Annotated in this window: 54 protein-coding genes and 2 pseudogenes (2 of these 56 cut by a window edge); 32 read left to right on the plus strand and 24 right to left on the minus strand. The window is 58.8% G+C overall.

Annotated features, from left to right (window positions below; all coding sequences use genetic code 11):
- On the plus strand, positions 1-224 hold the 3' end of the coding sequence (locus tag ACP7B0_RS01080) for a transketolase family protein (RefSeq protein WP_426139055.1). It extends 799 nt beyond the left edge of the window; only the last 224 of its 1,023 coding nucleotides appear in the window; the start codon falls outside the window, past its left edge; its stop codon occupies positions 222-224.
- Between the two features lie 47 nt (positions 225-271).
- Here the strand turns inward: ACP7B0_RS01080 and ACP7B0_RS01085 are convergent, their stop codons facing one another.
- Complete coding sequence (locus ACP7B0_RS01085) at positions 272-445, minus strand: DUF2256 domain-containing protein (RefSeq protein WP_426139056.1); 174 nt, start codon at positions 443-445, stop codon at positions 272-274.
- The gene (locus tag ACP7B0_RS01090) at positions 442-1,980 is read right to left on the minus strand and encodes a cryptochrome/photolyase family protein (protein ID WP_426139058.1); all 1,539 of its coding nucleotides are present in this window, start codon (positions 1,978-1,980) and stop codon (positions 442-444) included. The genes ACP7B0_RS01085 and ACP7B0_RS01090 overlap by 4 nt, the downstream gene beginning before the upstream one ends.
- A gap of 260 nt (positions 1,981-2,240) precedes the next feature.
- Between ACP7B0_RS01090 and ACP7B0_RS01095 the strand changes: the two genes are divergently transcribed.
- Positions 2,241-2,621, plus strand: coding sequence for a RidA family protein (locus ACP7B0_RS01095; protein ID WP_426139059.1), 381 nt, complete (start codon positions 2,241-2,243; stop codon positions 2,619-2,621).
- A 137-nt stretch (positions 2,622-2,758) separates the two neighbouring features.
- Complete coding sequence (yfcF, locus tag ACP7B0_RS01100; RefSeq protein ID WP_426139060.1) at positions 2,759-3,391, plus strand: glutathione transferase; 633 nt, start codon at positions 2,759-2,761, stop codon at positions 3,389-3,391.
- 149 nt (positions 3,392-3,540) lie between these two features.
- Here the strand turns inward: yfcF and arsN2 are convergent, their stop codons facing one another.
- The 3 genes from arsN2 to ACP7B0_RS01115 form a co-directional block, all read right to left on the minus strand.
- Entirely contained in the window at positions 3,541-3,999 is a 459-nt protein-coding gene (arsN2, locus tag ACP7B0_RS01105) for an arsenic resistance N-acetyltransferase ArsN2 (RefSeq protein WP_426139061.1), read from the minus strand.
- A gap of 77 nt (positions 4,000-4,076) precedes the next feature.
- Entirely contained in the window at positions 4,077-4,664 is a 588-nt protein-coding gene (locus tag ACP7B0_RS01110; protein ID WP_426139062.1) for a glutathione S-transferase family protein, read from the minus strand.
- Positions 4,661-5,089, minus strand: coding sequence for a VOC family protein (locus tag ACP7B0_RS01115; RefSeq protein WP_426139063.1), 429 nt, complete (start codon positions 5,087-5,089; stop codon positions 4,661-4,663). Before ACP7B0_RS01115 ends, ACP7B0_RS01110 begins: the two co-directional genes overlap by 4 nt.
- A 116-nt stretch (positions 5,090-5,205) precedes the next feature.
- Here ACP7B0_RS01115 and ACP7B0_RS01120 point away from each other — a divergent pair, with 116 nt between their 5' ends.
- Positions 5,206-6,105: a LysR family transcriptional regulator gene (locus ACP7B0_RS01120; protein WP_426139064.1), complete on the plus strand. Its 900-nt coding sequence runs from the start codon at positions 5,206-5,208 to the stop codon at positions 6,103-6,105.
- A 39-nt stretch (positions 6,106-6,144) separates the two neighbouring features.
- On the opposite strand, the gene ACP7B0_RS01125 is transcribed toward ACP7B0_RS01120, so the two are convergent.
- The 7 genes from ACP7B0_RS01125 to ACP7B0_RS01155 all read right to left on the minus strand — a co-directional run bounded on the left by ACP7B0_RS01125 (position 6,145) and on the right by ACP7B0_RS01155 (position 15,235).
- Positions 6,145-7,143: a helix-turn-helix domain-containing protein gene (locus ACP7B0_RS01125; RefSeq protein WP_426139065.1), complete on the minus strand. Its 999-nt coding sequence runs from the start codon at positions 7,141-7,143 to the stop codon at positions 6,145-6,147.
- 70 nt (positions 7,144-7,213) lie between these two features.
- Complete coding sequence (locus ACP7B0_RS01130) at positions 7,214-8,035, minus strand: IclR family transcriptional regulator (RefSeq protein ID WP_426139066.1); 822 nt, start codon at positions 8,033-8,035, stop codon at positions 7,214-7,216.
- 318 nt (positions 8,036-8,353) lie between these two features.
- Positions 8,354-9,805, minus strand: coding sequence for a carotenoid oxygenase family protein (locus ACP7B0_RS01135; protein ID WP_426139068.1), 1,452 nt, complete (start codon positions 9,803-9,805; stop codon positions 8,354-8,356).
- Positions 9,806-9,857: 52 nt separating this feature from the next.
- Positions 9,858-11,039, minus strand: a complete 1,182-nt coding sequence (locus tag ACP7B0_RS01140) for an MFS transporter (protein WP_426139070.1) — start codon at positions 11,037-11,039, stop codon at positions 9,858-9,860.
- A 58-nt stretch (positions 11,040-11,097) separates the two neighbouring features.
- A complete protein-coding gene (locus ACP7B0_RS01145) occupies positions 11,098-12,090 on the minus strand; it encodes a SphA family protein (protein ID WP_426139071.1) in 993 nt (330 codons plus the stop codon).
- A gap of 226 nt (positions 12,091-12,316) precedes the next feature.
- Complete coding sequence (locus ACP7B0_RS01150) at positions 12,317-14,374, minus strand: pyridoxamine 5'-phosphate oxidase family protein (protein ID WP_426139072.1); 2,058 nt, start codon at positions 14,372-14,374, stop codon at positions 12,317-12,319.
- Positions 14,375-14,407: 33 nt separating this feature from the next.
- A complete protein-coding gene (locus ACP7B0_RS01155; protein ID WP_426139073.1) occupies positions 14,408-15,235 on the minus strand; it encodes a LysR family transcriptional regulator in 828 nt (275 codons plus the stop codon).
- A 262-nt stretch (positions 15,236-15,497) separates the two neighbouring features.
- Between ACP7B0_RS01155 and ACP7B0_RS01160 the strand changes: the two genes are divergently transcribed.
- From ACP7B0_RS01160 to ACP7B0_RS01195, 8 genes are all read left to right on the plus strand, one after another.
- Positions 15,498-15,800: a DUF1883 domain-containing protein gene (locus tag ACP7B0_RS01160; RefSeq protein ID WP_426139075.1), complete on the plus strand. Its 303-nt coding sequence runs from the start codon at positions 15,498-15,500 to the stop codon at positions 15,798-15,800.
- 288 nt (positions 15,801-16,088) lie between these two features.
- Positions 16,089-17,228 carry a transporter substrate-binding protein gene (locus tag ACP7B0_RS01165; protein ID WP_426139076.1) on the plus strand — a complete coding sequence of 380 codons (1,140 nt, stop codon included), beginning with the start codon at positions 16,089-16,091 and terminating at the stop codon, positions 17,226-17,228.
- Positions 17,225-17,818 carry an ANTAR domain-containing response regulator gene (locus tag ACP7B0_RS01170; RefSeq protein ID WP_426139078.1) on the plus strand — a complete coding sequence of 198 codons (594 nt, stop codon included), beginning with the start codon at positions 17,225-17,227 and terminating at the stop codon, positions 17,816-17,818. Before ACP7B0_RS01165 ends, ACP7B0_RS01170 begins: the two co-directional genes overlap by 4 nt.
- The gene (locus ACP7B0_RS01175; protein ID WP_426139079.1) at positions 17,815-18,663 is read left to right on the plus strand and encodes an ABC transporter permease; all 849 of its coding nucleotides are present in this window, start codon (positions 17,815-17,817) and stop codon (positions 18,661-18,663) included. Before ACP7B0_RS01170 ends, ACP7B0_RS01175 begins: the two co-directional genes overlap by 4 nt.
- A complete protein-coding gene (locus ACP7B0_RS01180; protein WP_426139081.1) occupies positions 18,664-19,590 on the plus strand; it encodes an ABC transporter permease in 927 nt (308 codons plus the stop codon).
- Between the two features lie 22 nt (positions 19,591-19,612).
- Positions 19,613-21,232 (plus strand): ABC transporter substrate-binding protein, encoded by a 1,620-nt coding sequence (locus ACP7B0_RS01185; RefSeq protein ID WP_426139082.1) that lies wholly within the window; start codon positions 19,613-19,615, stop codon positions 21,230-21,232.
- Positions 21,233-21,340: 108 nt separating this feature from the next.
- Positions 21,341-22,288, plus strand: a complete 948-nt coding sequence (locus tag ACP7B0_RS01190) for an acetamidase/formamidase family protein (protein WP_426139083.1) — start codon at positions 21,341-21,343, stop codon at positions 22,286-22,288.
- Positions 22,289-22,297: 9 nt separating this feature from the next.
- A complete protein-coding gene (locus tag ACP7B0_RS01195; RefSeq protein ID WP_426139085.1) occupies positions 22,298-24,040 on the plus strand; it encodes a dipeptide ABC transporter ATP-binding protein in 1,743 nt (580 codons plus the stop codon).
- A 49-nt stretch (positions 24,041-24,089) separates the two neighbouring features.
- On the opposite strand, the gene arsJ is transcribed toward ACP7B0_RS01195, so the two are convergent.
- The 4 genes from arsJ to ACP7B0_RS01215 all read right to left on the minus strand — a co-directional run bounded on the left by arsJ (position 24,090) and on the right by ACP7B0_RS01215 (position 27,233).
- Positions 24,090-25,328 carry an organoarsenical effux MFS transporter ArsJ gene (arsJ, locus tag ACP7B0_RS01200; RefSeq protein ID WP_426139087.1) on the minus strand — a complete coding sequence of 413 codons (1,239 nt, stop codon included), beginning with the start codon at positions 25,326-25,328 and terminating at the stop codon, positions 24,090-24,092.
- Positions 25,329-25,337: 9 nt separating this feature from the next.
- A complete protein-coding gene (locus ACP7B0_RS01205) occupies positions 25,338-26,342 on the minus strand; it encodes an ArsJ-associated glyceraldehyde-3-phosphate dehydrogenase (RefSeq protein WP_426139089.1) in 1,005 nt (334 codons plus the stop codon).
- A gap of 111 nt (positions 26,343-26,453) precedes the next feature.
- Complete coding sequence (locus tag ACP7B0_RS01210) at positions 26,454-26,810, minus strand: metalloregulator ArsR/SmtB family transcription factor (protein WP_426139090.1); 357 nt, start codon at positions 26,808-26,810, stop codon at positions 26,454-26,456.
- Between the two features lie 6 nt (positions 26,811-26,816).
- Positions 26,817-27,233 carry an arsenate reductase ArsC gene (locus ACP7B0_RS01215; protein WP_426139092.1) on the minus strand — a complete coding sequence of 139 codons (417 nt, stop codon included), beginning with the start codon at positions 27,231-27,233 and terminating at the stop codon, positions 26,817-26,819.
- Positions 27,234-27,284: 51 nt separating this feature from the next.
- On the opposite strand from ACP7B0_RS01215, the gene ACP7B0_RS01220 reads away from it, so the two are divergent.
- From ACP7B0_RS01220 to arsC, 4 genes are read left to right on the plus strand one after another with little or no spacing between them, the layout of a single operon-like run.
- Positions 27,285-27,548, plus strand: coding sequence for a hypothetical protein (locus ACP7B0_RS01220; protein WP_426139093.1), 264 nt, complete (start codon positions 27,285-27,287; stop codon positions 27,546-27,548).
- Positions 27,549-27,593: 45 nt separating this feature from the next.
- A complete protein-coding gene (locus tag ACP7B0_RS01225; protein WP_426139095.1) occupies positions 27,594-28,877 on the plus strand; it encodes an arsenic transporter in 1,284 nt (427 codons plus the stop codon).
- Between the two features lie 46 nt (positions 28,878-28,923).
- Entirely contained in the window at positions 28,924-29,637 is a 714-nt protein-coding gene (arsH, locus tag ACP7B0_RS01230; protein ID WP_426139097.1) for an arsenical resistance protein ArsH, read from the plus strand.
- 27 nt (positions 29,638-29,664) lie between these two features.
- A complete protein-coding gene (gene arsC, locus ACP7B0_RS01235) occupies positions 29,665-30,087 on the plus strand; it encodes an arsenate reductase (glutaredoxin) (protein WP_426139099.1) in 423 nt (140 codons plus the stop codon).
- A gap of 107 nt (positions 30,088-30,194) precedes the next feature.
- Here arsC and ACP7B0_RS01240 read toward each other — a convergent pair whose 3' ends face one another.
- The 3 genes from ACP7B0_RS01240 to ACP7B0_RS01250 all read right to left on the minus strand — a co-directional run bounded on the left by ACP7B0_RS01240 (position 30,195) and on the right by ACP7B0_RS01250 (position 36,471).
- Positions 30,195-32,672, minus strand: coding sequence for an arsenate reductase (azurin) large subunit (locus ACP7B0_RS01240; protein ID WP_426139101.1), 2,478 nt, complete (start codon positions 32,670-32,672; stop codon positions 30,195-30,197).
- Positions 32,673-32,692: 20 nt separating this feature from the next.
- Positions 32,693-33,211, minus strand: a complete 519-nt coding sequence (locus ACP7B0_RS01245; RefSeq protein WP_426139103.1) for an arsenate reductase (azurin) small subunit — start codon at positions 33,209-33,211, stop codon at positions 32,693-32,695.
- Between the two features lie 527 nt (positions 33,212-33,738).
- Positions 33,739-36,471, minus strand: coding sequence for a cation-transporting P-type ATPase (locus ACP7B0_RS01250; RefSeq protein WP_426140039.1), 2,733 nt, complete (start codon positions 36,469-36,471; stop codon positions 33,739-33,741).
- Between the two features lie 540 nt (positions 36,472-37,011).
- On the opposite strand from ACP7B0_RS01250, the gene nhaA reads away from it, so the two are divergent.
- On the plus strand, positions 37,012-38,208 hold the full coding sequence (gene nhaA / locus ACP7B0_RS01255) for a Na+/H+ antiporter NhaA (protein WP_426139105.1): 1,197 nt from the start codon (positions 37,012-37,014) through the stop codon (positions 38,206-38,208).
- Between the two features lie 68 nt (positions 38,209-38,276).
- Here nhaA and ACP7B0_RS01260 read toward each other — a convergent pair whose 3' ends face one another.
- Positions 38,277-39,128 carry a universal stress protein gene (locus ACP7B0_RS01260; RefSeq protein WP_426139107.1) on the minus strand — a complete coding sequence of 284 codons (852 nt, stop codon included), beginning with the start codon at positions 39,126-39,128 and terminating at the stop codon, positions 38,277-38,279.
- An 11-nt stretch (positions 39,129-39,139) separates the two neighbouring features.
- A pseudogene (locus tag ACP7B0_RS01265) lies at positions 39,140-39,686 on the minus strand (STAS domain-containing protein); the annotation flags it as partial.
- 192 nt (positions 39,687-39,878) lie between these two features.
- Here ACP7B0_RS01265 and ACP7B0_RS01270 point away from each other — a divergent pair.
- From ACP7B0_RS01270 to ACP7B0_RS01305, 8 genes and pseudogenes are all read left to right on the plus strand, one after another.
- Complete coding sequence (locus ACP7B0_RS01270; protein WP_426139109.1) at positions 39,879-40,322, plus strand: CopD family copper resistance protein; 444 nt, start codon at positions 39,879-39,881, stop codon at positions 40,320-40,322.
- Positions 40,323-40,440: 118 nt separating this feature from the next.
- Positions 40,441-41,520 (plus strand): annotated as a pseudogene (locus tag ACP7B0_RS01275) (coproporphyrinogen III oxidase); the annotation flags it as partial.
- Positions 41,521-41,683: 163 nt separating this feature from the next.
- Entirely contained in the window at positions 41,684-42,487 is an 804-nt protein-coding gene (locus ACP7B0_RS01280) for a CbbQ/NirQ/NorQ/GpvN family protein (RefSeq protein WP_426139111.1), read from the plus strand.
- Positions 42,471-43,058: a cytochrome c oxidase subunit 3 gene (locus tag ACP7B0_RS01285; RefSeq protein ID WP_426139113.1), complete on the plus strand. Its 588-nt coding sequence runs from the start codon at positions 42,471-42,473 to the stop codon at positions 43,056-43,058. Before ACP7B0_RS01280 ends, ACP7B0_RS01285 begins: the two co-directional genes overlap by 17 nt.
- An 11-nt stretch (positions 43,059-43,069) precedes the next feature.
- Positions 43,070-43,333 carry a cytochrome C oxidase subunit IV family protein gene (locus ACP7B0_RS01290; RefSeq protein ID WP_426139115.1) on the plus strand — a complete coding sequence of 88 codons (264 nt, stop codon included), beginning with the start codon at positions 43,070-43,072 and terminating at the stop codon, positions 43,331-43,333.
- Between the two features lie 97 nt (positions 43,334-43,430).
- Positions 43,431-43,871, plus strand: a complete 441-nt coding sequence (locus ACP7B0_RS01295; RefSeq protein ID WP_426140040.1) for a c-type cytochrome — start codon at positions 43,431-43,433, stop codon at positions 43,869-43,871.
- Between the two features lie 3 nt (positions 43,872-43,874).
- Complete coding sequence (locus tag ACP7B0_RS01300; protein ID WP_426139116.1) at positions 43,875-45,302, plus strand: cbb3-type cytochrome c oxidase subunit I; 1,428 nt, start codon at positions 43,875-43,877, stop codon at positions 45,300-45,302.
- Between the two features lie 74 nt (positions 45,303-45,376).
- Positions 45,377-47,218, plus strand: coding sequence for a nitric oxide reductase activation protein NorD (locus ACP7B0_RS01305; protein ID WP_426139117.1), 1,842 nt, complete (start codon positions 45,377-45,379; stop codon positions 47,216-47,218).
- Between the two features lie 16 nt (positions 47,219-47,234).
- Here ACP7B0_RS01305 and ACP7B0_RS01310 read toward each other — a convergent pair whose 3' ends face one another.
- Positions 47,235-47,435, minus strand: a complete 201-nt coding sequence (locus tag ACP7B0_RS01310; protein ID WP_426139118.1) for a protein DnrP — start codon at positions 47,433-47,435, stop codon at positions 47,235-47,237.
- On the minus strand, positions 47,432-48,115 hold the full coding sequence (locus ACP7B0_RS01315) for a Crp/Fnr family transcriptional regulator (protein ID WP_426139119.1): 684 nt from the start codon (positions 48,113-48,115) through the stop codon (positions 47,432-47,434). The genes ACP7B0_RS01310 and ACP7B0_RS01315 overlap by 4 nt, the downstream gene beginning before the upstream one ends.
- A gap of 475 nt (positions 48,116-48,590) precedes the next feature.
- Here ACP7B0_RS01315 and ACP7B0_RS01320 point away from each other — a divergent pair, with 475 nt between their 5' ends.
- Positions 48,591-49,781 (plus strand): NnrS family protein, encoded by a 1,191-nt coding sequence (locus ACP7B0_RS01320; protein ID WP_426139120.1) that lies wholly within the window; start codon positions 48,591-48,593, stop codon positions 49,779-49,781.
- A 28-nt stretch (positions 49,782-49,809) separates the two neighbouring features.
- Positions 49,810-50,247: a hypothetical protein gene (locus ACP7B0_RS01325; protein WP_426139121.1), complete on the plus strand. Its 438-nt coding sequence runs from the start codon at positions 49,810-49,812 to the stop codon at positions 50,245-50,247.
- A 69-nt stretch (positions 50,248-50,316) separates the two neighbouring features.
- On the opposite strand, the gene ytfE is transcribed toward ACP7B0_RS01325, so the two are convergent.
- Complete coding sequence (gene ytfE / locus ACP7B0_RS01330) at positions 50,317-50,991, minus strand: iron-sulfur cluster repair protein YtfE (RefSeq protein WP_426139122.1); 675 nt, start codon at positions 50,989-50,991, stop codon at positions 50,317-50,319.
- Positions 50,992-51,144: 153 nt separating this feature from the next.
- On the opposite strand from ytfE, the gene norR reads away from it, so the two are divergent.
- From norR to ACP7B0_RS01355, 5 genes are all read left to right on the plus strand, one after another.
- The gene (norR, locus tag ACP7B0_RS01335; protein WP_426140041.1) at positions 51,145-52,674 is read left to right on the plus strand and encodes a nitric oxide reductase transcriptional regulator NorR; all 1,530 of its coding nucleotides are present in this window, start codon (positions 51,145-51,147) and stop codon (positions 52,672-52,674) included.
- 140 nt (positions 52,675-52,814) lie between these two features.
- Positions 52,815-53,369 carry a molybdenum cofactor biosynthesis protein B gene (moaB, locus tag ACP7B0_RS01340; RefSeq protein WP_426139123.1) on the plus strand — a complete coding sequence of 185 codons (555 nt, stop codon included), beginning with the start codon at positions 52,815-52,817 and terminating at the stop codon, positions 53,367-53,369.
- On the plus strand, positions 53,366-54,601 hold the full coding sequence (glp, locus tag ACP7B0_RS01345; RefSeq protein WP_426139124.1) for a gephyrin-like molybdotransferase Glp: 1,236 nt from the start codon (positions 53,366-53,368) through the stop codon (positions 54,599-54,601). The genes moaB and glp overlap by 4 nt, the downstream gene beginning before the upstream one ends.
- Before the next feature lie 121 nt (positions 54,602-54,722).
- Entirely contained in the window at positions 54,723-55,718 is a 996-nt protein-coding gene (ubiU, locus tag ACP7B0_RS01350; protein ID WP_426139125.1) for a ubiquinone anaerobic biosynthesis protein UbiU, read from the plus strand.
- Positions 55,719-55,728: 10 nt separating this feature from the next.
- Positions 55,729-56,262, plus strand: partial view of a U32 family peptidase gene (locus ACP7B0_RS01355; RefSeq protein WP_426139126.1) — the 5' portion only. 357 nt of this gene lie beyond the right edge of the window; the window shows 534 of its 891 coding nt (coding positions 1-534); the start codon lies at positions 55,729-55,731; its stop codon lies off the right edge, out of view.

The raw sequence follows: 56,262 nt of genomic DNA on the forward strand, positions 1-56,262 counted from the left end.
CCAGAAAGCCCGGTCGTCTGGTGGTGACCGCAGAAAACCATTCCGTTATCGGCGGTCTGGGCGAAGCCGTCGCTACGGTTTTGCTGCGCAATGGTGTGACGCCTACCTTCAGGCAAATCGCATTGCCGGATGCTTTCCTGGATGCGGGGGCGTTGCCTACCCTGCATGATCGCTATGGCATATCCACCCCGGCGGTGTGTGCGCAGATCAAAAACTGGCTGTGACCGATGTGATTGAAAGGCGTCCGGGCGGACGCCTTTCAATCAGGGACTTACCTGTTTGTCTTCGAGCCGACTGGTGATAAAGGCGATCCAGCGCTTCTACGCCGCCGACAGCGTTCCGAGCAATAGCGCACTTCATCCCAGCAGCGCGCCCATTTCTTGCGCCAGGTGAATGGCAGGCCGCAGACCGCACAGGTCTTGACCGCCAGCTCACTCTTTTTCAAAGCGACTCTCCGGCGTCCAGCCTGGCGAGCAGTGCCTCCCCGCGTTCCCACAGGGCTTGCTGTTTCGGCTCGGGCATGCGGTCGAGGTTTTTGTAAACCATGCCCATGCGTTGGTTACTGCGCAGTACGTTGCTATGGCGCATCACAAAATGCCAGTAGAGCGAATTGAAGGGGCATGCAGTGTCGGTTGTGCTTTCGCTGACTTTGTAGGCGCAGTCACGGCAATAATCCGACATGCGTTTTATGTACTGTCCGCTTGCGCAGTAGGGTTTGGAGCCTAGATAACCGCCATCGGCATGCATGACCATACCCAGTGTATTGGGCAGTTCGACCCAGTCGAAGGCATCCATGTAAATTGCCAGGTACCAGTCACAGATCTGGCTCGGTGCGATGCCCGCCAACAGCGCGAAGTTGCCGGTCACCATCAACCGCTGGATATGGTGGGCGTAAGCATGTTCCAGGCTTTGGCCGATCGCGTGGTTCATGCAGTTCATCTTCGTTTCGCCTGTCCAGTAGAACGCTGGAAGAGGCCGGGTGTTTCCGAACAGGTTGCCGCTGGCGTAGTCAGGCATCTTCAGCCAGTAAACGCCACGGACATATTCACGCCAGCCGATCAGTTGGCGAATGAAGCCTTCGGCAGCGTTCAGCGCGATTCTGCCCGACCAGTACGCCGACTCCACATCGCTGCACAACTGACGTACGTCCAGCAGGCCGATATTGAGTGCGGCGCTGATGCGGGCATGAAACAAAAAAGGCTCGTTGCTGGCCATGGCGTCCTGGTAATCGCCGAATGCTGCCAAACCATAATCCAGAAAATAATCCCAGAGCGCCTGAGCGTCAGTCTGGGTCACCGGGTAGTCAAACGTCTCGAGTGAGCCGTAATGGCTGGGGAAGCGTTCCTTGACCAGAGCAACCACTTCCAGGGTCATGGCGTCCGGTGAAAATCTTGCCGGGTAGGGCGCTGTAATCCCCTTGGGCAGCGCCTTGCGGTTTTCTGCATCGAAGTTCCAGGCACCGCCAACCGGGCTGCCATCGCCATTGATCAACAGCCCGTTCTTGCGGCGCATCTCGCGGTAGAAAAACTCCATTCGCAGCTGCTTTTTGCCTTCGGCCCAGGCCGCAAACTGGTCGCGGGTGCAGAGAAAACGCGTGTCGCCGTGCCACTGAATCGGCAGCCCGCAATCCTTGAGCGACTGCTCCAGACGCCAGTCGCCGCACTCCGTCAGGTGCAATTCCTGCGGGTGCAACAGGGACTGCCAGCGTCGCAGCTCGCCGGGCACGGAGCCCGTGTTCTGCGGCTCATCAAGGGGAACGTATTGCACACGAAAACCGCGCTGCCGTAGCGCGTGTGCAAAGTGGCGCATGGCGCTGAAGATCAGGGTGATCTTTTGCGGATGATGGGGCACATGGCTGGCTTCCTCCATCACCTCCACCAGCAGCACAACGTCACGCTCGGGATCCAGGCCGTCCAGTGAAGCCAGATCTAAGGACAACTGGTCACCCAGCACCAGGCACAGCCGACGGGTTTCCGTCATCGGATGCCACCCGGCCATGCATAAACGACTGATCTCATAGCAACGCCACTCCCGCTGAATAGACGCTAAAGCTATACAGATAATCTTATTTGTACAAGTTTAGTAAGGTTTATCCCATTTGGGTGAGGGAAGGCTTGCCAAAGATGACTTCAGGCCAGCCTGAGGGACAAGGGTGACTCGAGGTCGTTGCTTGATACTATGGGGCACTTGCCGGCGTAACGCGGCAAGGTTTCTTTCACCCCCTTACTGCAGAGATCCCCATGGCAAACCGCGACCTTACCTTCCTCGCTGATCCCGATCCTGAATCCATTTCCTCTGACGTGGCCGGCATTGGCGGCTTGCTGGTTTCGACGCAAATCCCTACCCGCGCTGATGGCAGCCTGGAGTTGGGCGGCATCCTCGAACAAAGCGAATGCACCCTGCAAGCCCTCAAGGTTGCACTGGAACGCGCCGGCAGTTCCATGGACAGGGTGTTGCATCTGACCATCTACCTCACGGATATGGCTGACCGGCCTGCCTTCAATGAAGTTTACCAGCGCTTCTTCACCCAGCCCTGGCCCGTTCGCGCCGCTGTGGGCGTGGCCGCTCTGGCGGTAGAAGGCATGCGCGTGGAAGTGACTGCGATGGCTGCCAAGGCCTGATAGACCCGTCGGGCAGTGAGTCTGCCAGGCTCGGGTAGTGGGGCATTCCCGTCGGGAATGGGTCTATAAAAAACATGCATTTTATTTGTAGGTCTGGATCTCGTAGCGTGTCGTCTTCTACCCATGGAGACCACGCCGTGAACAATTCCCGACTGCGCCTGTACGTTGACTCCCAGTTCACCAGCCCTTATGCCATGTCGGCCTTTGTGGTGCTTCAGGAAAAGGGGATCGAGTTTGACCTGGAACCTCTGGACCTCGACAGGCTCGAAAACCGCGCCGCCGACTACGCCAGCCTCTCGCTGACCCAACGGGTGCCCACACTTGTGCACGGCGATTTCGCCTTGTCGGAGTCGTCGGCAATCACTGAGTACCTGGAAGACGTTTTTCCGCAGACGCCGGTTTACCCGCAAGATCCGTTACAGCGGGCGAAGGCAAGGCAGGTTCAGGCGTGGCTGCGCAGCGATTTGCTGCCTGTTCGGCAAGAGCGGTCGACATTGGTGGTGTTTTACGGGCTCAAATCAGCGCCCTTGTCCACCGATGCGCAGGCGGCAGCGGGCAAGCTATTCGCCGCCGCACAAGCGCTGCTCGCTGACAGCTCCGAGAATCTATTTGGCCAATGGTCAATTGCCGACGTCGATCTGGCCTTGATGCTCAACCGGCTGGTCCTCAACGGCGACTCAGTGCCCCCTGCGCTGGCGGATTATGCGCAGCGCCAATGGCAGCGACCCAGCGTACAAGCGTGGGTCCGCTTGCAACGTCCTCCGATGTAGCCGCCACCTGAATCACCTTGGGTCTGGATGGCCAAGGTCCTGGTCCGGTTGAGTAAAGCAACCGGGCCGACTCTTGATGCGTTTCACGTCGACTGCACTCAAGCGTATGCCGCATCAGCGCCGTGACAGCCGCCGAAGAGCCACCGCGATCAGGCCGCCCCGGCCACTGTTTTACACAGATAGGACGCCGAACCGGGGCACAGATGTTTGAACTGCTCCGTTTGGGCAATCAACGTCGGCTCGGTGCCTCGCGGTTGTAACTGATAACCCTGCTGTTCAAAAAAACGGCTGGCACTTGTCGTCAGCAGATGCAGGCGAGTGGCACCTCGTTCGGCCGCCAGATGCTCAATGAGGGTGAGCAGTGAGGAACCGATCCCCTTCGAACGAAAGGACGGCTCGACCACGACTGACCGCAGCAGGCCATCGGTGCCGTGTAGCTCGAATCCTCCCCAGCCGACGGTCGCGCCGTCTTCCTCAAACTCAAAGAACGTGCGGCCCGGCAGCTCGATATCATCGGCGGGCAAGTTCGCGGCCAGCAAGGCGCTGCGCAGACAAGAAAGTCGCTCACCCGTCGTTTCAATAGCTTGAATCGTCATCTCAGTCTCCATGGGGGCCTGCCGATGCGCCGTAATCTATCAAAAGCAGCTTGATGTCGCTCATGCCCTCACGATCCAGGCAACCTGACTCAGGGCTTGGGCAGATAACCGGGCAGCGCTTCCATGCGTCCGATCCAGCGCGCAATGTGGCGGTACGGCTTGAGATCCACATCGCCCTCCGGGGCCAGGGCGACGTAAGGGTAAACGGCGCAATCGGCAAGGGTGGGCCGCCCGATCGCGAGCCAGTCATTGTGCTCCAGATGGCTGTCGAGCAAGGCAAGCACCACGGCCGAGCGGGCGAGGGCTTGATGCCTGTCCAGTTCAACCGCAAATTTCTTGATCAGCCGCGCCGCACAAAGGCTGTGCTGAACCTCATTGGCGGCGAAGGAGAGCCATTGCATGATGTCGGCTTGACCTTGCGGGTGGGCCGGCCACCATGCCAGCCCACCATAGGCACCGGCCAGGTAAACCAGTATCGCTTGGGAGTCCCGGACGACGTAGGGTCCGTCCTCCAGAACAGGTAGCTGACCCAAAGGGTTGAGGTCCGAAAGCGGCGGCTGTTTGTGCGCCCCGTTGGCGAGGTCTACCGAAACCAGTTCAAGATCAATCCTGGCCAGAGAGGCAAAAAGCCGCACTTTGTAGCAGTTTCCCGAAACGTCCAGATCGTACAGTTTCATTTCGCATCTCCATCGACGAGCTGATTGAATTCAAGGACATTGCCATCGGGGTCGCGTATAAAAAGCGCGACTCTCCTGGGGCCAATGGGGTGCGGCCCCTGGGTAATGACAATTCCCTGTTCCTCCAGCCAGAGCTGAAACGCCTGAAGGTCATCAATGACAAACGCTGGATGGGTCATGCCGGGGAGTTTCACCGGGGCATCCAACAGGACGTTGTGGGCATTGGGGACGCGAGCGCCATTGAAGATCAGGTTGATACGCACGCCGTCCGCGCTCAGCATCTCGTTAGCTTCGTGCAGCGGGAAATGCGCGCTCTGCACGAAGCCCAGCGTCTGGTAAAAAGACAACGCTCGGGGCTGGTCGCTGACACGAATGCCAATGTGATCGTATGAGAGAATCCGGGCGGGGTTGGGGCGTTGGCTCATGGGGGTGAAACTCCGGTTGACTTCAGTGGCTGAAGTGTCCCGCGCCCTGGACGTTTCACCTATGCCGCGTACCTGACAACAGTTATGCACTAAACGCACAAATACAAAAGGTGGCAATGGACAGGCTCAAGGCAATGGCCAACTTCGTTCGGATCGTTGACAGCGGTAGCTTGAGTTCGGCGGCGGAGGCGACAGGACAGTCCGTAGCGTCGCTCGTGCGTTCGCTGGCAGCGCTTGAGCGCTATCTGGGCGTTCGATTATTGAACCGCACGACCCGGCGAATGGCCCTGACCGGTGAGGGTGAGGAGTACCTGATCTGGAGCCGCCGCATGCTCGCGGACGTCGACGATATGGAACAGCGCCTCAATGCCCGGGACGGTGTCCCTCGGGGCCTGCTTCGTTTGACGGCACCGGTTGAATTCGGGCAACGCTATCTGGTGCCGATGGTTAACGCATTTCTTAAAGAACATCGGGAAATGGGGGTTGAACTCAGCCTGAACGATCAGGTTCTCCCGTTGCTGGATCAACGTCTGGACCTTGCGCTGCGCGTGGGGCACCTCCCTGACTCGGCCATGGTGGCCCGCAGGATTGGCGCAACCCGCCTCGTTACCTGCGCAAGCCCCGACTACCTGCGTGACGCCCCTGCCATCGACAGCCCGGGCGCGCTGCGGGAGCACGCGTGCATCACGCTGGCCTCACAGGGTCGCCACTGGTATTACCGACACAAAGAGAAGGAGCTGACTGAAGAAATCACCCCGAGGCTGGTGTGCAATCAGATTCGAACGGCCAGTCTGGCGTGCGTGCAGGGCGTGGGTATTACCCGATTGATGCATTATCAAGTGGCGGATGAGCTGGCTGACGGTCGCCTGATCAGGATTCTCCGGGAGTTCGAGCCCATGGAACTGCCGATTCATCTGGTCTACCCGCACTCGTTGCAGCTCTCCCCGAGGGTGAAAGTGTTCGTCGACTGGGCGTGCCCGTTGCTGGAAAAGCTCACGCCGGATCACCGTGGTTGAGCAGGGCGTCTGCTGGTTGTCGGCAATTGCGCCGCACATTCATGCAGCGGTCGAGTTCACTCTTGCGTCGCTCGCGGTTTCACGGAACAGGCGAGGCGACATGCCGAACGCCGATTTGAAATGCCTGCTGAAGTGGGCGCTGCTGCCGTAACCCCAGGCATAGGCGATCTCCGTGAGTGAACGATGAGCATGTTCCCGGTTGCGCAAGTCTTCGGCACAGCGCGACAGGCGCCGTTGCCAGATGTATTCGGTGATGCTGCACCCCAGTTCATCCTGAAACGCTCGATGCAAGCTGCGCACCGAGCACTGTTCGGCGTTGGCGATGCGCTCGATGGACAGGTCGCGGTCGGCCAGATGGTGCTCGATGTACGCCTTGAGGCGGTTTTGCTTGAAGAAGCGAAAGTCGTGTTCGAGCTGCTTTTCTTCCTGTTTGTTCTTCAGAATATTGTCCAGCAGCCCCACGATACTGTCGCCGATCAACCCGGCCGAGTGGTGATTGAGCAACGGGTATTGGCTATAAGCGTCACTGACCAGATGCATCAGCATGCGGCCCAACCCGTGACGCCCGTTAAGGTGAACATCTGTCGCCGGGGTCGACAGTGCGGTTTTGCCCTGAAAAAGCAGGATGAAATGTTCACAGCCGTGTGTACTGGTCACATTGAAGGGCTGGCCGCTGTCGACCAGCAGCAGCTCGTCAGGCGCGAGTGCGCAAGTCTGCTGGCCTTGCTCGAAATGACTGACGCCCGCTATTTGCAGTATCAACATGCGCGGGGTGTCGAGGGAGTCCACTGCTTTGCTCAGGTGACGTGAGTAGCGATGGGCACTGGCGGTCATTCGACAAAACCGCAACTGCCCCAAATCCCCATATTCCAGTCGCCCCTGAAAGTTGCTGTTATGCAGCGGGTCGATGAGCGTGGATTCCAGGCGTTTGACGTAGTCCGGCGTGCGACCCAGATGCTCACTCATGAACTCTTTCCACTTCATCAGCCGGTCGGAGCGAACAACCTGATCGGTGGACACACAGGCTAAATTGTTCATCGACTACCTCTATTTTTCTTGTTTTTCTGGTTTGGGCAAAAAGGTCAAAACGTGCGCGATCCCGGTCGAGTCAGCCCGGTTGCTTTGGGTTATTGGCGAGCGAAACCATGAGCTGCGAGAGGGTCTTCGCGAGGACAAGGATCTGCTTGCCTTGCTCCTCTTCATGGGCACTGTCCCGCTGTTGAACGGGTCGCAGGCAACTGATACTGCCGACGACTTTGCCTTCCCCGTCGAATAGCGGGGCGGCCAGGCCGTAGACGCCTGGGTCGATCTCGCCGGCGCTGGCCACATAGGCTTGCCGACGCAATTGCTGCAGCGAACGGCGAAACTGCTCCCAGGTCTGGCCAAGATGGCTGGCGCGCACCTCATCGGGGTTGTCCAGGAAGAGTTGGTTGTGCTGGCGCGGGCTCATATTGGCCAGGATGGCCTTGGAGGTTGCCCCCCGAAACAAGGGCCTCGGTGAGCCACGGGAATAGCTGACCTCGCTGAACAGGTTGCCGTATTGATGGATGCACACCACCCGGTCCTTGAACAATCGGCAGATCAGCCAGACTTGCTGCTCGCTCCATTGCGGGAAGCTCGGCTCCAGCAATTGTGCCGCGCGCACCAACGGGTCGCTCAGCCGCAACTGGCGGTCCCAGGTGATGATCCGCGCACCCAGCGCGTAACGGCCGGCCTCAACCTGGAACAACAAGTTCGCTTCGGCCAGTTCCCGCACGTAGCGGTAGATTGTCGAACGGGTGAAACCCAATGCGGCGCCCATGTCGTCCACCGTCCAGATCGGGCTCTCTCCCGTGAACAGATCAAGCACCCGCAGCATGCGCTCCAGGCTTGAGCCTCGGGTGTCGCTATCCTGTTCTGGCAGGTGCTTTGATTCTTGTAAGGTGTTCATGGGCTACTGCTCGTTAATAATGCTGTTGCGCAGGTTGCCGATTCGGGACATTTGGATTTTCACGTCATCAGGCACGATGGCCGTGGCCTGAACCGCAGCGATTGGGGTTCAATCTATTCCGGTGAAATAATCCTGTAAAGCAGAAATATCAAAAAATCCTATGATGTGGGAATTGCGCAGATTTGTGTGGGCCGGATAGCGTTGCTCCGACCCTCTGGAACAGGCAATACGAGGCAGATACCTGTGGGACGACCTGTTTTGCCGGCGCCCCGGTCGAGCCTTTGGAATCACCGGCTTTCGGTCATTCCTGGCAACGCTTCATTTTTCCCCTTGTACCCAGCAACCATGAAGGGACATACGCATCCGGAACGGCACTTTGATTCGCGCGATGGGGCCGCCGGCCATATCACGGGAGTCCAGCACGACCAACTCGCTGCGACGTTCGGCAATGAAATTGAGCAGGGAAACCACATAGCCATCAGCCTCCGGCGCCTCAGGGGTGCGGGGAATGAAGATGGGCTCCTGGAAGCATCCGCTGTCGCCGGGAAACCAGGCGTCGGTGGTGCCTGTTTGCAGGTTTATATGGGCAAGCAAATTGAAGAACTGAAACGGCATCGGCCCATTTGCAGGGTTGTAGGGACGCTCCGGATCGAACGCGAGTAAAAAGCCGTGCTGATAGGGCCGGCCAATGTAGCGGTCGTCACAGCGGGGAAACTCGCAGGGGTAGTCAGTCAACGGTTGCGGTTGTAGTTCGTCCTGTGGGCTGGACAGGTCGAAGGTCCAGCGCATCAGGCTGGCCGCGAGTGTTTCCGGTGGCGGGACGAAACCGTCGGCCTGGGGGAAGAAGTAGAAAATGTTGCCACCGGTGACCGGCATGTCGACATAGATCTTGTCGCCTTCATCGAAGGCATTAAGCGTATGGCCCTGGAATCCGTCCTTGGGGCCTTTGAACCAGCGAACATCCTGCGCACTTCCATTGCGTGGCACAACGGCGAACAGTTGAGGCAGGTCCGGCTGCCATTGGAAATGCTGGCCTCCGTTTTTCATGCGTTCAACATCCACCGTCAACGGAATCAGCGGGAACACGACATAGTGTTCGGTGACCGCGAAGTCGTGAACCATGGCCGCATAGGGGGCCTGGAACCAGATTTCATGCAGCAGTTTCCCGTCCGGTGAGAGTTCAAAATAGGCCAGGTCCGGTGTGCCATCACCTTTGGCTTCATAGCTGAATGCCAGAAGGTTCCCTGTGACCGGGTCGAGTTTGGGATGGGCCGTGAACGTCGCGGATTTGATCTGCCCGCCAAAATCCCATTCGCCAAGGGTCTCCAGGGTTTTCAGGTCCATTGCCCAAGGCATGGCATCTTCTTTGAGCGCGAGCAGGACGCCGTTGTGTGGCGTGACTGTCGTGTTTGCGGTGGTGTTGTTTTTTGCCGCGAGCGGATCATTGGTGTAGACGTTTCGATAGACGCCATTGAGTGAGCGACCTTCCCGACGCTGCGCCATCAAGCGGTCGGTTTTCACATAGCGCCGCCGCAGGGAAACCTTGCCGTCGGCAAAGTAAAAAGCGCTGACCATTCCGTCGCCGTTGAAGAAAATATCGGAGCCCAGCATGGGTGGGTATTGCGGGTCCGGTGCGACCTGATAAAACGCCCCGCGGATCGAGTCGGGAAGGGTGCCTTCAATCTCCAGGTCGAACACCTCTGCCTCTACCCGGCTTGGCGTATAAAGAGCGCCAGAAAATTCCGGAGTTTCAGGGAACTGGGTTGTCATCGGGATAACCTCTGCAGATGGACACACGGATACATTGAAAAGAAGAGACCCATCAAACTGATTGAGGTGACAGGACTGTATGGGCAGGGCTCACGTCGCGCCGAAAGCGCGCAACGAGCAGGCACGAAATAACCAGAGCCGCCACGTAGGCTGAAGCAGCCAGCCATCCAACCGCACGGAAGTGTCCCTCGCCGACGACCAGTGCGGCACCGAACGGGCCAAGCCCCTGGCCGACGAAAATAGCGGCGTTACCCAGCCCGGCCAGGCGCCCGGACGGGTCAAGCTCGGCCGCCATCGACAGCAGATAAGGCAGGCTGAAGAACCACACCACGTGAATCAGGCACGCCGTGACGACAAACGCGACCGGGCTATTGCCATAGACCATGATCAGGGTCGCAACCAGCGCGGTGCCGAAGCTCAACAGTTGTGGAAACAGCAAGCCAAGGCGTCTGCCGATGAGCCCGGCCAGCGCTGCGCCCAAGGCACCGGCAAGGATGCTGCCGCCCAGAATCCCGCCGATCTGCTCAGGCTCAAGACCAATGCTTTTGCCGATGCGCTCTTGATAGACCCACAATGCGGAATGACCGAAAAACAGCAGCGCAAACAGCATCATCAACAGGGTTGAAGTGAGGCCAAAGGGGCGAATCGGACCGTTTGCGGAGCGCAGTGGTTCAGGGTAGCGCTTGGGCACTCTCCAGCACCCGGCCAGCGCGAGGGCGCTGGCCAACGCCATGAGGTAAAACGCCCCGGTCACGCCGAAGGATTTCAGAATCAGCGGCATGGAGCTCACCAGCAGCATGCCCCAGAGCAGGTTGCCGATATTGATGACTGCGAACGTTGAGTCCTTGGACCTGCGCAGAGCGGCCGTAGCGTATACAACGGCCATGACAGCGCCGCCGCTTGCGCCGCAAATCATGCGGCAGATCATCAACTGCGTCTGAGTGTGCAGTTGAGCGCTGACCAGATTGCCGAGCACCAGGATCAGCAGGGCAATCAGGGCAAAGCGGCGGCGGTCAACGCTGGTCATCAACAAGGCGCATACGCCGCAGGCCACGGCCATGGCGATGAGTTCCGCCGCAAAAATAGCGCCGATGGCATTGAGGGGCAGGCCCAACTGGTCAATAAAAGCACCGCCCAGAATAGGCTGGATTTGCAGCGTCCCCAACGAGATGACCATCATCAGGCAGATGGCGGCCAGTGTTTTTTTGCTATCAATAGAGTCGAGCGCGTTCATGGAGCATCACCTCGGATAAAGGGCCCGCTCCTTATGCATGAGCGGGCGCACACGTCATTCAGAACTTATGGGCGTAACGGACCTGCACGGCGTAATCCGTTTGTGATCGGTTTTCGACGCCAGTCTCTTTGTAGGTATTCAGCCAAAAGCCCTGGCCCTCGCTGATCTTCCAGAAAAGGCCCGGGCCGATGCCAAGCACCTTTTCCCGAGAGTCCTTGAGTCGACTGCCATTGACTGCGTCATCCGAGACCTGCCTGAAGTAATACCCGTTGATACCCATCGACACGTTGGGGAACACTTCATACGAGGTGGTGAAGTTCGACCACACAGACTGTCCCGCCTGGGTGTCGCGCACGGCCTGCCCGTTAAACTGTTGCGCCGAGCTGCTGGCGGGGTCGTCGTTCTTGAAGTTATACAAATACTGCAACCGCCAACTGACCTCCCAGCGGGGGGCGGGCATCCAGGTTGCGGCCCAGTAGGGGTTCAAGGAGGAGAAGTTGGAGCCTGGGTTCAAGTCCTTGTGCTTGTCGTATTTGCCGGTGGGCAGGATGACGTCGAAAGCCACGCGCTGAACAAACACCGGTCGGCCTTGAGCATTGACGATGGGGTCGAACTGGATCTGCGGTCCCACCGTGATATCACCCAGGCCGGTGCCGTTGTCCTGAAGCTTTGCACCGTTGTCACCAAAGTCTCCGTCAAGAGACACGATAGGCACCAACAGACTCCAGCCCAGGTGCGCACCGCCCCCGATGGTGTCAGGGGAGTAATAGCTCAGTTGATTAATCAGCGTGATGACATTGATTTTCGGGTTATCAAAAGAGCTGCTGTCTTTGCCGCCGTTGTCACGGATGCTGCGCGCAGTGCTGAACTTCAGATACGTCAGATGCGACAAACCGGGCGGTCCCGCGAAACCGTCGAAGAAACTGGTCCCGCCCAGATTGATACCGCTGGGCTGACTCACAGAAGGTGGTGGAGGACCGTCCGCAGCATTTACGGCAAGGGTTACAACGCATAGGGCCAGGCACGCTGGCAGGGATTTCGTCAGGCTCATCGGAGTCGCTCTATTCTTGGAATTGTGAGCGGGGTAGCTTCCCCTCGCGATTGGACTGTACTTCCCGGGTGTTCGAGATGCTTGAGTACAACGGCCAGAGTTGACTGAGCGTGCCATGACGGGGCGCAACGACACCCGCGATCAAAGCGGGGCCGGTCATCGCGCCAAAGGGATATCCGGCAACTGTCAGGCAGGCGGGGTTGACCGGCGGGCGGTTTTTCGCGGGTTAAAGATCAAGTACCAACGGGTGAGTGCCGGTTTGATCTTCTGCCGGTACGGCGCAGCAGATCAGGACAACGTCGTCCTCGGGCATTTGCGCCGGAGGATTTGAGTAGTGAACGGAGCCACTGATCAGGCGCGTTCTGCAGGTTCCGCAGGAGCCGCCGCGACAGCTGAAGTCGGGATTCAGTCCTCGGCTTTCCGCAAGCTCCAGCAGACTGCCGCTTTGGGGTGTCCAGCGCGCTTCCTTGGCGGAGGCTGAAAAATACACGGGCGCCGAAGTGCGTGCAGGTGGTGGCTGAACCCGCATTGGCGGCCGGGTGGCTTCACGACGACGTAGCATCGAGGGGCCAAAGGTCTCGGCGTGGATGCGCGAGTCCGGTATGTTCACGGTCTGTAAGCCGTCGTACATGTCCTGCGTGAAGCTTGCCGGCCCACAGAGATAAAAGTCGTAGTCGTCCAGGGGCAGGCTGGCCTTGATGTGGCTGAAACCGAGACGCCCTGAAATATCAAAGTCCGCGCCGGGTATCAGGTCCGCTTCAGGGTTGCTCAAGGCTCGCAGAGTCCGCAGAAGGCCGCCGGCGCGCTGGGCCAATGCCTTTAGCTCGCGCTGAAATGGCAGGTCCCGCAAGGTCCTGGCACTCTGAAACAGGTACACAGGCTGATGCCGCTGTTGCTGCTCGATCTGCCAGACCAGCTCCCGGACCATGGACAGTAACGGGGTAATGCCCACACCCGCGCCGATCAAAACCACGGCCCGTTCGGTTTCACTCTCCAGCGTAAAACTACCCAGGGGAGGGCGGACGTCCAGCGTGTCACCGACCCGCAGGCGCTCATGGAGGTAGCGCGAGGCCGCGCCCTGCGCTTTGACGCTGATGCGGATCGGGCCATCGGACGGTGCGCTGGAAACGCTGTAGGTCCTGACCAGCACCTCACCGTCATTTGTATGGAGGCGAACGGGAATGTGTTGCCCGGGCATGTACTTCACCGCTGCGCCGGCCGGGGGCTGGAGGTAGAACGAGCGAATGTCTGTGCTTTCCTGTTCTACCCGAACCACTTGCCATTGATGCCATTGCCGACGCTGTTCGCTTTGCAGCAGTCGCTGGTCCGCTTCGGCCCAGGTGCCTGTCATCTCGCTGGTGGGTGAAAACTCCTCAAACCGCCAGCGTATCGACAACGCCGCCGGACGAAGCACCACATGGGTCACATCCAGCGTCCACAGGCGCTCGGCCCCTTCGAACGCCGCGATCATCGGGCTTTCCAGGATCAGTTCTGTATGCCCATGAACCTGCAGCAGGTCACCCGTGGCGAAGTCGACGAACAATAGCCCGGCACGGGGAGTCAGCCTGAGATTTCCCAGCGTGTTGAAGTGCAGGTTGCCCGCGTAGTCGGGAATGGTCAGCAGGTTGCCTTGCACCTTGATAAAACCGGGCCGTCCACCCCGGTGGGATACGTCCACGGAGCGTTTTTGGTCTTCGAGCTCGACGTAGCTTGCAACGAAGAAGGTGTCCGCACGGCGAATAATGTCGGCGGTACGGTCGTCCAGCGCCGGAAAATCCAGACGCTTGGGTTTGTCTGTATTTATTCGCGGCAATTGCGTATAGGTGCGTTTCTGGATGTACTGAGGACAATTGCCGAAGGCATGTTCTACGGCGATCTCCAGGCGATGGGGGAGTGCCTCGGTGATCAGACCGTTGACGCGATTTCGGCGGCGCGTATGCAGCTCGATACCCAGCAGGCCAATAGCCTGGCCTGCTTGAAGCCCTGAAGCGGCGGGGTCCTTGTGATCAGGTGTGACGGCCAGCGTCAGGCGCTGCGGATCCGCGGAGGTCACAAATCCTTGGGGGCCTTCGAGCAGCGTTGCCCAAGGCCTGTTCTCCGAGTCCACCGCACCCGCAATCATGAAGGGCAACTGATGGTAAAACTCCCGGTGCTGGTCGGGCATGTAAGGCCGTATGACCTTCTGGCCGAATATTTCCATCCGGTCCGCGACGCCGACCCTCTGTTGCAGCAGTTTTTCACCCGCGTGCCAGGGTGAATGGCGGTGCTTGGGCAGGTGTTCCATGATCGGGCACTCCTCGAATGGGCCGCCGCTCGCTCAGTTCTTTTGCAGGCCTGCGGCGGTGCGTTGCATGGGGACAAAACCGGGCAGCGCTTCAACCCTGGCCAGCCAGGCGCGTACGTTCGGGTAGTCCTCCAGCGATACGTTGCCTTCAGGGGCATGGGCGATATACGCATAGTTGGCAACATCGGCGAGGGTGGCTGTGGTGCCTGCCAGGAAGGGCGACCGGGTCAGCTCGCTGTCCATCATTTTGAGCAGGGCGTGGGCCCGGGTGATCACCTCGTCGGCATCAAATGCAGCGCCAAATACAGTGACGATCCGGGCGGACAGCAGATCCCTGGGGCTGGCAGGTCTGCCGACTCGATCAAGAAAACTCGGCGCAGCACAGATCACCGGACGGATCTCTCCCACCTTGAGGGCGTGGAAGCCTCCTTCGGGCAATTGGCCGATACGCAGTGCAACGTCCACACCTTCATCCAGCATGTTGACCATACGGTCCACGAGAAGGGCATTGACTGCCACTTCAGCGTGAGCGCAGAGGTAATCCTTGATCAGCGGTATCAGAAATAATTCGCCAAACATCACAGGCGCTGTGACGGTCAGGTTGCCCCGTGCCCGGATGCTGCTTCCAGAGGCGAGCTCTTCGGCTTCCTGCAGCTCCAGAAGGATACGTTTGCAGTCTTCCACGTAGCGCCTGCCGGCCTCCGTTAGACGCAGGCTGCGGGTGTTGCGCGCCAGCAGCAGGATACCGAGGCGGTTCTCCAGGGCCGCGATAGCGCGAGTTGCACTGGGGGGCGACAGTCCCATCAGTCTGGCGCCCCCGGCCAGGCTCTCGGCCTCGATAACTGCCAGCAGGATTTTCATTTCCTGGAACCTGTCCACAGTCGCCCCCGGTTTCCGGCGTTAAATGGGTAACGTGCTGATGTGTGATTGCGCTCATCGCCGGGCATGTGCAGGCCAGCCGCGATGGTTTCCAAGGGTAGCCGCATTGATTAAAGCAATAAGTGGCTTATACCGCGTCACTGTTTATGAACCGGACGTCCAGGGAATGCCTGCCGATCGCCATTCTTGCGCCTGAGTCAGCCGTGATATCGTGGCGCATTCGCTAGATTCGCCTGGAACCCACATGAAATTTATCCACCAGCGTGAGCACCTTAACGAAGGTGACCTCGTTGTCATCGAGTGCTCCAATACCTGCAATATTCGCCTGATGAGCGATGCCAACTTTCGTAGTTTCAAGAACGGTGGGCGTCACACCTACCACGGCGGAGCTTTTGATAAATTCCCGGTCAAGATTGTCGTGCCCAGCAGTGGGTTCTGGAACATCACCCTTGACACCGTGACCCGCAAGGCCATCAGCGTGACCCGCAAGCCGACCCTCAGGCATTCGATCAAGATCGTGCGACGATCCGGCTCAACGCTCAGTTGATCAGCACCGGTATGACCCTTTGTTTCAGCCGCGACAGAGAATATTGCCCGGACTTGAAGCATTTGGACTACGCTAAGCTTCGTTCTGGGGCGTTTGCAGCGATGCTGGCGACGTGAAACCCCTGCAAATGGGAGTTTGGAAGTTGGCACGCTTATTCCATGGAACGTTTAAGCGCAAGCTCGGGCATGACCGGTAAGCCTTGTCTACATTCAGCGCATCAGCGCCAGGTGATGAAGCCTGATCCACCGGTCAACCGGTGGATCAGGCTTTTTTATTGGAGTCTAAACAATGCGACGTACGATTGAGGTGGGGTTTCTCTTCTCCACCGATGGAACCTACAAACGTATGGGTCAACACGGACTGGCAGGTGCTACACACGCACTGGCCGAGATCAATCGGAATCACCGCTACGACTTTCAGCTCAAGGCGACGCATTTCAACCCCCAGGGCTATTTGCAGCGCTACAACGAAGGTGCAGTGGCGATGATGGAAAGCGGTATCCGTCATCTGTTTGGCACCACCACGTCCGCAAGCCGCAAGGAGATCATTCCGGATCTGGAGCAAAACGCCAGTTTGCTGTGGTATGCCTGCCCGTACGAAGGTTTTGAAAGCAGCGAAAACGTGCTGTATCTGGGCGGTTGTCCGAATCAAACGCTGATCCCGCTGTTGCGTTACGCGCTTGGAACCTTCGGCAAGCGTGCCATGCTCGTGGGCTCCAATTATATTTGGGGCTGGGAAAGCAACCGCATTGCCCGGGAAGTACTGCAGGCGGCCCATGGCGATGTTATCGGTGAAAAGTACATTCATCTGGGGTCCACGAACTTCACGGACCTGATTCAATTTCTCCTCACCGAACAGCCGGCCTTCATCCTCAATAATCTGGTGGGTGAATCCAGCTATGCCTTTTTGCAGCAGCTGGACGCCGCCTGTGTGAAGGAGGAACTGACGCTGCCGGTGCTCAGTTGTAACCTCACCGAAGCCGAGCTGGCCGAAGTCGGGGAGATGCAGAATCTGCGGTTGTTGTCGTGCGGGCCGTTTTTCGAGAGCGTCGACAGCGCCTTCACCCAGCGACAGCTGCGTGAGCACGGCCAGCAGCCGTGCTCGCATTACTACACCGGCACCTACGTTGCGATACACCTTTTCGCCGAGGCATTGCATCACGTGGGCAGCGCCGCGCCAGCGGATATCTGCCAGTACCTGTATGCCCATGCTCAGGACAGTGTGCTGGGGCGTCTGAAGATTTCCGGGCGCAATAATCACAGCAGCCTGCCGTGCCACATCGCCGAGTACCGCGAAGGCCGGTTCGTGGTTCTGCACAGCGAGCCCCACGCGTTGTCTGCCGATCCTTACCTGACCTCCACGGATTTGCGTGAATTTCATCGCTTACGGGCGCTGGCGGCGTTGCCCCACCTGAGGATCGTCAAATGAGCCCGCTCAAACGGCCTGACTTCGAACGGGGGCGCCTGCTGTTGGTGGACTGTGATCCGCGCACCCTGGCCCATCTGGAAAAGAGCCTGCACCGGCTGGGAATTACCTCGCTGGCCCTGTCGGCGGACGCCAACGATTCGCTGGACGGCGTGTTTGCCGCCATCGTGGAACTCGAGCATTTCGCCAGTCCACGGCTGCTGGAGGGTTTGAATCTTGCGGGCGTGCCCGTCGTTGCCCTTACGCCCCACGAAACCCTGTCCCAGATCCAGCGTGCCATCGAGCTGGGGGCGACGGCGCTGCTGAATAAACCCATCACGCAAGGGTCAGTCTTCACCACGCTCATGATGGCGATCGGTTTGCATGAGCGCCTGGACGCCAATGCACAAAGCACCATGCGCCTCCAGCAGCGGCTGGACGCACGGCCGCAACTGGCTCAGGCGCTGGCACGCCTGATGGTCGAGCATCACATCAGCGAACGAGACGCCTACGAGCGCCTGCGTGATCTGTCGATGCAGTTAAACCGCAGCATCGACGACCTGTGCGCCGATCTGGCAGCAGACCTGGTACGGCAAGGCAGACGGCGAACATGAGTGTGATGCGGTCGCTGCTTCGACGCCCGGCAGTGGCGTTGTCATTGTTTTACATTGCGTTGGTTGTGCTTTTGGCGGTCTTCGCTCCATGGATGAGCCCTTACGACCCGTCGGAGCAATTCGTCGAAGGCTTGTCCATGGAGGGGGCTCCGCTGGCCCCGGACACGCCGTACTGGCTGGGCACCGATCTGTTGGGGCGCGACCTGTTCTCGCGCTTGATCTATGGCGCTCGCACATCGCTGTTCATCGGTCTGGTGGCCAATGGCATGGCGGTATTGATCGGCACCCTGGTTGGCCTGACGGCGGGATTCCTGCGCGGCTGGATCGGCAGCGCCCTGATGCGTTTCACCGACCTGATGATGGCGTTTCCGGCCTTGCTGCTGGCCATTGCGCTTTCGGCGATTTTCCAGCCCAGTGTGTGGATCGTTGCGCTGGTGATCGCCATGGTCAACTGGGTACAAATCGCCAGGGTTATCTATTCGGAGACCATCGCTCTGGGTGCCCGGGACTTCGTGGCCGTCGAGCGCACGCTGGGCGCCAGTTCGCTGCGCATTCTTTTCTCACACCTGTTGCCCCATTTACTGCCGACCATTCTGGTCTGGGCGACGCTGGGGATTTCCACCACGGTGTTGCTGGAAGCCACGCTTTCCTATCTCGGGGTCGGCGTTCAACCGCCAACGCCCAGCTGGGGCAACATTATTTTCGAAAGCCAGACCTACTTCACCTCAGCGCCGTGGCTGGTGTTCTTTCCCGGCATCGCCATCGTGCTGTTGTCCCTGGCGTTCAATCTGGTGGGCGACGCCTTGCGCGATGAACTCGATCCCACCTTGCAAGGAAGAAGCTGAATGCTGGCCTTTATCAGTCGTCGCATCGGTTATTCCCTGTTGATTCTGCTGGGTGTGACCTTCATCACCTACCTGTTGCTGTTCATGCTGCCTGCCGATCCGGCACGGCAGATTGCCGGCCGCAGCGCCACGCCGGAAGTGGTAGCAGGCATACGCGCCCAGCTTGGCCTGGACCTGCCGTTCTATCACCAATACGCCAACTATCTGGGCAATTTGCTGCAGGGCGATCTGGGCCGCTCTTACATCCAGCGCACCTCGGTCACCGAGCTGATCGGCTCGCGTTTGCGGCCCTCGCTGGAACTGATGGCGGCGGGCATCGGCTTTGAACTGCTGATCGGCATTTCCCTTGGGGTGATCGCCGCCCTGCGTCGCGACAGCTTCGCCGACAAGTTGCTCATGGCGTTGTCGTTTGTCGGCGTTTCGGCTCCGCAATTCATTGCCGCCATGCTGTTCATGTACTTCTTCGCGGTGCAACTGGGCTGGTTCCCTCTGGGTGGCTACGGCGGCGTGGAGCACCTGATGTTACCGGCGCTGACCCTGGGGATTCTCGGCAGCGGCTGGTACTCGCGAATGGTGCGCTCCTCGATGATCGAGGTGCTGCACCAGGACTTTATCCGCACCGCTCGGGCCAAGGGTTTGAGCCGGGTCCGCGTGGTGCTGCGGCATGTCTTGCCCAACGCGATCATTCCGGTGATCCCGATGATCGGCATCGACATCGGCATCTTCATGGGCGGGCTGGTGGTGGTCGAGTCGGTGTTCGGCTGGCCGGGCATCGGGCAACTGGCCTGGCAGGCAATTCAGCAAGTGGACATTCCGGTGATCGTGGGCGTGACCACTGTTTCGGCGGTGGCCATCGTGCTCGGCAATCTGGTGGCCGACCTGATCATTCCATGGGTCGACCCGCGTATCGATGTGAACAAACACTAAACCATAAGGAAGGGGTGGGAGCATGAAACGTAGTGCACTGTGCATGGCCATTGCGGCCACGTTATTTGCCGGGAGTGTTCTGGCGGACGACTTCGATGCCAACGCCAGGAACGGCGGATCGGCGGTGGTCACTTACCAGAACGATGTCGCGACGCTGGACCCGGCCATTGGCTACGACTGGCAGAACTGGTCGATGATTAAAAGCCTGTTCGACGGCCTGATGGATTACAAGCCGGGCACCACCGAACTGGTGAAAGACCTGGCCGAGGATTACACCATCTCCGACGATGGCACCGTCTATACCTTCACCCTGAAAAAAGGCGTGAAGTTCCACAATGGTCGCGAGCTTAAAGCCAGCGACGTGAAGTATTCGTTCGAGCGAACCGTCAACCCGAAAACCCAAAGCCCGGGGGCGGGTTTCTTCAGCGCCATTGTGGGTTATGAAAGCATGGCGTCAGGCAAGGCCGAGCATCTTGACGGTGTTGTGGTGGTGAACGACTACACAGTCAAGATCACCCTGAAGCAGCCCAACGCCACCTTTTTGCACGTGATGGCGATCAACTTTGCGTCCATCGTGCCCAAGGAAGAGGTGGAGAAGTGGGGCGCCGATTTCGGCAAGCATCCGGTGGGCACCGGTGCCTACAGCCTGGAGGAGTGGAAGCTCGGCCAGAAGATCGTGTTCAAGAAAAACCCCGACTACAACAAGTCGGGGCTACCGCACCTCGACACCATTACCTTCGAAGTGGGTCAGGACCCCATGGTTGCGCTGTTGCGCTTGCAGAAGGGGGAAGTGGACATCGCGGGTGACGGCGTGCCGCCTGCCAAATTCCTCGAATTCAAGAATGACCCCAAGTACAAGAGCCTGATGATTACCGGCGATCAACTGCACACCGGTTACGTCACGCTCAAGACCACCTTGCCGCCGTTCGATAACCTCAAAGTGCGTCAGGCCGTCAACATGGCGATCAACAAGGATCGCATCGTGCGCATCATCAACGGTCGCGCAGTGCCCGCCAATCAGCCGCTGCCACCGGCGATGCCGGGTTACGACAAGGCTTACAAGGGTTATGCCTATGACGTTGAAGCCGCCAAGAAGCTGCTTGCCGAGGCCGGGCATCCCAACGGGTTCGAGACCGAGCTGTATGTGATGAACACTGATCCGCAGCCGCGTATCGCCCAGTCGATCCAGCAGGATCTAGCGAAAGTCGGGATCAAGGCGCAGATCAAATCCCTGGCCCAGGCCAACGTGATTGCCGCTGGCAGCGCCAAGGATCAGGCACCCATGGTCTGGTCCGGCGGCATGGCCTGGATCGCGGACTTCCCGGACCCCTCCAACTTCTACGGACCAATCCTGGGGTGTGACGGTGCGGTCGACGGCGGCTGGAACTGGTCGTTGTATTGCAACAAGACCCTGGACGCCGAAGCCGCCAAGGCCGACAGCATGGCCAAGCCGGAGCAGCAGTCCGAACGCACTGAACTGTGGAAGAAAATCTTTATCGACGTGATGGCCGATGCGCCGTGGGTGCCGATTTTCAACGAACAACGCTTCACCGTGCGCTCATCACGCATGGGGGGCGCGGACATTCTGTATGTCGATCCGGTCCATGTACCGGTGAACTACGACTACATCTGGATCAAGTAAACGCGTGGGTTGGAGCGGCTGGCTCGCGACGATTGTCGCGGGCAAGCCTCGCTCTGACGTGTCTTGGCGAACTAACAAAAACATAGCCCCTTTCGGAGGACATGCCCCATGTGCCAGAACTGCCTGGTCAAGACCATTCACAGTGTCCACAGCCATTTCGGCTGGGACAAGCGCTTCAAACCGGTGGAGACCGTAGCGCCGGGCTCGATGCTGGAATTCAAATGCCTGGATTCGTCCAACGGCTACTTCACGCCGCACTCCACGGTCAACGACGTGGCGACCATGTCGTTCGACCAGATCAACCCCGTCACCGGGCCGATTTTCGTGGAAGGCGCCGAGCCCGGCGACATCCTGAAAATCACCCTCGACAGCTTCAAGCCCAGCGGCTTTGGCTGGACCGCGAATATCCCGGGTTTCGGACTGCTCGCCGACCAGTTCCAGGACCCGGCACTCGCCCTGTGGCATTACGACAAGGATACGCTGGCACCTGCCGCTTTCAGTGACTTCGCCAAGGTGCCGCTCAAACCGTTTGCCGGCACCATCGGCCTGGCGCCCGCCGAAGAGGGCCTGCATTCGGTGGTGCCGCCGCGTCGCGTGGGGGGCAATCTGGACATTCGTGACCTCGCGGCGGGCACCACGCTGTACCTGCCGGTTGAAGTGGCGGGCGCGCTGCTGTCCATCGGCGACACCCACGCCGCCCAGGGCGATGGCGAGGTGTGCGGCACGGCTATCGAAAGCCAGATGGACGTCGTGGTCAAGCTTGACCTGATCAAGTCCACGCCCTTGGCCAGCCCGAGGTTCAGTACGCCCGGCCCGGTGACCAGTCATCTCGACAGCGCAGGCTATGAAGCTTTCACCGGGGTTGGACCTGACCTTATGCAGGCGGCGCGTCAGGCGGTCAGTAATACCATCGACTGGCTGTGCCGCGAACACCGTATGCCCGCTGAACAGGCCTACATGTTGTGCTCGGTGTGCGGCGATTTGCGTATCAGCGAGGTGGTCGACCTGCCCAATTGGGTGGTGTCGTTTTACTTCCCGAAAATCGTGTTCGCATGAGGCATGGCAATGAGTGATCAGCTTTCCCCGGCAGTGCTGTCGGTGCAGCGGTTGAGCATTGATATCGGTCACGGTGCGAACCCGCGTCGGGTGGTCGATGACTTGAGCTTTACGCTGCGTGCCGGGCAGACGGTGTGCATCGCCGGCGAGTCGGGCAGCGGTAAGTCGCTGTCCTCGCTGGCGATCATGGGCCTGCTCCCCAAGGCAGCGAAAGTCCCCAGTGGCGCAATCATCTTTGATAACCGCGACCTGATCACCTTGCCCGAACGGGCGTTGCAGCGGTTGCGCGGCAAGCAGATCGGCATGATATTCCAGGAGCCGATGACCTCCCTCAACCCGCTGATGACGGTGGGCCAGCAGATGGACGAAACCCTGCGTCGTCATGAGCCGCTTGATCGTCAGGCGTCACGCCGCCGGGCTCGGGAGATGCTGGATTCGGTCCGCATGCCCCAGGTGGAAAAACGCTTGACGCAATACCCCCATGAGTTGTCCGGTGGGATGCGTCAGCGGGTGATGATCGCTATGGCCATGCTGTGTCGGCCTCAGGTGTTGATCGCCGATGAGCCAACCACCGCGCTGGATGTGACCATTCAGGCGCAGATCCTCGAACTGATGCGCGAGCTGCAACAGGGCTACGGTACCAGCCTGTTGATGATCACGCATGACATGGGTGTGGTCGCGGAAATGGCCGATGAAGTGGTGGTCATGAATCACGGCCGCACCGAAGAACAGGCGCCGGTGCGTCAACTGTTCACCCAACCCCAGGCCGCTTACACGCGCAAATTGCTGGATGCCGTGCCTGTTCTGGGTTCGGCCGGCAAAGCCGAGGATCTTAGCGAACGAGGCGTCGTGCTGGCGGTGAAAGACCTCAGTGTGCGCTTCCCGCTGCGCATGGGCTGGTTCGAGGAAGTCAGACAGGTTCATGCGGTGGAGAACATCAACTTCGAACTGCGCGAAGGCGAGACGCTGGGATTGGTGGGGGAGAGCGGTTGTGGCAAGTCCAGCACGGGCAAGGCGCTGATGAACATGATCGCGTTCGACGGCAGCGTGAAACTGGCTGGCAAGGAACTCAACGGCCTGCTCGGCGCCGGGTTGCAGGGGGTACGCCGGGATATTCAGATGGTCTTCCAGGACCCGTATGCGGCGCTGAATCCGCGCAAGACGATTTTCGAGCTGGTGGGCGAGCCGTTGTTGATTCATGACAGGTTGCCCCTAGTTCCACGGCTGGCACGGGTGGCCGAGTTGCTGCACCAAGTGGGCATGCCTGCTGACGCCATGGAGCGCTATCCTCACCAGTTCTCCGGTGGGCAGCGGCAACGGATCTGCATCGCCAGGGCTTTGGCGCTCAACCCGAAAGTCATCATCGCTGACGAGTCGGTGTCCGCGCTGGATGTGTCGGTACAGGCCCAGGTGCTGGATCTGCTGGAGAGCCTGCAGAAACAGCATCAGCTGAGCTATCTGTTCATCTCCCACGACATGGCGGTGGTTGAGCGCATTTGCCATCGGGTGGCTGTCATGTTCGGTGGGCAGATCGTCGAAATCGGCCCACGGGATCAGGTGCTGCACAACCCGCAGCACCCCTACACCAAACGCCTGCTCAGCGCGGTGCCATTGCCGGATGTCGACCGCAGGCGGGATTTCAAGGCGCTGCTGCAGGAGCTCGAACAACCCAGCCCGATCAAGCCCAAGGGTTTTGTGATGCCGCCGCAGCAGTTCAAGGGCCTGGGCGGCGGGCATTGGGTGGCCGTTTGATGAGCGTCCCGGGGGTTAGGCAAGGGCGGTTTCACCCTTACAAGTGACGCTACTTCCCGGGAACGGCGCTGGCGCTCTCGACATGCCGGGGCAGCGCGATGGATATCAATGCCGCCAGGGCTACGAACGCGCTGGATATCCACAAACAGGCTTCCAGCCCGAAGGACTGATACACCCATCCGGAAAGGACAGTACCCAGTAACCGACCCAAGGCGTTGGACATGTAGTAAAAGCCCACGTCCAGTGACACGCCGTCTTCCTTGGCGTAGGACACGATCAGGTAGCTGTGCAGTGATGAGTTCACCGCGAACAGCGCGCCGAAGACCATCAAGCCCCCCAGCAAAACCCACTGCGGCGAGAATCCACTGCCAAGCCCGAGGGCTATTGCTGCCGGTATGCCGGCCAGTGCCAGGGCCCAGAGGAACGCGGCGCGGCCGTCAGGCACATGACCATTCTTTTTACCGGTGATGTGGGGCGACAGGGATTGGACAATGCCGTAACCGATGACCCATGCCGCGAGAAATCCGCCGACTTTCCAGAAGCCCCAGCCAAACACGCTGCTCAGGTAAACCGGCAGAGCGACGACAAACCAGACGTCCCGGGCGCCGAACAGAAACATGCGCGCCGCTGACAGAATGTTGATGGCTCGGCTTTTGGACAGAATGTCGCGAAAACGCGGTTTGGCCTTGGCCTTGCCCAGGTCCTTTTTCAGCAGGATCAGGCTGCTGACCCAGATCACCGCCAGCACACCTGCCATGGCCAGCAGGCTGCCCCGGAAACCGATCAACGCCAGCAATGCGCCGCCCAAAAAGAAGCCAACGCCTTTCAGTGCGTTTTTCGAGCCGGTGAGGATGGCGACCCAGCGATAAAGCATGCCTTGGTTGCTGTCGGGCACCAGCAACTTGATCGAGCTTTTGGCGCTCATCTTGTTCAGGTCTTTGGCAATCCCGGACAATGCCTGGGCACCCATTACCCAGACAATGGTCAGCCAGGTCGCAGGCACTGTCAGCATCAACAATGCGCACACCTGCAGGGCCAGTCCGATGTTCATGGTTCGGTTCAGGCCGAGCCGGGCACCCAGGTAGCCACCCACCAGGTTGGTGATGACGCCGAAGATTTCGTAAAACAGGAACAGCGCCGCGATTTCCAGAGGGCTGTAGCCCAGCGAATAAAAGTGCAGAACCACCAGCATGCGCAATGCGCCGTCGGTGAGCGTAAACGCCCAGTAGTTACCCGTGACGAGCAGGTACTGGCGCACTTCCGGGGCGAGGGCTGACAACGCTTTCATGACCGCTCCTCAGACTGCCGCTGCAACCATTCGGGCGAGCTCGACGGTACGGTTGGCGTAACCCCATTCATTGTCATACCAGGCATAGAGTTTCACCTGAGTGCCATTGATGACCATGGTCGAGAGCGCATCGATAATCGACGAGCGAGGGTCGGTGCGGTAGTCGATGGAGACGAGCGGGCGCTCTTCAAAACCGAGAATATCCTTGAGTTCATTCTCGGACGCTGCCTTCAGGAGCGCGTTGACCTCTTCAACCGTGGTCGCCCGTTCCACTTCAAACACGCAGTCGGTCAGCGATGCGTTGGCCAGCGGTACCCGCACGGCATGGCCGTTAAGCCGACCGCGCAGCTCCGGGAAAATTTCTGCGATCGCCGTGGCAGATCCCGTGCTGGTGGGGATCAGGCTCATGCCCGAAGCCCGCGCCCGACGCAGGTCCTTGTGGGGCTGATCCAGTATGCTTTGCGTGTTGGTCAGGTCGTGGATCGTGGTGATGGAGCCGTGACGGATCCCCAGGTTTTCGTGAATGACTTTGACAACCGGCGCCAGGCAGTTCGTGGTGCACGAGGCCGCCGTGACAATGCGGTGTTCGTTGGGATCAAACAACTGATGGTTAACCCCCATGACAATATTAAGGGCGCCTGCTTCCTTCACCGGCGCGCTGACGACAACCCGTTTCACGCCCTGATCCAGATAACCCTGAAGCACGGCAACGGTCTTCATCTTGCCGCTGGCTTCGATAACCAGGTCGCAACCGGACCAATCGGTCTCGGCAATCGCCTTGTTGGCGGTGACTTTGATGCGCTTGCCGTCGATCACAATGCAGTCACCGTCGTCCTGCGCCTCTTTGTGCCAGCGACCGTGTACCGAGTCGAAGTTGATCAGGTGGGCATGGGCCGCTGCGTCCCCTGAGGGATCGTTGATCTGCACAAACTCAAACTCCGGCCAGCCCCATGCCGCCCGCAGTGCCAAGCGACCGATACGTCCAAAACCGTTAATGCCCACTCTGATAGTCATGTCTTCATGCTCTGTCTGGAATCTATAAATGGGTGCCGGTCAAACGACGGCGGTGGCATCGGGGCCTGGACTGCGGCTGATGTTTCCGGGCATTTCGCGGCAGCGTGGTGTTCAACAGCAGGCGGCCACTCGCTCGGGACGATTGCCCATCTGTTCCAGCCGCTTGCAGTCGGGGGTCAGCCAATGTTTGTTGGCGTCCAGCGTCGTACTCAAAACGCCATGCACCCAGTCAGGCAGGTTAGGGTGCAGACGGTAGTAAACCCATTGCCCTTGACGGCGATCAGCGAGCAACCCGCATTCGCGCAGTTGCGCCAGGTTTCTGGAAACTTTCGGCTGGCTTTCGCTTAACGCGCAGGTGAGCTCGCACACACAGAGTTCCTCTTCGCGGGTGATCAACAGCATCATGCGGATGCGATTCTCATCCGCGAGGCATTTGAAAACGGTAGTGGGAGTCAGATGGTCGACCATGGGTTCTCAGTGTTTCTTCGATTTGAGCAGCAGGAACATTTTGATGCGCTCACTGATTTCAGCACGCGCAGCGCGAAATGCATTGGAATGATCGCTGCTGACCGGATCGGCGAAATGCCAGGCGAGTACCTCGCCGGCACCCGGCAACGCCTGGCACTCCTGAGCGGACTTGTCGCACAGCGTAATCACGTAATCGAACTGCTGCCCCTTGAATTCATCAATGGATTTGCTCCGTAGTCCGCTGTGATCCACGTCTATTTCATCCAGGGCCTGTAACGTTCGGGGATCCACCTTCGTCGGCGCGGTGCCAGCGCTGAAAACCTCGTAATTCTCAGGTGCCAATTTGCGCATGAGCGCTTCGGCCAGCTGAGAGCGTGCGGCGTTAGCTACGCAAACAAACAAAACGCGAATCTTCGGAGCCATGATGTGGATCTCTTTATATGTGGTTTTTCGAATATATGATATTTCGCATTGATGTCCAGTTTTTTTCGTGACTGCTTTGTTCTACTGGCCTTTATGACGGTATTGTTACGTATTCATGTCGACGTTATGAATAAACGAACGCAAAAGTTTACAAAACATTCAGGTTTCCATATATTCGTTTTTTCAGATATTTCTGCAGGTTACCAGGTGGCGGTAAAGCCGCTCGGGAGATGTCCTGCCGATAACAACACTGAGCGCGGCAAGCGACGATTTGAAACGCTTGGTGCCCAGGCTCAAGCGGCCGGTGCGTACTGAGCTTTAAGGCTCGTAGTCCTTTTTTACTGATGTTGAGCGAAGTTCATGCTGATTGCCCTTTTGATTTTTCTGGCAACGATCATTCTCGTGATCTGGCAACCCCGTGGTCTGGGAGTAGGCTGGAGCGCTGCGCTTGGTGCCGTTGTTGCGCTGCTGGCAGGCGTCGTGGGCCTTGATGACATCCCGGTGGTCTGGGGGATTGTCTGGAACGCTACGGCGACGTTCATTGCCGTCATCATCATCAGTCTGCTGCTGGATGAAGCGGGTTTCTTTGAATGGGCTGCCTTGCATGTCGCGCGCTGGGGCAGAGGAAGCGGACGTCGCTTGTTCGCCTTCATCATCTTGCTGGGCGCCGCAGTCTCTGCGTTATTCGCCAACGATGGCGCCGCCTTGATCCTCACGCCGATCGTCATTGCAATGTTGACGGCCTTGCGGTTTTCCCCGGCGGCCACCCTGGCGTTCGTTATGGGCGCGGGGTTCATCGCCGATACCGCGAGCCTTCCGCTGGTGGTCTCCAATCTGGTCAATATTGTCTCCGCTGACTATTTCGATCTCGGGTTCGGTGAATACGCCTCGATCATGGTGCCGGTCGATCTGGTCAGCATTGCCGCCACCTTGCTGATGCTGATGTGGTTCTTCCGCAAGGAAATACCGGCAACATACGATGTGAGGGATCTGAAAACCCCCGACGCCGCCATTGTTGACCGTGCCACCTTTAAAGCGGGCTGGTGGGTGCTCGCGCTTCTGTTGGTAGGCTTTTTTGCAGCCGATCCGCTGGGTATTCCCATCAGTGCCGTGGCCGCCGCCTGTGCGCTCGTGCTGTATGTGATTGCCGCACGAGGCCATGCCATTCCGACGACCAGAGTGCTCAAAGGCGCGCCCTGGCAGGTGGTGATTTTTTCCCTGGGCATGTATCTGGTGGTTTACGGGCTGAGCAATGCAGGCCTGACCCATTACGTGACTCAAGTGTTGAATGTCTTTGGCCAATATGGCGTTTGGGGGGCCGCATTCGGCACGGGCTTCCTGACCGCGATGCTGTCTTCGATCATGAACAACATGCCTACCGTTCTGGTGGGGGCGCTGTCGATTCAGGCCAGCCACGTAGACAACGCGGCTCATTTGGCCATGGTCTACGCCAACATCATCGGTTGCGACCTCGGCCCGAAAATCACCCCCATCGGCAGTCTCGCGACGCTGCTCTGGCTGCATGTGCTGGCGCGTAAAGACATTCGGATATCCTGGGGCTACTACTTCCGCGTAGGCATCGTTATCACCCTTCCTGTTTTAACGGCGACCCTGGCTGCCTTGGCGATCAGGCTCAGTATTTGAGTGTGTATGAGGGGCGCCGTTATAGCGCGGCTCCCCGGGAGGCGGGATGGACAAGACTTTACCGAACGTGAACGCCGAGCTGTTCACGGATGATTCGTTGACCGTACCGGGCGTGGTTTCCACATGGACCCACAAGCCCAGGATTCTGTTGCTGTACGGCTCCAATCGAGAGCGCTCGTTCAGTCGGCTGATGGTTGAAGAAGCTGCCCGTTTGCTGGAGCACTTCGGCGCCGAAACCCGAATCTTCAATCCATCGGGATTACCCATGCCGGACGACGCTCCCGACGGCCACGAAAAGGTTCAGGAGCTTCGCGACTTGATGATGTGGTCGGAAGGGCAGGTCTGGTGTTCGCCGGAACGCCACGGCTCGATGAGTGCCGTGTTCAAGGCGCAAATCGACTGGGTGCCGTTGGCGTTGGGCGCGGTGCGACCGACCCAGGGGAAGACGCTTGCCGTCATGCAAGTGTGCGGAGGCTCGCAATCGTTCAACGTGGTCAATCAATTGCGGGTGCTGGGGCGCTGGATGCGGATGTTCACCATCCCCAATCAGTCTTCGGTGCCCAAGGCATTCCTTGAGTTCGACGAAGCAGGCCGGATGAAGCCTTCATCGTTTTACGATCGCCTGATCGATGTCATGGAGGAACTGGTCAAGTTCACCCTGCTGCTGCGCGAACGCTCGGATTTCATGGTGGATCGGTACTCCGAGCGCAAAGAGTCCGCAGAGGAGCTTTCCAGACGGGTCAATCAGCGTTCCATTTAATACCGCACCGAAACCATGGAAGCCCAAATGAGCGAAGTTACGATTTATCACAACCCCCAATGCGGCACGTCTCGCAATACGTTGGCTTTGATTCGTAACAGTGGGGAAGAGCCCGTTGTCATCGAATACCTCAACACGCCGCCTGATCGAGCGACGCTTGTCAGCCTGATCGGTGCAATGAGCATTGCCGTGCGCGACCTGCTCCGCATCAAAGGCACGCCTTACGAAGAGCTGGGTCTGGGCGAGCCCTCACTCACGGATGAGCAACTGATTGACGCGATGATGGCCCATCCTGTCCTGATCAACCGTCCGATTGTCGTGACGCCCCTGGGCACCCGGCTGTGTCGGCCTTCCGAGGTCGTACTGGATATCTTGCCCAATGAACAGCAAGGCCCTTTCATCAAGGAAGACGGACAAGTGATCGTGGACGATCAAGGCCGCAGGGTCTGAAGAAGATTGATGGTTCGCTGGCGAATCAGCAGGTCGGGTGATGCTTCGGGCTTTGAGATACAAAGAACAAGGCCAGCCAGGCGATGGCTGGCCGGATGTGACTGCATTCAGGAATAGCGTCGGCTTTTGAAAGAGACCGTTCGGACATACTCCTCGTTGCGGCCGATCTTGCGGATGTCGGCCGACGCGCCCTTGTAATACGGGATGACATTGCGATCCGTCCACTCGCTGACCATGTCGCCTTGAACCCCGTTGGGGTAGCCAAACTGCATAAAGACCTGACCGGGTTTAATAGACGGCTCCGGGTAGACCATGGCATAGCTCGCGCCGTAATTATTGGCGATTTCAACGATATCTCCTGCTGCTACGCCGAGTTTCTTCGCGTCATCAGGATTCATCTCAACCGGTGCCATGGGGAAGCGTCCTTTGCGGAACACCAGGTATTGATCGTGATAGGCGGTTTGCCAGATGAGATTTGTCCGACCGTTGTTGATCCAGAACGCATATTTTTGCTTCTGGTCTTCCACGACCGAGGGCAGTTTGTTCCAGGGCGAAGCCTGAAAACGTGCTTTCCCATCCGGCGTATCGAATGTGTTGTCGGTGTAGAGCATGGGCGTGCCAATGAGCTTGCCGTCGCGGTACTCCTTGATCGGCAGTTGTACCCCGTTGTTTCCGGCATCCTTGAGCCTGGCGTAGGTCGCCAGATGGCCCGTTGGTCCGCCCTGACTGTCCATTTCCTTCAAATGAGCGCTGCGAAACCCGTCATTGAAAGCGTCTTCCTCTGTTTTCCACTCAAAACCCGCGAAGCGCTCGGCCATTGCAGAGTTGCCGGCTTGCAGGTAACGCTCTTTAAGCCGATTGGCAATATCGGCAGCAATCAGGCAATCGGCTTTCGCGATACCTGGAGGGTCCATGAACCTTTCAGACAGGCGCAAGCGACGCTCGCCATTCATGGAGGTCAGGTTCATCTCGCCGGGATGGGCCGAAGGCAACGCCATATGTGAGGCGGCAGCGAACTTGGTGCGGTAAAGATCAATGGTGACCAGATAAAGTCCCCCTTGATTCTTGACTGCATCATAAATCACATCAATCAGCTCTTCGGTGGTCGCGCCACGCACTTTAGCCATTGCCTGATTGACGATGTCTGCGCGTCTGGAAACCGCTTCCCTGTAAGCATCGGCATTGACCGTCGTCTGAAAAGCGTTACATGCCCATACAGTGAGCATCATCCCACGGCCTTTGATGATTTCCTGATCAATGTAGGGGGCGGGGCGGCCTCCCGGATACGGCGGTCTGGCGTAACCTTCCTGATGCCCACCCATACGGACTACGCCCGTTCCGCGTCGTCCGACGTTATGGGTGGCAAGCACCAGGTTGACGATAGAGGTCTGCGTCCGATAGTTGTCATTACCCCAGATGACACCTTTTTCGTAAGCATGCATCGTACGAGGACGATGGCCTGAGGCCTTCGGCTTGTAAGCCCACTCAGCCGCTTTAACAAGATCAGCGGGAGCAATGCCGGTGATCTGGCTGCATTCCTCAAGTTCAAGCTTATTGGCTGTGACGGCGGTCTGAAAATCTGCGGTGTGCTGGGCGATAAAGTCTTTGTCTATCCAGCCCTGGGCCACGACGTAAGTCAGCAAACCATTGAACAAGGCCGTATCGGTTCCGGGATTGATTGCCAAGTGCAGGACATTGTCTTTGCCCGCAGCGGTTTCGGATATCGCTACCGACGATGTCCTTCGCGGATCGACATAAATGATGCGCGTCTTCTCGATGCTCTCGCCTGGGAACCATTTCTGTTTTTTTTCCAGCGTTGTGCCTTGTAGATTCGGCAACCAATGGGCAAGGAAGTAATTGGTCTGACATTCATAAGGGTTATTGCCAATGGAAATAAGCACGTCCGCCAGCTCGGCATCTTCGTAACTGTTGTTCAACTCCCCGATACCCATGTCCCGCGTGGCATGACATTCAGAGTTATAAGCGGGGCGGTTGTGAATCCTGACCATTTTGGTGCCCAGACCGGTGAACATTAATTTACCGGTCGCCCAGGTGTTTTCGAAGCCTCCGCCTGCGCCGCCATGGTCGAACGCATTAAAGAACAACTGGTCGGCGCCGTCATTGTCGAGTATTCGCTGTGTCAGACCGGCATACAGTTCCAATGCGTGTTCCCAGTTCGACTCAGTCCAGTCACGACCGGAGTACAGCATCGGGTACTTGAGGCGTTGTTGTCCCACTGCGCTGTTTTCGGAATACAAAATACTCGCCATCTGCCCGCCGCGGGTGGAAGAGAGTCCTTGATTAACCGTGCATTCTTTATCGGGAAGGATCATTACGTTATAAGCGTCGCCATTGTTATCCTTGATGGTATTGACCATGGCAGGTGTCATGGTGATCTGCATCGGCGCAAGCTGGCGGGTGAAGTCCAGGTTAAGCGCGTTATCGGCAGCGGCGCGGCCACCCTCCTGATTGGCAGGCCATTTGAAGACCTTGTAGCCGCAACCGACAATGCAAAAGTGACACGTCATGTGGGTCTGTTGCGCGTTCGGGGGCGGAAGAGGGATTCGGTCTGTGAGCGGGCTCATTATTATAATCTCCACTTCATTCAGAGGATGTTGGATTGCCGTCCATAAATAAGGCCGTCCACGGCAATTGCCGTGATCGAGTCGTCACGGCTCGAGTAATCCAGAATGATTCGGGGCAAGTTCTCCGTCGCTTGTCCGCACACCATTTGCCCGGCTTTTTCCGGGTCAAACATGCTGAAGTGACAAGGGCATTTAAATACCTCGGCAGCCGGGTCATACGTGACAGTACATCCCATGTGAGTGCACAAAATACTGTAAGCGACAATGTCGCGATCCGGTCCGACACCCGCCATGACTTCCTTGCCTTTCCTGATTAACATGCAGGGCGATGACGGGTCGGGGTAAAAAAACGATAGGGGCTGGTTAAGTTTGAGTTCACTTGACCGGGCAATTGTATTCGAGGGATAAGGCAGCGTCGTTCGGCCTTGCGAGGCGGGTGGCGGCTGTTGTGCAAGACCGGGTGAGGAAACGGCCATGGCACCGATGGCAGCGGCACCACCAGAGAGTTGTAGTAAGCGGCGACGCGAAAGTGTGGTCATGGGGTCAATTCCTCTGGCTGATCGCGGGCGGATCAGATTTTCTTGTTATGGAATATCCAGAGTTCAAGCGTAGACGATAAGTAGATGCTCACGTGTCTTTCGTCGTATATATACCCGGGTAGCTATAACAACATGTTAATAAATTGAGACTCTTTATTAACTTATTGCTAAATCTGCCAGACACACGATCAATGGCCTTCGGTTTCCCCTGGCAACAGGCCGTTCAAGGACGTATCAATCTCATCGACCCGGAGCGCTGGGTGGGGCATTGTCGTCTTGAGCTTGGCCTGCAGGGACTTCACGTGGAGTACCTTTGGCGCTTCTGGAGCGCGACAGCCTTCTGCAGGCCTACAGTGCTTTTATCGCCGCAGTAACTTGCAATCGCGTCTTCGTCCATATCGCAAGCGATTCGAGTGAGCAGAGGTGGCTCCCCATTCACCAGATTGACCTCGACATTTCCGCCCAGTAATCCACCTTCCTGGATCAGCCCGATCAGGCGCTCCGGGTTAGCCGAGCTTGCGGCAGTGTTACTCGGCCAAGCGGATTCGAATCTGTTTCTCAATCTCGATGATCGCAAAAAGTGCCATGCCCACGCCGATGATCAGCAGGCCATCAAGGAACGGGATGGCCTCGGTGGCAAACACCTTTTGCAATGGCGGCGCGTAAGTGATTGCAAACTGCGCAACCGTCACCACTGCAACGGTCATCCAGACGACCCGGGTACCGCGAATGCCCTCCCAGGTCAGCGATGTGCTGTAGATATTGCGAATGAAGAACAGGTGGAATATTTCCATCACGACCAGCGTGTTCACCACAATGGTCCGGGCCAGTTCCATGGAGTATCCGCGTTCAAGGGCATACGAAAAAATGCCGTAGACACCACAGAGGAACAGGATCGAAACAAGCACCATGTGCCAGACCAGTTTTCCGCTTATCAGTGGCTCCTTGCGCGAGCGAGGCGGCCTGCGCATCGTGTTTTCTTCGGTGGGCTCGAACGCCAGCGCGATGCCGAGGGTCACCGCGGTAATCAGATTGATCCACAGAATCTGTATAGCCGTTACCGGCAGGGTGAGGCCGAGCAGCAGCGCGACAATGATGATCATGGTTTCGCCGGCGTTGGTCGGCAGCGTCCAGCTCAGGACTTTCTTGATGTTGTCATAGACGGTCCGGCCTTCGCGAACCGCCGCCACGATGGACGCAAAATTGTCATCTGCCAGCACCAGGTCTGCGGCTTCCTTGGCCGCTTCACTGCCTTTGCCACCCATGGCAATACCGGCATCGGCGCGCTTGAGCGCCGGCGCGTCGTTAACGCCATCGCCGGTCATGGCCACCGTCATGCCATTCGATTGCAGCAGCGTGACTAGCCTGAGCTTATGTCCCGGGCTGGTACGAGCAAAGATATTGACGTCCTTTACCGCCTCTTTGAGGGTGGCGTCGTTCATGGCGTCCAGGTCTACGCCGGTCAGCACCTTGTCGGGGTTTTGCAAGCCGATCTGGCGACCGATGGCCGCAGCGGTACCGCCGTGATCGCCGGTGATCATTTTTACGACAATGCCTGCGGCCTGGCATTGCTGAACAGCCTCTATCGTCTCGGCTCGGGGCGGGTCTATCAGGCCGACCATCCCAAGCAGGGTTAACCGTCCCTGCACGTCATCGAATTCCAGCACCGTGTGCTCGGGCGGGACGGATCTGACAGCAAATGCCAGGACTCGCTGGCCCTTGGCAGCAATGGCGTTCGCCTGTTCGTGCCAATAGGATGCGTCGAGCGGTTCAGTACCGCCCGCGTTTACCTGCTGTCGGGTGCTCATTGCCAGTATCTGCTCGGGCGCGCCCTTCACATAGATCGCGGCATGTTGATCATGGTTGTGGTGCAGTGTCGCCATGAAGCGGTGTTTGGCGTCGAACGGGATTGCATCGGTGCGCGGCCAGGTTCCGATGTTTTCATCGCTGTCGATTCCGGTCTTTACGGAGAACGCCAGCAAGGCACCCTCCATGGGATCGCCTTCCACCTTCCAGGCGTCCCCATGCAGGCGCAGGGCCGCATCGTTGCACAGGCTGGCAGCCCGTCCCAGTTCTGCCAGCGCCGAGTAACTCCCGGGGTCTACTGGTTTGTCCGCACGGCTGATGCTACCCGTCGGCTGGTAGCCTGTGCCATCGACCGTGAAGACGTAATCGTTGGTTACGACCGAGGCCACCATCATTTCATTGCGAGTGAGTGTGCCGGTCTTGTCGGTGCAGATGACGGACACCGAGCCGAGGGTCTCGATGGCGGGCAGACGACGCACAATGGCATTGCGGCGCGCCATTGCCCGAACGCCGACAGCCAGCGTGATGGTCAGGACCGCAGGCAGCCCCTCCGGAATCGCCGCGACGGACATCCCCACCACGACCATGAAGATATCGCCGAACGCGTAATTCCCCACATAGTGACCGAACAGGAGCAATAGGCCGGCGACTAACAGAATCAAGATCGTCAGCCAGCGCGCAAATACATTCATTTGCTGCACCAGCGGGGTGGTCAGTGTTTCGACTTCTGCTAGCAGGGTGCTGATTCGTCCGATTTCGGCTACTGCCGCCGTCGCCACAACGACCCCGGTTGCCTGCCCACAGGTCACCAGCGTGCCGCTGAATGCCATGCACGTGCGGTCACCCAAGGCCGCTTCGAGGCCTACTGGCCCGGTATTTTTCTCCACGGGTACGGATTCACCGGTGAGGATGGCCTCCTGAATTTGCAGTCTGTTCGCGTGCAGCAGGCGTAGATCAGCAGGGACTTTGTCTCCGGCCTCCAGCAATACGATATCCCCCGGGACCAGCTCTTCACCCGCAACGCTCAAGCGTTCACCCGCACGAATCACGGCGGCGCGGGGGGCCAGCATCTGGCGGATGGCGTCCATGGCTTTTTCGGCCTTGCCTTCCTGTATATAGCCAATGATTGCGTTCGCAATCACCACCGCCAGTATCACCACGGTGTCCCATAAATGTTGCAGCAACGCGGTAATTGCAGCGGAGCCTAGAAGTACATAAATCAGAATGTTGTGAAACTGCAGCAGAAATCTTAGCCACGCCGGTCGCCGTGCAGCTTCCGGCAGGCGATTAAAACCATTTTTTTCCAGGCGGACTTGCACGTCGGTCGGCTCCAACCCGACATGCTCATTGACGCCAAGCAGGTTCGTCACCTGGTCCGCAGGCAGGGTGTGCCATGTTTTGGTGTGGGCAGGGGCGGGTGTTTGCTTATCTGCGGCGTCGACCACTTGCTTGATCAATGACTGTCTCCTGTGCGCGCAGCTCAAGTGAACCGGGCTAAGGTGCTCGTAAGCGGGTGGGGTTATATCAGCATGCTGAAAAAGTACGCCCCCTTACATGCTCTTTGTCATGTAGCTGACCCGAACCAAAATATTCATGCAATCAACGGCGTAGTGAGTATTGATGTAAATCAAATTATTGCGGGCTGGTAGTGTGACAGGATGTTTTCCAGGGTGATGTATGCACTGGGCTATCGGGATTAATCAAAGGCATTTCGCCCTGAAACTACTGGAGCACGGCATTATTTATAAAGCGATTAATGCGGGCTTCTCTGCCCTGTTCATTAAGAGCAGGCATGCAGTCGCTTCAATAGGATGCTCATCCGGCGCCTCACGCTCTCCCTGCAACTCGGTCACCACGCTGAAGTCGCTCACTTCAACAGTTCCTGGAGTAAATAAAGGGTGTCGACATTAACTGTTTCAGGCTGTTTGATGCGGCCATGTGCGCGGGTCTTAGGTGTTAACATGCCAGCTTTTTAGCCCCCCTAGAGGACGCTGATGACCAAGCATCAAGCTACAGCCGAAACCCCTAGAGCAGCCGCGATCCTGGCCCGCTTTCTGTCCTCGGAGTCCGCTGGCGGTCTTGTGCTGATGGGTGCCGCCCTGGCGGCTCTGATTGTCGCGAACTCGCCCCTTTCCCAGAGTTACTTTGCCGCCTTGCACAGCGTGTGGTTGGGCATGTCCGTGGAACATTGGGTCAATGATGGCTTGATGGCGATCTTCTTCCTGATGGTCGGTCTCGAAATCAAACGAGAAGTGCTGGCAGGTGGACTCTCTACCTGGGGGCAGCGCGCTCTGCCGGGATTTGGTGCCGTGGGCGGCATGATTGTTCCTGCGTTGATTTACGTCGCCATCAACTGGGGTAATGCCGAGACCCTGGGCGGATGGGCGATCCCGGCCGCCACTGACATCGCATTCGCCCTGGGTGTCTTGTCGTTACTGGGTAAACGAGTCCCGACGTCGTTGAAGGTCTTTCTGGCCGCCCTGGCGATCATCGACGATCTGGGTGCGGTGGTCATCATTGCCTTTTTCTATACGTCGGGCCTTTCCATGCCGATGCTATTGGCGTCTCTGGGGACGCTGGTCATCCTGATTGCAATGAATCGGTTGGGCGTAAGAAAGCTGTTCCCCTACCTCTTGGTCGGGGCTGTATTGTGGTTTTTCGTGCTGCAATCGGGCGTGCATGCCACGTTGGCGGGTGTCGCCGTCGCGTTGTGCATCCCTATGGGCAGGCCTGAGGAAGAAGCGCGTTCCCCGCTGCTGTTTCTGGAAGAGAAACTGCATTCATGGGTGGCGTTCGCGGTGGTGCCGATTTTTGGCTTCGCCAACGCGGGCGTTTCATTGGCCGGCATGTCCGTGGAGAACCTGGTCGATCCGGTGCCGTTGGGTGTAGCGCTGGGTCTGTTGGTGGGTAAGCAGGTGGGTATTTTTCTGCTGGCCGCTCTGGCCATCCGCCTGGGGCTGGCGAAGTTGCCGGAAGGAAGCAGCTGGCTTCAGCTTTACGGCGTAGCACTGTTGTGTGGCATTGGCTTCACGATGAGCCTGTTCATTGGCAATCTGGCGTTTGCCGGCTCCGCCCATTTGATCGATGAAGTCAAAGTCGGGGTCTTGCTCGGTTCGATTCTGGCGGCGATTGGTGGCGTTATCGTTCTTCGACGCAGCAGCGTCCCGGCACCTGTTGCCGTAACCAAATAAGCATCCTCCCTGATGGCCACAGTACCTCCCTGAACCGGGCAGTACTGTGGTCGGGGGCGTGCGTTAGCTTAGCGAAGCAGCAATACGGGCAGGGTGGCTGTTCGAAGCATGGTTGTTGTCGTGCTGCCCACCAGAAACTGTCTGATGCGTGAGTGCCCGTAGGCCCCCATGACAAGCAGATCAATGCCGTGCTCGGCCTGATAATCCTGCAGAGCTGACTCCACCTCACCTTGTCGTATCTCTGTTTGAACCTTGAAGCCTGAAGAGGCGAGCGTTACTTGCGCTTTCTCCAGCGCCTCTCGGCTGTTATCCGAGTCTGTGCCAACCATGACCAGATGAACCGGCAAGCCTTCGCATAACGGGCTGGCGGCGAGGGTCTGGACGGTTTTGTGGGCCGTGGGGCTGCCGTCGAAGGCGAGCATGACCTGCTCGGGTTTCTTGAAGTTCGTGGTTGTGATCAGGATCGGGCGGTGAATGGTGCGTACAACAGCCTCGATCTGGCTGCCAAGACTGAGCGCATCGCGTGTGCTGTCTTCACCGGTTCTTCCAATCACCAGCAGCCGTATATCGTTCTGAAGGTCGCTCAGGCTCTCGACCAGATGGCCATGGCGCTGCTTCAGTTCAGGCAAAACAGCCCCCGATGTGAGGGTCCGCTCCCTGGCCTTTTCCAGCATGTGTTGCCCGTGCTCCAGGGCGAGCCTGGCACGCTGGGCATCCAGCGTCGCCAATTCCTCCAGCAGATGTTCTCGGCTTCCAAGGCCGATATTTCCGTTGAGATCAGCAGATGCGGGGTATTTCTCTTCATCCAGCACGTGCAGCAAGGTCAGAGGTGCATGAAGTTTTTGCGACGCCCAGGCCGCGTAATCGCAGACTGCCAGTGAAGATTGTGAGCTATCAATGCATGCCATTACGTGGGTCATTGTCGATCTCCTTAGTGGCTCATGAGCGTGTCGATGGCGTCAGGTTTGTCGTGCACGCCAAAGCGGTCAACGCTGGTTGCGCTGGCCTCATTCAAGCCCGGCACTTGCACCTCGGCACCTTCGCGACGGAACTTGATGACGACCTTGTCCAGTGCCGCAACGGCGGGGATATCCCGGAAGTGCGCTTGCGTCAGGTCAATGGTGACGGTGTTGAGCGCCTCCTTGAAGTCGAAAACGTTGGTGAACTTGTCCGCTGAGGTGAAGAACACCTGGCCCACAATGCGGCAAGTGCGAATGCGACTCTGCCTCGTCCAGACTGCTTTGGATGTCGAGGCAGTGGCCGACTTTGTTGGCGAAAAACAGGGAGGCCAGCAGCACGCCCACCCATACACCGCAGGCCAGGTTATGGGTGGCCACGACGACCACAACGGTCGCGACCATGACGATGTTAGTCGACAGTGGGTGTTTTTTCAGATTGCGCAGGGAATCCCCGCTAAAGGTGCCGATGGAGACCATGATCATCACCGCGACGAGGGCTGCCATAGGGATTCTGGAGACTCCTGGGGCATTCGGGGTCTGGACGTTCCTTGATGGGCGTCAACCGCGTGGACGGGTCTGCTCTGTATGCTGCGCAGCAACCGACAGTCTTGTCGGTGGTGCTCATCCTGAAGCGCGGGAATTCAGACGACGGGATTGGCGCCTCCCTCACAGCGAGAGAATCCCTCCCGCTGAAATGAGAGCGAGAACGCCATGCTCTATCTGCTGTTTCTGACGTTGCATTTGTTCGCCGCCTTGATTTTTATCGGCACAGTGTTTTTTGAAGTCCTGTTTCTTGGAAGTTTGCGCAAGCAACTGCCCGTCAAGGTCATGGTGCTGGTAGAGCAGGGCGTGGGTCGGCGGGCTCGCACCCTGATGCCATGGGTGCTCCTTGTATTGTTCGGGGCGGGGCTGGGAATGGTCTGGCTGCGCTATTGGCCGACCCTTGCCACACCCTTGGCTTCATCGTTCGGTACATTGCTGACACTGAAAATCGCGTTCGCAGTGAGCGTCCTTCTGCATTTTCTGACCGCCATGGTGCTATTCAAACGTGGCCTGATGAATGCCCGGTATCTGCAATTCATCCATGGCAGTGTGTTCTGCCACATGATCGTCATCGTACTGCTGGCCAAGGGGATGTTTTACCTGACGTGGTGACAGGGCTTGCGAGGGGCTGTTACGTCACAGGCACTTTACCCACGCTTGATACAAATCAATGAGCGTGGGTCGCCAGCCTCTGAAACTGTCGGTTCCCAGCCTGTCCCGGAGACCTGTCATGCTCAATGTATTTCACAACCCCGACGGGCTGAACGCTCAGTGTGAGCGGAGGGTGTCTTATACCGACTGCCATGTGGGTACTGAACAGTTCCATGACGGCGTCGGCTCTCTGGATTTGCTTCGTGCACTGCGCAGCAGCCGCCAGAGGTGTCGTCCTCTGTCGCTGAATGTGCAACTTCCTGCACTGAAGCCTTCTTGTCGTTCTTCAAGCGACGTCTCATGCCAGCGCCGTGAAACCGAACACTATCTCCAGCGTCTGGAACGTGAGATCGACCTTGTGAGTTGTCACCTCGGGACAGGGCAACGGGTCGAAGAGTTCCATCTATGGGGAGGAACATCCAATACCACTGATCTAAGGCGACTGATGAGCCACCTTCGTGGTCGTTTCAATTTTCTCGGACATGATTGGGCAGACTACAGCGCTGCAGTGGACCTTCACCATACCGACTGGTCGACCATGGGCGTGCTGCGTGACCTGGGGTTCAACCATATCAGCATCGGGGTGACGGACATCGGTGCCGACAGTGAAATGTCGGCGGCCGGTTTCCAGAACCCGGCGCCGATCCATTCGCTTATGGATGCCGCTCGAACATTTGGTTATCGGTCCATCAGTGTTGATCTGGGTTATGGCCATGCCTGGCAAACCCCCGACAGTCTGGCGCTGAAACTGGCAAGCATCATCGAGCTGGAGCCGGACAGGCTGCTGGTGTTTGACTATGACCGGCTGCCCCAACGCTATCGGTCCATGGCCGGGGAAAGAACATGGGCGCTGTGCAGCGAGGAAGATAAAGACGCCATGCGCCGCATCTGCCTCGAACAGTTGACAGGCGCCGGTTATCACTACTTGGGCCTGGGGCAGTTTGCCCGGCCAGATGACGATCTGGCGATTGCTCAGGAGCGCGGGCAATTGCATCGCACGTGCGAGGGATTCACTCGATACGGGCATTGCGACCATATCGGATTGGGTTTGGGAGCCATCAGCCAGATCGACGATCTGTATACGCAGAACACCGAAGCGCTGGCACGCTATCAGCAGCAACTGGATAGGGATCAATTGCCGACGAGCCGTGGCTGGCGCGGCAAGTAACCCTCGATCAATGGCCAGACAGCCCATCCAGAGTGTCATGCCCGAGCACGCGGCCCTCGCTTGATCACGATCAAGTTTGCCGGCGGTGCGGCTTGCCAGTGGGTCACGACGACCCTTAGCGTGGTCGCTGAATTCACTTTGGAACACGCCGCTCATGGACCCTACCGAGTCATGCACACCGTCCGCCGAGCCATTCTATAAACCGTTGAACAATGAGCAGATGCTGTTCGAGCAATCCTGGCGACACGGCATGCCGGTGTTGATCAAGGGGCCGACAGGGTGCGGCAAAACCCGTTTTGTCCAGCACATGGCCCATCGGTTGAAGCTCCCGCTGTATACCGTAGCCTGTCACGACGACCTCAGCGCGGCTGACCTGATCGGCCGTCATTTGATCGGGGCCGAAGGAACCTGGTGGCAGGACGGCCCGCTGACCCGAGCGGTGCGCGAGGGCGGCATCTGTTATCTGGATGAAGTCGTCGAGGCCCGGCAGGACACCGTCGTCGTGTTGCATCCGCTGGCCGATGATCGTCGGGAGCTGTTCCTGGAACGCACCGGCGAAGTGCTGAAAGCACCGCCTTCATTCATGCTGGTGGTGTCTTACAACCCCGGCTACCAGAATTTGCTCAAAGGCATGAAACCCAGCACCCGACAACGCTTTGTGGCCATGCGCTTTGATTACCCCTCTGTCGCCGATGAAGAACGCATTGTTGTCGTAGAGGCTCAGGTAGACACTGCGCTGGCGGCGCAAGTGGTCAAGCTGGGGCAGGCGCTGCGCCGACTCGATCAGCATGATCTGGAGGAGGTCGCCTCGACGCGGCTGCTGATTTTCACGGCGCGAATGATCCGCTCCGGCATGAGCCCGCGTGAGGCGTGCATGGCCTGTCTCGCCGAGCCGTTGAGTGACGATCCACAAACAGTCGCGGCGCTGATGGACGTGGTTGATGTCCACTTCTGTTGAGCCCGCGGGTGTTGTGCGGGGTCACCTGCCGGGCGATCTGGCGATGTGGTTTTTCATCCTGGCCGAGCTGTCGGTGTTCGCCATTTTGATTCTGGCGTTTGCCGTGACTCAGGCAATCAAGCCTCAGATGTTCATTGAGGGTCGCTCGTTACTGAACACGTCCACCGGTCTGGCGATGACACTGAGCCTGCTCACTGCGGGTTTCTTCGCCGCCCTGGCTCAAGAGCAAGTCAGGCGCTCAAGGCCCCGCCACGGGGTGATTCTGGTGATGGTCGCGTTGACCGCTGCGAGTGTCTACGTAGCGCTGAAAGTGATGGAGTACCGGCACTTGCTGGCTTCAGGGCTGGGCATGGAGCGCGACACGTTTTTCACCCTTTACTGGATTCTCACCGGTTTTCATTTTCTCCATGTATTGCTCGGCATGGTCATCCTCGGATGGCTGGCCGCGCGTTGCTTTCGCAGCCTCTACAACGCAGACCAGCGCAGCGGGTTTGAATCCGGCGTGCTGTATTGGCACATGGTCGATCTGATTTGGGTCGTGCTTTTTCCGTTGGTCTACGTGCTCGATTGACGTGAGGTTTTATGTCTGCTTCCAGATTGCTGTTTGTTTGCTGGGTGGGGCTGGCCGTGTTGAGCGTGTGTACGGTGGTCTTGGCACAGTTCGGCGCGAGCTGGCAGCTATCAGTCGCCATCCTGGCAGTGGCAGTTTGCAAGGCCTGGCTGATCACCGATGGGTTCATGGAGCTGCGCCGCGCACCGCGACTGTGGCGCCGTTTGATGTTGAGCTGGGCGTTGGTGTTGGCCGTACTGGTGGGGCTGAGTCTGTTGTCAGTCTATTCAACGTAATACCTGACTAAAACCATCTGGCTTTCTTGATCGCCATCAAGCAGGTTTCACGCCCTCGCTTCCTATCATGGGCATGTTTAGCAAAGAGGAAGCGACGATGTCAGAGACCTTCACAAAAGGCATGGCCAGGAACATCTATTTCGGCGGAAGTATCTTCTTCTTCCTGATATTCCTTGCTTTGACTTACCACACGGAACAGACATTTCCCGAACGCAGCAATGAAGCGCAATTAACCGAATCGGTGATACGCGGCAAAACGGTCTGGGAACACAACAATTGCATCGGCTGCCACACGCTGTTGGGCGAGGGTGCCTATTTCGCGCCTGAGCTGGGCAACGTGTTCCAGCGTCGGGGCGGGGAGGAGGGCTTCAAGCCTTTCCTGCATGCCTGGATGAAAATGCAGCCGCTGGGCGTACCGGGACGGCGGGCAATGCCCCAGTTCAATTTGAGTGAGCAGGAGGTGAATGATATCGCCGAGTTCCTCAAGTGGAGCTCGAAAATCAACACCAATGGCTGGCCGCCAAACAAGGAGGGCTGAGAGATGAGCATGGCTAATCCGCATTTGAAATTCGCCTCGCAAGCCGTCGCCAAACCTTACTTCGTGTTTGCCCTGATCCTGTTTCTCGGTCAGGTACTGTTCGGTTTAATCATGGCGCTGCAATACGTGATCGGAGACTTTCTGTTCCCGATCATTCCCTTCAACGTGGCGCGGATGGTGCACACCAATCTGCTGATCGTCTGGCTGTTGTTTGGCTTCATGGGCGCCGCTTACTACCTGATACCGGAAGAGGCCGATCGCGAGTTGCACAGTCCAAGGCTGGCGATCATTTTGTTCTGGGTCTTCGCTGCCGCCGGGGTGTTGACCATCCTGGGCTATCTGCTGGTGCCTTATGCCAGCCTGGCCAGATTGACCCACAACGAACTGCTGCCGACCATGGGGCGTGAGTTCCTGGAGCAACCGACGATTACCAAAATGGGCATCGTGGTGGTGTGCCTGGGCTTTCTCTACAACATCGGCATGACCCTTCTCAAGGGGCGCAAAACCACGGTCAGCATGGTCATGATGACCGGGTTGATCGGCCTGGCAGTGTTCTTCCTGTTCTCTTTCTACAACCCCGGCAACCTGGTCCGTGACAAGTTCTATTGGTGGTGGGTTGTGCATCTCTGGGTAGAAGGCGTCTGGGAGTTGATCATGGGCGCGATGCTGGCTTTCGTGCTGATCAAAATCACCGGCGTGGACCGGGAAGTCGTGGAGAAATGGCTGTATATGATCATCGCCATGGCGTTGATTACCGGCATCATCGGTACGGGTCACCACTTCTTCTGGATTGGCGCACCTGAGGTCTGGTTGTGGGTCGGTTCCATCTTCTCCGCGCTGGAGCCGCTGCCCTTTCTGGCGATGGTGATATTTGCGTTCAGTACGGTGAAGAACCGCCGCCGACATCACCCGAACCGTGCCGCAACATTGTGGGCCAAGGGCACAACGGTGACGGCCTTCTTCGGCGCGGGCGTCTGGGGCTTCCTGCACACGCTCGCTCCCGTCAATTTCTACACCCACGGTTCGCAACTGACGGCCGCTCACGGCCACCTGGCGTTCTACGGTGCTTACGCAATGATCGTCATGACCCTGATCAGCTACGCCATGCCTCGTTTGCGCGGCTTGGGTGAAGCGGGCGATGAGCGTTCGCAGAACCTGGAAATCTGGGGCTTCTGGTTGATGACCCTGTCAATGGTGATGATCACGCTGTTCTTGACCGCCGCCGGTGTCGTACAGGTCTACCTGCAACGCTGGCAGGCTGACGGGATCGCCTTGCCCTTCATGGCCACGGTCGAGCAGATGCAAGGGTTGTTCTGGGCACGGCTGGTGGCCGGGGTCGGTTTCCTCTGCGGTTTGCTCTGCTATTTGCTCAGCTTCAGACAGCGAGGGCGCGCGGCGTTGCGTGCCCCGGCGGCGGTGGTGCCCTCATGAGTCGGTATCACGGCTAGAACACATCGGCCCGCTGACACAGCGGGCTGTTTTTGAGTTCCGAGGAGCGCAACACCATGGCCTTTACCGTCGAGCTGGAAGAATGGGCAGGCAGTGTCTGGCATCGCTTCATCACCCGGCGTGGCACCCCGGATTTTCCCGAGGCGCGTGTCGAACTGGTCAGCCAGCAACGTGCGCTGGCGCTGTTGTTTCGCGCCATGGGCGGCGCCAACGGCATCAGTCTGGAAGCGGCCAGCGACCGGGATTTGCTGTTACGGCGTAGCGTGTTGCAGCAGATTGCCGGCACCTGCAAGCAAGTGCCATTGGCGTGGTGTGACGACAATACTGTTCGGCTGCCGTCGAGCCTGGCGGTGTTCCCTGAGCCTGCCATGAATCAGGAACTTTACCGTTGGCTCGCGTTGTTGGCCGCACAGGCTGGCCAGATGCGGCACTGGGGTCGGGACAACCAACGCTGGACCCAAATGCTATTGAGGCGTCATCCGGCGTTGCGGGTTCGCTACACCCGTCTGGTGGAGGCTCACCTGCAACTGCGCCCTGATCCGGCGTCGCTTAACCGCAGTGAAGCGGCACTGGAGCGTGCGATACGTCAGGCGCTACGGGAGCCAGGCAGCGTCGAGCATTTCCCTCGTAGCGAACGGGCGGCGTGGCCGCTGCCCCTGTGGCTGTACCCGCCGCAGCACCTGGCCAGCCCGTTGGCTGCCAATATGGAGGATGAGTCCGAGGAGTTTTTGATAACGCCGCCCGGCGAGCAGATCGGTGGGCGAAAACGGGCCAAACGCATTGATGACAGCTCCCGTGATGGGGGATTGTTGGTGGTACGTCTGGAGAATCTGTTCAGTTGGACGGAGCATGTGGACCTGGATCGCTGGTCAGACGATAGCGAAGACCCGGACGCTGCAAGGGTCGCCGACGACCTGGACGAACTGACGCTGTCACGCACCCGGCTGCGCAAGGGCGGCGGCCTGAAACTGCACCTGGATTTGCCACCCGCCGATGTTGACGATATTCCTCTGGGTGAGGGCATCAAGTTGCCGGAGTGGGATTATCGTAAAAATCAACTGCTGGATGCTTTCGTTAATCTGCAAATGATGGTGCCTCGCGACTGTGAACCACAGCCGCTGCCGCCAAGGCTGAAGGCATCGGCGCTGCTGTTACGCCGCCAGTTCGAACATTTGCGCAACGATCGTCAATGGCTACGCCAGCAACCTCAAGGGGCTGAACTGGACATGCAGGCCTGGCTGGATTTTCACGTTGAGCGCGAGCATGGCCAGTGCGCCGAGCGCGGTCTGTTCATGGAAAGACGCCAGACCCGGCGAGACCTGGCGTGCCTGTTGCTGGCCGACGTGTCGATGTCCACCGACGCGCACTTGAACGACGAGCATAGGGTCATCGAGGTCATACGCGACAGCCTGCTGCTCTTTGGCGAAACCCTGTCGGGACTGGGCGATGACTTTGCGCTGTATGGATTTTCCTCGCTGCGGCGCCAGCAGGTGCGCATGCAGGAGTTGAAGTCCTTTACCCAACGCTATGGTGATGAAACCCGCGGTCGCATCCAGGGGCTCAAACCGGGGTACTACACGCGCATGGGTGCCGCGATTCGTCAGGCGACGCAGTTGCTGGCGCGCAGCAAGCGACGCAGCAAACTCCTGTTGCTGCTGACCGATGGCAAACCCAATGACCTGGATTTATACGAAGGTCGCTATGGGGTCGAAGACACCCGTCAAGCGGTACTGGAGGCGCGTCGCCAGGGGCTGACGCCGTTCTGTATCACCATTGATCGTGAAGCCGGGGACTACTTGCCCTACATGTTTGGGGCAAATGGCTACACCTTGATCCGCCAGCCCGAACAATTGCCCCTTCGCTTGTCGCAGTTGTATCGCCAACTGACCCAGCCTTGAACCCTATGGCGCGGTTTCAGCCCGTGCCACGCGGTAACCAGAAAAACATCGCCACACAAAAGATCGTCAAACCGATGCAGAACCACTGGAACCTGCGCAGTCGGCGCGCTGTGGCCTGTTCGGCCAACGCTGGCAGGGGCATGCCACATTGGCAACACACGGTTGTCTGGAGTGGGTTGATGTGTTGGCAGTACAGGCAGACGGGCATGGCGCTCACTCAAACTGCTCCAGACGCAGACGATCCAGAATGGCAATTTGGCGGCCGTCCTGAGTGATGATGTTTTCGTCGATCAGGCGGCGAATGATCCGCGAAAAAGTTTCCGGCTGGATCGAAAGGTGCCCGGCAATCAGTTGCTTGGCCATGGGCAGTTCAAACTGGCTGTCCACGGTTTGCTGGCGCACCAGTTGCGTCAGCAGGTAACGCACGACACGGTGGGTAGCATTTTTCAGGGACAGGGTCTCGATTTCATTGACCCTTTGATGCAAGCGAACGCACAGCTTACCCAGTAGCGCAAAGGTCAGCCGGCTATTGCTTTGAAGCAGGCGTATGTAGGTGCTGTTGGACAACTGGTAGAGCTGAGTGGGGCAGATGGCCTCTGCCGAAGCCACATAATTGGGGGTGTCCATTAACATCATTGCTTCGGCAAGGGTGTGTCGATCGCCGATGACTTCGAGCACTTTCTCCTGCCCATCAGGGGTCAGCCGGTAAATTTTCACCGCACCGGAAATCACGAAATAGAACGAATCGGCCGGATCACCCTGATGGAACAATGGGTCGCCCTTGTCGATGCTCAGCAAGTGGCTGGTGCTCATCAATTCATCCAGCTGCGCTTCGTTGAGCGGCTCGAATAAATGATGACTGCGTAAAATCTGGTGGTGGACGCGATGAAGCACCATGGAAATTTATCCTGAAGGGTGAGGAAGGGGTAGGTAATGCCGTCAGACAAGACCGAGAGAAAGGCTGCTGGCCAGGGCCAGGACTGAGCTCAACACCACAAACCACGCCACTGGCTGAATGACTTTTTTCATGAGATTCCGAGTAATGAGAAGGGAAAAGCGTTCTGTAGGTTTCCCCTTACTCAGCAAGACGCGGGCCACCCCCTCACGCCTTGGTAGACGCGGCCTTACCGAAAGATGAGGTAAAAATAACCATGAAAAATAGGGTGTTATTAACCACTAAATGGTCATATTGACCCGGTATTGAAAGCGGCGGGACACGACAAGCCAGCCCTGGCATGGATCCGCACCGGGGGGCACGGCCCTTGCACACTTGATCGCAGACAAGGCGTTTGAACGCCCAGACCCGAAGATTGAACCCGAATTGACCTCGACGCTTGCGGGTGAGTGTCAGGAAGAGCAAAGGAGTGGCTGTATGCAAGTGCTTGACCGCCGCAAGGCGATGGCGATCCCACCGCTGTTACGGCTGGCCTTTCGGCCATTTTTCCTCGCGGGCTGTCTATTGGCCCTGTTGGCCATACCGCTTTGGCTGGCTGCGTTCAGCGGTTCGGTATCCGGTTGGCAGCCTGCGGGCGGTTGGCTGGGTTGGCATCGACATGAATTGTTGTTCGGGTTCGGGCTGGCGATCATTGCCGGCTTTTTGCTCACTGCCGTGCAGACCTGGAGCGGTCTCCCCGGTCTCAGCGGCAAACCCCTGGCCGCGTTGGCGGTGTTGTGGCTGTGCGCCCGAGTGGCGTGGCTGGCTAACGTACCGTGGCCGGTTCTCGTGGTACTGGAGATGATATTCCCGCTGGCTGTCGCGTTCGTCATGGGCATCACCCTGTGGAAGGTGCGGCAAAAACGTAACTACCCGATCGTGATGGTGTTGCTGCTGTTGGCCGCCGCCGACGGGCTCTCCCTGTTCGGTTTGGTCGAAGGCCATGAAGGCTGGCAGCGCCAAGGGGTGCTCACCGGCATCTGGCTGGTGGCAGCGATGATGGGGTTGATCGGTGGGCGGGTCATTCCGTTCTTCACTCAGCGTGGCCTTGGTCGGGTCCAGGGCGTTGCGGCGTGGCCGTGGCTGGACGGACTGTTGTTGATCGGTTCGGCGCTGGTGGCGGTGTTGTATGCGGCAGGACCTGCCCTCAACCCCGATGTATGGGTGGGCCTGCTGTTCATCGCACTGGCGGCGGGGCACCTGATACGCCTGGTTCGCTGGCATGATCGGGCGCTCTGGCGAGTGCCGTTGTTGTGGTCGTTGCACTTGGCCTATGGCTGGTTGGCGGTGGCGTGCCTGGGCATGGGGCTTTGGCATCTCGGCGTGTCACTCAATCCGAGTCTCGCAGTGCATTGCCTGACGATAGGCGCGATGGGCGGCTTGGTGCTGGCGATGATTGCCCGGGTCAGCCTTGGGCATACCGGTCGGGCTCTGGAGCCGCCCTCGGGCATGACATTGGCCTTCGTTTTGCTCAATCTGGCGTGCCTGAGCCGGGTCGGACTGTTCCTGTTGTTCCCTATGCCCGCGTTGTGGCTGGCCGGTCTGTGCTGGGCCCTGGCGTTTGCGTTGTACGCCTGGCGGTATGGACCGATGCTGCTGAAAACCCGGGTGGACGGTCATCCAGGATGAATCATCGTGCCCATGGAGATTGTCGTTGATGTATCCCTTTTTACTGGTGACACACCTTCTGGCAGCGATTGCTTTTATCGGAACGCTGTTCTTTGAAGTGGTGATCTGGCACCGCGCCCGTCTGCAATTGACGGCTGCGGCGCAAACAACTGCGGATCAGGCCATTGCGGTTCGCTCACGCAAGGTTCTCCACGGGGTGGTGTTGCTGTTGTATGGCGCAGGCATTGGCCTGGCGTGGCAGTATCAAAGCGCCTTGAGTCAGCCACTGGCCAGCAGCTTCGGGACGTTGTTGAGCGTGAAGATCCTGCTGGCCTTGAGCATCGTCTGCCATTACCTGTTGCTGGCCTATTGGCTGACGCACGCACGGCTTACCACCGTCCGGGCCGGCTGGATTCGCCGCAGCATCCTTGGGCATATGGTGCTGATCGTGATACTCGCCAAAGCCATGTTCTATTGGCACCCTTGATCGTCAAATGTGACGTGCAAAAAAACGCGCCAACCGTGGGTTGGCGCGGCTGTTCCGAGCGCAAGTCGATCAATGACCGGGGGCCAGGGCGTTTACGAATAGCACGTTGTTTTCCAGATGGATGTGCTGCATCAAATCATCCCGAAACTCCTGCAGCCCACGATACAGGGCCCGCCAAGTGTTGCACGCATCGGCCGGTGGCGTGATGTCGTGAGTCAGGGCAAGCACTTTTTTCAGGGATTGGCCATGCTGATCATGTTCGAAGCGCAGCACCTGAATCGGCGGCGCAGCTTGAAGGCCGATGCCCCGTTGCAGCATGGGAAAGAGCACTTGTTCTTCCTTGAGCATGTGGCCTTCAAGTTCCTGATACAGATCGGTCAGCAGGTCGGTCAGGCCGATGGGGCAACTGCTGCGCGTCCCATGCACCTGCTCCACACGACGGGCCAGGCGGATAAGCTCCGGCAGTTGTTCGCGGTGTCGAGCGTGGTAGCGCGCCAGCAGATGCGCAATCAGCCGTTCCGGAGCTTCGTTGCGCCAGTCGTGCCGGGTTTCGCCATTGTTTTGCAGAGCGTGCAGGGCATCGGCGATCAGCATTGGGTCGAGGTCGTTGGTCAGGGCTGCTTCACGCAGGCTTTGATGGCCGCCACAGCAGAAGTCCAGTTTGAACGTGTGAAAAATCCGGGTGGCTCCGGGAATGTCGCAGGCCAGTTCACCGAGGCTTTGTTCCAACAGGGGCTGGTTCATGATGATTCCTTATGTGGATGTCAATGGTCTCCAGGGTTATTGCATCCCGCATGCCATAGCTAACTGATTGATACGTATCTATTTATTTTTAGTTGTGGTGGTAAGCACCCTGACGCTTTAGGGTGAATTCAACCATAGAGGGTAATGACTACCATGTTGCGTGAAAGTCTGGCCGCCGACCTGATCGTCGAGTTGCCCAACGCCGTAAGGCTGGACCGACTGGTTCAGACCTTGCGCGAATACTTCAACGCAGGCGCCGTGTGCCTGCTGCGGCTGGAGCAAGACAGCCTCAGGCCGGTCGCCACGGTGGGGCTGGCTCATGAAGCACTGGGGCGCCGGTTTGTCATTGCTCAGCATCCCCGCCTGGCGACGATCATGGCGTCACGCGAGCCCACGTGGTTCGAGCCCGACAGCCGCCTGCCGGACCCGTATGACGGTTTGCTCGACAACCATGGTGGCGAACCGTTGACCGTGCACGACTGCATGGGCGTGAGTCTGTATGTGGAGGGGCGCACCTGGGGCGCCATCACGTTTGATGCGCTGCAGGCCGGAACATTCGACAGCCGTGCCCGGGAGGAACTCAAGCGCTGCACGTTGCAGATCGAAGCCGCCGTGCGCGTCACTCGGCTTGAGCGGGAAAACCGCAGCTTGCGCTTGTCCCGCAGTGACCTTCAAGACGTGGGTAAGGCGGCCGATGATGGCGAGATCCTCGGGCAGAGCGAGGTGTTGCATCAGTTGCTGAACGAGCTGGATCTGCTGGCCGATTCGGATCTGCCGGTGTTGCTGCTGGGTGAAACCGGCGTCGGCAAAGAGCTTTTTGCGCGACGTCTGCATCGCATGTCACGGCGCAGCCACAAGCCGCTGGTCCAGGTCAATTGTGCCGCGTTGCCCGAGGCCCTGGCAGAAAGCGAGTTGTTCGGCCATGTAAAAGGGGCCTTTTCCGGCACCACCGGTGACCGGCCCGGACGCTTTGATGCCGCCAACGGCGGTACGCTGTTTCTCGATGAAGTCGGCGAGCTGCCGTTAAGCGTTCAAGCGAAGTTACTGCGCACGTTGCAGAACGGCGAGATTCAGCGGCTGGGCGCCGACAAGCCATTGCATGTCAATGTCCGAATCATCGCCGCGACCAACCGGCATCTGCCGGACAGCATCCGCGACGGCCTGTTTCGTGCTGACCTGTATCACCGGCTTTCGGTGTACCCGGTGCCGATCCCGGCGCTGCGCGAGCGAGGTCATGATGTGTTGATGCTGGCCGGGCACTTTCTGGAGCTCAACCGGGCGCGACTCGGCCTGCGAGGTTTGCGCTTGTCGTCCGCAGCCGAGCGCGCCTTGTTGGCCTACACCTGGCCGGGCAATGTGCGGGAACTGGAACATGTGATCAGCCGCGCCGCGCTCAAGCAGCTCAGCCGTGGTACCAGTCGCGCGCACATCATGACGCTGGAACCGCAAGTTCTGGATCTCGACAGTGCGCTGGGCGCTGTGGGGGCCACCGTCGCGCAGCCCCGGGAGGTGATGTCCGACCTGCCATTTCAGGCCTTGGGTGACGCTGTGGACGATTGCCAGCGCCAAAAGATCCTCCACGCCCTGAGCCTTTCCGGGGATAACTGGGCCAGCGCCGCGCGCTTGCTGGAAGTCGATCCCAGCAACCTGCACAAACTGGCCCGGCGTCTTCGCCTCAAGTAAGGCGCGGGTTGCCGAGAAATGTCTCGTTCTATGGCTCGTATGAGCCGCCGGCCTTGTCGAGGTACCTCCTTGGAGGAATAGGCCAGGTCGTGATTCCGGTTCAGGCTGGGCCATACCCATTTTTACGCAAAGGTTTGGTCATGGCCCATTTGGCGCAACGCACGTTTGAACCCCTGAACATTGCCGTACTGACCATCAGTGATACGCGAACCTCAGACACCGACACCTCGGGGCAAACCCTGTGTGATCTGTTGACGACGGCCGGGCATGTGCTGATTGATCGCGATCTGGTCAGGGATGACATCTATCAAATTCGCGCTACCGTATCCCGCTGGATAGCCGACCCCAACGTGCAAGTTGTCCTGATGACAGGCGGCACCGGCTTCACCGCGCGTGACAATACGCCCCAAGCCGTCTTGCCCTTATTGGATAAACACGTGGAAGGCTTTGGCGAGCTGTTCCGTCAGGTCTCCCTCGCGGAAATCGGCATGTCCAGCTTGCAGTCCCGGGCGTTGGCCGGGATGAGCAACGGTGTGCTGGTGTGCTGCGTTCCGGGTTCGCCGGGGGCCTGCCGAACCGCCTGGAACGCCATCCTGCTGGGGCAATTGGACAGTCGAACCGGGCCGTGCAATTTCGCCCCGCATTTGAAACCTCAGGCGCAGCGGAGCGTTGCAGCCTGTGAGACGCGTTCATGAGCGCCCGGGTGTGTGACAGCGGTCATTTGATGCCGGTCGACGAGGCGATTCAGCGTCTGCTGGACAAGGCACCCGCGCCGCCCTTGCCTCAGATGATTCCTCTGGATCAGGCCCTTGGCCGGGTGCTGGCCTCGGACATCTACTCCCCGGTGAACCTGCCGGCCTGGGACAACAGTGCCATGGACGGGTATGCCCTCCGGGCGGCTGACCTGCCTCCAGAGGGTGGGTATTTGACCGTTGGCGGGCGAATTGCCGCGGGGGACCCCACGGGCCCCGCGCTGCTCGCGCAGCAAACGGTGCAAATCTTTACCGGCGCGCCGCTGCCCCCGGGCGCCGATACGGTGGTACCCCAAGAGTGTTGTCAGGTCGAGAACGGCCGCGTCCGGTTCACCCCGGTAAACCTTGGCGAGCACGTGCGCAAGGAAGGCGAAGAAGTCCGTCGAGGTGACCTGCTGCTCGAGGCTGGCAAGCGCCTGCGGGCACCGGAAGTGGGCTTGCTGGCTGGCTGCGGCATCGCACAGGTCGAGGTTTATCAACCCTTGCAGGTGTGTTTGCTCAGCAGTGGCAATGAGCTGCGCGAGCCGGGTGATCCCTTGGCACCCGGGCAGATTTACAACAGCAATCGCTATTGCCTCGCCGCCTTGCTGCGGGGCTGGGGCGTTGAGGTGAACGACTACGGCGTCATGGCCGATGAGTTGGTGGCCAGCCGACACGCCCTGAGCCTGGCGTCGTCGGAGTGCGATTTGCTGCTCAGCTCCGGCGGCGTATCGGTGGGTGAGGAAGACCACCTCAAACAGGCGATCAACGAGCTGGGCAGCGTGGATTGTTGGCGACTGGCGATTCAGCCGGGCAAGCCGCTGGCTTTTGGTGAGGTGGGCGGTAAGCCCTGGATCGGCATGCCGGGCAATCCTTCGGCGGCGCTGATTACCGCACTGGTGGTGGTGCGTCCATTCCTGCTCAAGGCCCAGGGCGTGACCAATGTGCTGCCGGTGCCATTGGCGGTGCCGGCCGGGTTTGACTGGTTGCAGCGCAACAAGCGCCGGCAGTACCTGCGAGCACGGCTGACGCCCGATGCCGACGGCCAGTTGAGCGTGGAGCTGCACCCTCAGCAAAGCTCGGCGATGTTGAGCGCTGCCTGTTGGGCCGATGGGCTGGCGGTGATCGAGTGCGAGCAGCAAGTGCTCCGGCACGACAACGTGATGTTCCTGTCTTTTGCGGACCTGATGCAGTAAGGGCAATTGATTGCCGTCAAGGCCATGTCAGTCGGTCTGGCTAGACTGGCAGCGTCTTTTCGAACGGTGCGCGACCCGCACCGGGGGATGGCCGAGAGGCGTTTTCTCATGAGGATCACCCATGCAACTGGTCTGTCCGGCAGGCAACCTGCCTGCGCTCAAAGCGGCGGTGCGCCAAGGCGCTGATGCCGTCTATGTCGGGTTTCGCGATGACACCAACGCCCGGCACTTCGCGGGGCTGAACATGGACGACAAACAGTTCGACGCCGCCGTCGCCCACATCCGCCAGCACCAACGAAAGCTCTACGTCGCCGTCAACACCTACCCGCAGCCCAAGGGCTGGGAGCGCTGGCAGCGGGCTGTGGATCGTGCCGCCGATTTCGGCGTGGACGCGCTGATCGCCGCCGATCCCGGGGTGCTCAACTACGCCAGTCAGCGCCACCCGCAACTGGCCTTGCACTTATCGGTTCAGGGCTCGGCGACTCACGCTATGGCATTGGCGTTTTATGCGCAGCGCTACGGTATTCGTCGCGCCGTGCTGCCCCGCGTGTTGTCGTTGGCGCAGGTACGCCAGGTCGCCGCGAGCAGCCCGGTGCCCATCGAGGTTTTTGGTTTCGGCAGCCTGTGCATCATGGCCGAAGGGCGCTGCCATCTGTCTTCCTACATCACCGGTGAGTCGCCCAATCTGTGCGGTGTCTGCTCGCCCGCCAAGGCGGTGCGCTGGAACGAGGACGCCCAAGGCTTGAATGCTCGCCTCAGCGACGTGTTGATCGACCGCTATACCCCCGATGAGCCCGCCGGTTACCCGACCTTGTGCAAGGGCCGTTTTGTGGTCAACGGCAAACGCTTTCATGCTCTGGAAGAACCTACCAGCCTCGACACCCTGGACTTGCTGCCGGAATTGACGGCCATTGGCGTCGAAGCCATCAAAATCGAGGGCCGCCAGCGCAGCCCTGCCTATGTGGAACAAGTCACGCGTGTCTGGCGGGCGGCACTGGATGCCCATCGAGGTTCGCCGGGCAGTTTCCGCGTCAAGGAAGAGTGGCGCCGGGTGTTGGCCGGTTTGTCCGAAGGCAGCCAGACCACCCTGGGTGCTTACCATCGATCATGGCAATGAGGGACGACACATGAAGCTCAGCCTGGGACCGGTCCTTTTTTATTGGGACAAAGCGCAACTCAGTCACTTCTACGCCGAGATGTCGGCCTTGCCTCTGGATGTGATTTATCTGGGGGAGACGGTTTGTTCGAAACGTAGGGCGTTTTCGTTGGATCAGTGGCTTGGGCTGGGCCGTGAGTTGCAGACGTGCAGCCAGGCTCAGTTGGTGATCTCCAGCCTGACTTTGATCGAAGCCGCGTCCGAACTCGCCAGTCTTCGCCGCCTCTGCGACAACGGCGAATTGCTGGTGGAGGCCAACGACATGGGCGCGGTGCAGTTTCTCGCCGAGCGCAATCTGCCGTTTGTGGGCGGTCCGGCGCTTAACTTGTACAACGGGCATGCGCTGGGGCAATTGCTGGACTGCGGAATGACTCGCTGGGTGCCGCCAGTGGAGTGTTCGGCAACGCTGATCAGCGATGTGATCGAGCAGGTACGCGAACTGGGTCGCCCAGTACCGGAAGTGGAAATCTTCGCCTACGGGCATCTGCCGCTGGCGTATTCAGCG

This window comes from Pseudomonas sp. DWP3-1-2 (genome assembly GCF_049896285.1).
Taxonomy (GTDB): Bacteria; Pseudomonadota; Gammaproteobacteria; order Pseudomonadales; family Pseudomonadaceae; genus Aquipseudomonas.

Coding starts and splice junctions, on each gene's coding strand:
- ACP7B0_RS01090 (WP_426139058.1), bottom strand. CDS start 1,980: ATGACGGAAACCCGTCGGCTGTGCCTGGTGCTGGGTGACCAGTTGTCC.
- ACP7B0_RS01095 (WP_426139059.1), top strand. CDS start 2,241: ATGGCAAACCGCGACCTTACCTTCCTCGCTGATCCCGATCCTGAATCC.
- arsN2 (WP_426139061.1), bottom strand. CDS start 3,999: ATGGAGACTGAGATGACGATTCAAGCTATTGAAACGACGGGTGAGCGA.
- ACP7B0_RS01110 (WP_426139062.1), bottom strand. CDS start 4,664: ATGAAACTGTACGATCTGGACGTTTCGGGAAACTGCTACAAAGTGCGG.
- ACP7B0_RS01115 (WP_426139063.1), bottom strand. CDS start 5,089: ATGAGCCAACGCCCCAACCCCGCCCGGATTCTCTCATACGATCACATT.
- ACP7B0_RS01120 (WP_426139064.1), top strand. CDS start 5,206: ATGGACAGGCTCAAGGCAATGGCCAACTTCGTTCGGATCGTTGACAGC.
- ACP7B0_RS01125 (WP_426139065.1), bottom strand. CDS start 7,143: ATGAACAATTTAGCCTGTGTGTCCACCGATCAGGTTGTTCGCTCCGAC.
- ACP7B0_RS01130 (WP_426139066.1), bottom strand. CDS start 8,035: ATGAACACCTTACAAGAATCAAAGCACCTGCCAGAACAGGATAGCGAC.
- ACP7B0_RS01135 (WP_426139068.1), bottom strand. CDS start 9,805: ATGACAACCCAGTTCCCTGAAACTCCGGAATTTTCTGGCGCTCTTTAT.
- ACP7B0_RS01140 (WP_426139070.1), bottom strand. CDS start 11,039: ATGAACGCGCTCGACTCTATTGATAGCAAAAAAACACTGGCCGCCATC.
- ACP7B0_RS01145 (WP_426139071.1), bottom strand. CDS start 12,090: ATGAGCCTGACGAAATCCCTGCCAGCGTGCCTGGCCCTATGCGTTGTA.
- ACP7B0_RS01150 (WP_426139072.1), bottom strand. CDS start 14,374: ATGGAACACCTGCCCAAGCACCGCCATTCACCCTGGCACGCGGGTGAA.
- ACP7B0_RS01155 (WP_426139073.1), bottom strand. CDS start 15,235: ATGAAAATCCTGCTGGCAGTTATCGAGGCCGAGAGCCTGGCCGGGGGC.
- ACP7B0_RS01160 (WP_426139075.1), top strand. CDS start 15,498: ATGAAATTTATCCACCAGCGTGAGCACCTTAACGAAGGTGACCTCGTT.
- ACP7B0_RS01165 (WP_426139076.1), top strand. CDS start 16,089: ATGCGACGTACGATTGAGGTGGGGTTTCTCTTCTCCACCGATGGAACC.
- ACP7B0_RS01170 (WP_426139078.1), top strand. CDS start 17,225: ATGAGCCCGCTCAAACGGCCTGACTTCGAACGGGGGCGCCTGCTGTTG.
- ACP7B0_RS01175 (WP_426139079.1), top strand. CDS start 17,815: ATGAGTGTGATGCGGTCGCTGCTTCGACGCCCGGCAGTGGCGTTGTCA.
- ACP7B0_RS01180 (WP_426139081.1), top strand. CDS start 18,664: ATGCTGGCCTTTATCAGTCGTCGCATCGGTTATTCCCTGTTGATTCTG.
- ACP7B0_RS01185 (WP_426139082.1), top strand. CDS start 19,613: ATGAAACGTAGTGCACTGTGCATGGCCATTGCGGCCACGTTATTTGCC.
- ACP7B0_RS01190 (WP_426139083.1), top strand. CDS start 21,341: ATGTGCCAGAACTGCCTGGTCAAGACCATTCACAGTGTCCACAGCCAT.
- ACP7B0_RS01195 (WP_426139085.1), top strand. CDS start 22,298: ATGAGTGATCAGCTTTCCCCGGCAGTGCTGTCGGTGCAGCGGTTGAGC.
- arsJ (WP_426139087.1), bottom strand. CDS start 25,328: ATGAAAGCGTTGTCAGCCCTCGCCCCGGAAGTGCGCCAGTACCTGCTC.
- ACP7B0_RS01205 (WP_426139089.1), bottom strand. CDS start 26,342: ATGACTATCAGAGTGGGCATTAACGGTTTTGGACGTATCGGTCGCTTG.
- ACP7B0_RS01210 (WP_426139090.1), bottom strand. CDS start 26,810: ATGGTCGACCATCTGACTCCCACTACCGTTTTCAAATGCCTCGCGGAT.
- ACP7B0_RS01215 (WP_426139092.1), bottom strand. CDS start 27,233: ATGGCTCCGAAGATTCGCGTTTTGTTTGTTTGCGTAGCTAACGCCGCA.
- ACP7B0_RS01220 (WP_426139093.1), top strand. CDS start 27,285: ATGTCCAGTTTTTTTCGTGACTGCTTTGTTCTACTGGCCTTTATGACG.
- ACP7B0_RS01225 (WP_426139095.1), top strand. CDS start 27,594: ATGCTGATTGCCCTTTTGATTTTTCTGGCAACGATCATTCTCGTGATC.
- arsH (WP_426139097.1), top strand. CDS start 28,924: ATGGACAAGACTTTACCGAACGTGAACGCCGAGCTGTTCACGGATGAT.
- arsC (WP_426139099.1), top strand. CDS start 29,665: ATGAGCGAAGTTACGATTTATCACAACCCCCAATGCGGCACGTCTCGC.
- ACP7B0_RS01240 (WP_426139101.1), bottom strand. CDS start 32,672: ATGAGCCCGCTCACAGACCGAATCCCTCTTCCGCCCCCGAACGCGCAA.
- ACP7B0_RS01245 (WP_426139103.1), bottom strand. CDS start 33,211: ATGACCACACTTTCGCGTCGCCGCTTACTACAACTCTCTGGTGGTGCC.
- nhaA (WP_426139105.1), top strand. CDS start 37,012: ATGACCAAGCATCAAGCTACAGCCGAAACCCCTAGAGCAGCCGCGATC.
- ACP7B0_RS01260 (WP_426139107.1), bottom strand. CDS start 39,128: ATGACCCACGTAATGGCATGCATTGATAGCTCACAATCTTCACTGGCA.
- ACP7B0_RS01270 (WP_426139109.1), top strand. CDS start 39,879: ATGCTCTATCTGCTGTTTCTGACGTTGCATTTGTTCGCCGCCTTGATT.
- ACP7B0_RS01280 (WP_426139111.1), top strand. CDS start 41,684: ATGGACCCTACCGAGTCATGCACACCGTCCGCCGAGCCATTCTATAAA.
- ACP7B0_RS01285 (WP_426139113.1), top strand. CDS start 42,471: ATGTCCACTTCTGTTGAGCCCGCGGGTGTTGTGCGGGGTCACCTGCCG.
- ACP7B0_RS01290 (WP_426139115.1), top strand. CDS start 43,070: ATGTCTGCTTCCAGATTGCTGTTTGTTTGCTGGGTGGGGCTGGCCGTG.
- ACP7B0_RS01295 (WP_426140040.1), top strand. CDS start 43,431: ATGTCAGAGACCTTCACAAAAGGCATGGCCAGGAACATCTATTTCGGC.
- ACP7B0_RS01300 (WP_426139116.1), top strand. CDS start 43,875: ATGAGCATGGCTAATCCGCATTTGAAATTCGCCTCGCAAGCCGTCGCC.
- ACP7B0_RS01305 (WP_426139117.1), top strand. CDS start 45,377: ATGGCCTTTACCGTCGAGCTGGAAGAATGGGCAGGCAGTGTCTGGCAT.
- ACP7B0_RS01315 (WP_426139119.1), bottom strand. CDS start 48,115: ATGGTGCTTCATCGCGTCCACCACCAGATTTTACGCAGTCATCATTTA.
- ACP7B0_RS01320 (WP_426139120.1), top strand. CDS start 48,591: ATGCAAGTGCTTGACCGCCGCAAGGCGATGGCGATCCCACCGCTGTTA.
- ACP7B0_RS01325 (WP_426139121.1), top strand. CDS start 49,810: ATGTATCCCTTTTTACTGGTGACACACCTTCTGGCAGCGATTGCTTTT.
- ytfE (WP_426139122.1), bottom strand. CDS start 50,991: ATGAACCAGCCCCTGTTGGAACAAAGCCTCGGTGAACTGGCCTGCGAC.
- norR (WP_426140041.1), top strand. CDS start 51,145: ATGTTGCGTGAAAGTCTGGCCGCCGACCTGATCGTCGAGTTGCCCAAC.
- moaB (WP_426139123.1), top strand. CDS start 52,815: ATGGCCCATTTGGCGCAACGCACGTTTGAACCCCTGAACATTGCCGTA.
- glp (WP_426139124.1), top strand. CDS start 53,366: ATGAGCGCCCGGGTGTGTGACAGCGGTCATTTGATGCCGGTCGACGAG.
- ubiU (WP_426139125.1), top strand. CDS start 54,723: ATGCAACTGGTCTGTCCGGCAGGCAACCTGCCTGCGCTCAAAGCGGCG.